The sequence below is a fragment of the Thermanaerosceptrum fracticalcis genome (assembly GCF_000746025.2).
GTDB classification, from domain to species: domain Bacteria; phylum Bacillota; class Peptococcia; order DRI-13; family DRI-13; genus Thermanaerosceptrum; species Thermanaerosceptrum fracticalcis.
This window is the reverse complement of record NZ_CP045798.1, coordinates 2768701-2826371: the sequence shown is the minus strand read 5'-3', so window position 1 is coordinate 2826371 and position 57671 is coordinate 2768701. Positions and strand designations below refer to the sequence as shown.

Sequence of the window (57671 nt, the reverse complement as noted above, 5' to 3'; positions counted from 1 at the left end):
CTGGGCAAAAAGTTCCTTACCCGTTCCATTTTCACCCTGGATTAAAATGGGTGAATGAGAGCGGGCTATTTTTGCCGCCAGCTCTTTGGTATACACTAACGGTTCACTCTTTCCCACAATATCGGCAAAGGTATAGCGGGCATAATACTCCCGGCCCAGGAGTTTCCTTCTTAACTCTTCTTCTAATCTCTGGATTTCCGTCACATCTTTAAGGGTATATACCCGTCCCATGGTACTATCATTTTCCTTGATAAGGGAATTATTAATGACCACTTGTCTCTCTTTGATTTTTACAAAATTTTCTCCCTCCACCTTTTCCCCCCGGAGGATGGAAACGACCTCCTTGTCTAACGCTTCGTCCTGAAGACTCTTTCCCAGGAGTTCCGCACCATTCAAACCAAAAATCTCTTCCGCCCTGGCATTAAAGACAGATATTTTATCCTGCTGGTCCAGGGCGATAATCCCGTCGTGAACTGTGTTGATAATGGTCTGGAGCTGGTGTTTCATCTGGTTGTTGGTATCGGCCATCTGTTTGGCTTTTTTGATCAAGTTTAAAATATCTTTGATATACCTGGCCGAAAGCAGGTTAGCCTTTTCGTCCAGGAGCTCCAAAAACCTTAAGATTTCCACCAGCGTGGTCATATCAATATTTCTTGTTTTGATGTCAATAACTTTTTCCACAAAATCAGGCACCAGGTCCAGTTCACCGGGCGTTACAGCCACCTTAACCCTAGGGAAATCTTCAACACCCGGATAAAAAGGAAAATAATCAAGGTGGTGCAAACCCAAAGCCTGCAACAAAGAGATAGTCTCCAAGGTTGACGACTTCAAATCGTTCACTAACAAGACACCGGTACCGGCAGGAATATCCAACAGCTTATCGATGTCGTGATAATTTATGGAACGCCGCGCTATAATCACAGGGCAGTTCAAAGGCAAATACTCTTTAGTTTGTTCATAGACAATCTGACTGGAAAAAACCACAAGGTCACCGGTAACAGTAGTTTTTAGCGTACCATCTACATAGTACCCATGCAACTTGACCCGATCCCCCAGTAGTTCTTGGAGCTGGTGGAGCAGAGCTTGGCAGGTTGTTTTTCCTTTGGCAATGAGGGTGATAGACTTCATCATCCTTCTCCTTTTCTAGAACCCTTTCATTAATTTTCAGTTTATCACGTGTAAAAAGCGGAGGCCAGAGACAGGTTTCCCGGTGAACCAAACTTAAAAAGCGTGACCTAACCGGTCACGCTTTCGTTCTTTAGTGGACTCCTTCTTCTTTGTCGTTCATTAAACCTGCGTTTTCAAACATATTGAAGAGCAGGCTGATGACAATGGAAACAATGGTAGCCAAGGCCATCCCTTTCAGGGAAACTGTACCCAGTTCTACATGGGCCCCGCTTAAACCGATTATTAACACCACCGAGGTAAGAATGAGATTTTTGGGTTTGCTGTAATCTACTTTTTGTTCTACCAGCATACGAATACCGGAGGCAGCGATGACACCGAAGAGTAAGAGGGACACACCACCCATCACAGGAGTAGGAATACTCTGAATCAGGGCCGCCAGTTTGCCGGAGAAAGCCAGGATAATGGAGATGACAGCAGCACCGCCAATGACCCAGACGCTGAACACTTTAGTAATGGCCATGACACCGATGTTTTCCCCGTAGGTGGTAGTAGGCACTGAGCCTACAAAACCGGAGAGTGTTGTGGAAATGCCATCCCCCATTAATGAGCGGTGCAACCCGGGGTCTCTTGTTAAGTCTCTGCCTACGATATTTGCGGTAACGATGAGGTGACCGATATGCTCGGCAATGACGACCAGCGCCGCAGGAATAATGGTGATGATGGCGCCGATGTTGAAGGTAGGGGTATACATTGTGGGCATTTTAATTAAACTGGCTTGAGCAACAGGAGCGAAAGAAACCATGCCTAGAGCCAGGGATAATACATAGCCGGCCACAATACCAATCAGTATGGGAATGACCGCCAGGAATCCGCGGAAAAGAACAGAACCGAGAATCACCACAATTAAGGTTACCATGGAAACTAGTACAGCTTTAGGATCCAGGGTTTTGGCCGTTAGCCCGGCCATATCCGCGGCGACGGGAGCCAGTTCCAATCCAATGATGGCGACGATGGCACCCATGGCTGCAGGAGGAAATACTTTATGAATCCATGCGGTACCGGCGAATTTAATGATCGTGGCCGTAGCCATAAAGATAATCCCCGAAGCGATAAAACCTCCCAGGGCTGCTTCATAATTATATTTGCTCATCACAGCAAAAACGGGGGAGAGAAAGGCAAAACTGGAACCTAAAAAAGCGGGAATCTTTCCTTTACACAAGACCAAATAAATCAGTGTACCTATACCATTCATCAAGAGAACGGTGGCAGGGTCTACCTTAAAGAGAATGGGGACCAGGACGGAAGCGCCAAACATGGCAAACAAGTGCTGAAAGCTTAAAGGCAAAGCTTCCAGAAAGGGAACTTTTTCGTCTACTTGAATTACTTTTTTCGCCATAAACAACAACTCCTTATCGCCTCACCGGGCAAAATTTAAAGGGATAATGAAAAGACTCCTTACTGCAAAGCGCAATAAGGAGTATAACCTACTCGAGGGTTTTTAATTCCTTACCGGCCTCACAGGGACAGTTTAAAGGAGCTTTTAGATTTTTCCTGTACCGAAGACAGTATAGCAGGGGTATGTCTCCCTGTCAACCTACTAGTGACTTCTTCTGCTTTTCGTATTTCTCCCTGTCTGCCTTCTTTAAAAATTTCTTCCGCAGGCGGAAGGATTTAGGCGTTACCTCCAAATACTCGTCATCTCCCAAGTACTCCAGGGCCTGTTCCAGAGTAAAAAGACGGGGTGCCTTAAGCTTCACTGTCTCTTCTTTGGTAGAAGACCTCATGTTGGTAAGGGCTTTTTCTTTGCAGACATTCACCACGATATCCTGTTCCCGGCTGTTTTCTCCCACAATCATGCCTTCGTAAACTTCAGTTCCCGGGATGATAAAGAGTGTCCCTCTATCCTCAATGGATAACAAGCCATAATTGGTAGCCGTACCCGTTTCCCAGGCAATGAGAACCCCGTTTTTACGGCTGGTTATCTCCCCCCGGTAAGGTTTATATTCCTCGAAGCTGTGGTTCATGATCCCGTAGCCCCGTGTATCCGTGAGGAATTCAGTACGGAACCCCACCAGCCCCCTGGCCGGGATAGAATATTCCAGGCGGACATGCCCGTTGGTATTGACCATGTTGAGAAGATCGCCCTTCCGCGCACCCAATTTCTCCATCACAGGCCCCACATACTCCTCGGGAATATCTAAAACCAGGTATTCAAAAGGCTCACACAGGATACCTCCCATTTCGCGGTAAATAACCTCAGGTTTTGATACCTGAAACTCCAGGCCTTCCCGGCGCATGGTTTCTACCAGAATAGCCAGGTGCAGCTCACCGCGGCCCGCCACTGAAAAGATTTCCGGGCTGTCTGTCTCCTGTACCCGCAAGGAAACATCGGTCTCCATCTCTTTCATTAAACGGGCCCCCAGTTTCCGGGAAGTGACAGGTTCCCCTTCTCTTCCGGCAAAAGGTGAATTGTTCACAATAAAGCTCATCTGGATGGTGGGTTCATCAATCTTTAAAAGAGGCAAAGCGAGAGGAGCATCCGGACTACAAATCGTCTCACCCACATTAATTTCCCCCAGCCCTGCTACAGCCACAATATCCCCCATGCTGGCCTCATTGATTTCCACCCGGTTTAAGCCCTGGAAACCAAAAAGCTTACTAATGCGGCAGGTTTCAATACGGCCATCCCTTCTTACCGCGGAAACCTGACTGCCGTTTTTGATAACCCCCCTATGAATCCGGCCAATACCGATACGGCCCAGGTAATCGTTATAATCCAGGAGGGTAACCTGCATCTGCAGCGGTTCTTCCAATTCACCTTCAGGTGCGGGGATATGTTCGATAATGGCCTTAAAGAGAGGCTCAAGATTTTCCCCCGGCTCCTGGTGAGATAAACTGGCTGTCCCTTTTAAACCGGATGCGTAGACAACGGGAAACTCCAACTGCTCCTCTGTAGCACCCAGATCGATGAATAAATCGATCACCTGGTCCACTACTTCCAAAGGACGGGCGTTTTCCCGGTCGATTTTATTTACAACGACAACGGGCACCAGGTTTTGCTCCAGCGCTTTTCTTAAGACAAACCTGGTCTGGGGCATACAGCCCTCAAAAGCATCGACAACCAGGAGCACACCATTGACCATTTTCATAATGCGCTCCACCTCACCGCCGAAATCAGCGTGGCCAGGAGTATCAATGATATTGATGGTAACCCCTTCATAGTTTACTGCCGTATTTTTGGCCAGGATCGTAATGCCTTTTTCCCGCTCCAGGTCATGGGAATCCATTACTCTTTCTACTACTTGCTCATTAGCCCTGAAGACACCGGACTGGGCCAGCATTTTATCAACCAATGTGGTTTTGCCATGGTCTACGTGGGCAATGATGGCAATGTTCCGTATATTATCACGTCGCACACCAATTTCCTCCCTTTAAAAACCTACCATGGTATTTTATTATGTCCCGCTAAGAAAAACAAGAGCCCCCGTTGAGGTAATGCTTACCCGGAAATTATTTTTTCGTAAAAAATAAAAGTAAGCATGGGAACTGCCTCAGGCAATCCCCATACTTTTTTCGTGATCTGCTATGTCTGATTTAAACCGCACGAAAAAGATTGTCCCCGCAGGTCCCGTGTCTATCTTAATCACTGCCTTGTGGCGTTGAGCAATGCTGTAACATACGGCCAGACCCAGCCCCGTACCCTTCTTCTTAGTGGTAAAAAAGGGCATACCAATATGCTCCAGAATTTCAGAGTCAATACCTTTACCTTCATCTTTTACCGCAAGTACTATTTCCTCTCCTTCCCTAAAGGTCGTGACTGTGAGCCTTCCCCCTGGTTCCATGGCTTCCAAGCCATTGCGTACCAGGTTTAAAATTAACTGGCGTATTTCATTGTCATTCAGGCAGACCTCAGGAATTTCCCCCAGTTCTACCTCAATATATTTATCTGCATGCATGGCACTGGCCTGGAGCAAAGGAAGGAGCGATTCAATAATGACATTGAGGTTCTCCTTTTTTAAATAGATGGGTTTACTCTTGGCTAAAGAAAGGAACTCCCCAATAATGTTATTGGCCCGGTTCAATTCTTCCAGCATAAGTTTAAAATAGTGCCGGTAAGAGGAGAACTCCTGCTTGAGACAGAAGAGCTGGAGAAAACCGTAAACAGTAGTCATGGGATTTCTAATTTCGTGGGCCACACCCGCCGCCATTTGTCCTACCAGGTTCATTTTCTCATACCGTACTAGATCCTTTTCCAGCTGTTTTTGTTCCGTAATGTCGGTAACCTTTGCAAAAAAACCCTGTACCTTGCCCTCTTCACCCCTGTGGGGAATATATGTTGTTCTGACATAACACGGTTCCCCCTTTCGGTGCAGGATGTATTCAAAGGTTACCTGCTCCCCGGCGAGAGCTTTCGCCACATGTTCCCTGATGGTTTCATAGGTTTCACCCAGGACTTCCTTAATATGTTTTCCATACATCTCGGACCGGTCCTGTCCAAACCATTCCTCGTACATTTTATTATTATAGCGGTAAGTTTCCCCGGCATCCACATAGGCAATCATCACGGGCAGAGCGTCAGTAATGAGACGCAGCTGGTCTTCACTGCGGCGCAGGGACTCTTCAGCCCGTTTCTGGTCTGTCACATTATTGAGAGAAAAAATTAAGAGCTCTACTTCGCCTGCGGCGTCAAGAACAGGAACCAGGAACCAGTCCCAGTAGGTAACACCCCGCTCAGGATGATGCGGATAGATAAAGGGCCGGGCTTTCACTTGAAAAGGTTCTTTGGAAAGAACTACTTTTTCAAAAATGGCTCTAACTTCATCATCCGGATAAAATTCAAAATGGTTATGCCCGGGAAATTGAGAGGAATCACGTTTATCATAGCTGGCATAGACTTCATTCACCCTGATAAAATTAAAATTCCTGTCCATAATAGCTAAGCCTGTATGGGTATGCTTAAAGACCAGCTCTAAAAACCGGGTCTGCTCCGCCAGGACCTGCTCAGTCCTTTTCTGTTCACTGATGTCACGGCCTACGGCATAAAATATACCTCGACCGGTAACCGGTACAGCATTCCAGGAAATCCACTTTAAGGCCCCATCCTTACACACCAGGCGGTTCTCAAAATGCGTGATGTGACTGCCGCTCCCGAGTTTCTCGATTTGCCTGAAGGTTGAATCTCCATCTTCAGGATATACAAAATCTCTCAGCCGTCTACCTGTGAGGCCATCCCTATCATAACCAAGGAGCCTTTGAAAGGCTGGATTCACCCGTTTTATATAGCCGTCAAACCCTATAATACAAAGGATATCCAGGGAAAGGTTAAAAAAGTGGTCAAGCTCTTCCTCTGTGAGCTGGCGCCTGGCTATTTCGGAATTAAGCCTTTGGTTAATATCTTCCAGTTCCCGGGTATATTTACGAACATTATAAAGTAAGGGTCTCAGCTCGGGCAAGGTATGTGTCCGGAACTGGACATCATCCTGGAGGACTGCCTTGGTAAAGGTGTCCAGCTCTTCTTCCACCCTCTTTAGTAAGTGCCAGGTAAGAAAGATCAGCATAACGAGCACAATAAAACCCACCATGATAATGTTAAGTGCGTTCAGCGTGTTTCTCTCATTCAGCACGGTTAAGGCGATTACAGCAAGGGTTATGAGCAGGATAATCCAGATATATATCCGTTTGGTCAATTGTAACGGATAAATTTTGTGCTTTTTGCTGCAAAGCATAAGGACACCTCACAAAAAAAAATGACTAAAGGCTATTCCACAAAACTTCTCTAACTTCCTTCCAACAATTTGTCGCTTTTTGTATAAAAAACCCTCTTACCCATAAAGTTATAACGACAATCTGATAAAAATATAAATTGCAAATGGACGAACATATATCAATAAATATGCCTTTTAATAATTAAGACCACCTGGACCAGTACCAGGTAGTCTTAATTATGAGTATGCCCACTTTATTTCATTTTAAAAATCGGCAGACTTGACAGTCCTGGGGAAAGCAACAACGTCCCTGATATTAGACATTCCCGTTATATACATAAGCAGGCGCTCCAGGCCTAAACCAAAGCCGGCATGCTTGGTTCCCCCGTATTTTCTAATGTCCAGGTACCACCAGTAATCCTCTTCTTTTAAGCCAAGTTCCCGCATTCTCTGTTCTAGAATTTCCAATCTTTCCTCTCGCTGGCTGCCGCCAATTATTTCGCCAACCCCGGGAACCAGCAGGTCCATGGCCGCCACGGTTTTATTATCATCATTCATACGCATATAAAAAGCCTTGATTTCTTTGGGATAGTTAATAATGAAAACCGGCTTTTTGAAATATTTTTCGGTGATATAGCGTTCATGCTCGGTTTTCAGGTCCAGCCCCCACCCCACCGGATATTCAAATTTTTCCTTGGCCTGTTCCAGTATTTCTATGGCCTTGGTGTAGGTAATATGTTCAAATTGCGAGTTTATTACATTATCGAGTTTGGCAAAGAGGGTGTTATCAATAAATGCATTAAAGAATTCCATTTCTTCCGGAGCATTTTCCAGGACATAGCTGATGACATATTTGAGCATATCTTCGGCCAGGTTCATATTGTCATTAAGGTCAGCAAAGGCAATCTCCGGTTCAATCATCCAAAATTCAGCGGCATGCCGGGGTGTGTTGGAGTTTTCCGCCCGGAAGGTAGGCCCGAAGGTGTAGACCTTCTTGAAAGCCATACAGTAGGTTTCCACTTCCAATTGGCCGCTGACAGTAAGATTTGTTTCCTTACCAAAGAAATCCTTGGAAAAGTCTATATCACCCTTTTCGTCTCTAGGGAGGTTGTTAAAATCCAGAGTGGTTACCCTAAACATTTCGCCGGCCCCCTCGGCATCACTCCCGGTAATGATGGGTGTATGAACATAAACAAATCCTCGCTCCTGGAAAAATTTATGTATGGCATAGCTGAGCACGGATCTTACCCGGAATACGGCGGAAAATGTGTTGGTACGGGGCCGCAAATGGGCAATAGTCCTCAGGTATTCAAAAGTATGTCTTTTTTTCTGCAAAGGATAATCGGCCTGGGATAAACCTGCTATGGCAATATTGGCAGCTTTCAGCTCAAAAGCCTGTTTTGCCCCCGGCGAGGCCAAAAGTATGCCCTCTACGGTGATGGCGGAACTCAGTGTAAGGGAGGCTACTTCTTTAAAATTGGGCAGGTTTTCCTCAAATACGACTTGCAGGTTTTTAAAGAAACTGCCGTCGTTAACCTCAATAAAACCAAAGGATTTAGAAACTCTTACAGTTCTTACCCAACCGGAAATGCTGATATTTTTATTTAGATAAGCTTCAGTATTCCTGAAAATATCCTTAATCGTTACTGCCTGCATTTTTATCTTCCTCCCCGCATTTTAAATCTCCCATCTCTGGGTACAATCAAGCTATTGGGATTCCTACTTTAGTTTCATCTTTCCTCATTATAATGACAAGTATTTTCCCAGACAAGAATTATTATGATCTCCCTTTTATAGCTATGCTTTTAGGATATAACAAAATATAAATTTCCTGTTAGTAATGACGGCTGGGGAATCATTTCCCAGCCTGACCCGCTGGCTCATTAAAGTTGCTTTGTCCACGGAAGGCCAATATGAATATGCCTTAAGAACCCATATCCTAAAGGCCTTAAAAAGCGGCTGCACCCGGGAAGAAATTGAACACGCCATCCTTTTGGTAGCACCTACTGCGGGTTTTCCCAAAACCATGAAAGGCCTCATAATCTTACGGCAGGTGCAGGAGGAAATACAGAAAAAGCATTAAGTTGTTTAGGTTCTCATCACACGCATGGCATTTAAAACAGCAATAACGGCTACGCCTACATCAGCAAAAACAGCTTCCCACATGGTGGCCACTCCGCCCGCACCTAACAAGAGGACAATAATCTTTACCCCCAGGGAAAAGATGATATTCTGCCAGACAATTTGTCGCGTTCTTTTGGCAATTTTCATGGCAGTTACTAACTTGGAGGGCTCATCCGTCATAATTACCACATCAGCGGCTTCGATGGCTGCATCAGCACCCAGCCCCCCCATAGCCACTCCCACATCGGCTCGGGCCAAAACGGGGGTATCGTTAATGCCGTCACCAACAAAAATAATATTACCAGGGCCTTTACTCTCCATTATAAATTCCATCTTTTCAACCTTTTCATGGGGTAGTAATCCGGCATAAAATTCATCTATTTTCAGTTCCCCGGCCACCTGCTGGGCCGCAGCCTCAGTGTCCCCCGTTAACATTACCAGTCTCTTGACACCTATATTTCTTAATTCCCGCAAGGCTCTGGCACTATCCTCTTTAAGCCGGTCAGAGATGAGAATGTACCCCGCATATTTACTATCCACTGCAATATGGACTACAGTCCCCGGGATCTTCTCTTGTCTATACAAGATACCGTTACTTTCCAAAAGCTTACTGTTTCCGGCTAAAATAACTTTCTTTCCGACCACTGCTCTTACTCCTTGTCCCGCTATCTCTTCGTAGGAATCGATCTTTTGCCTGTCTATTTCTTCCCCAAAATATTCCAGAATGGATTTGGCAATAGGATGAGTGGAATAAACTAAAGCGAAAGCTGCATATTGTAAAAGCTGTTCCTGGCTCAAACCGTTCTTCGGAACAAGTGAGGCAACCCTGAAAACACCCTTTGTTAACGTCCCCGTCTTGTCAAAGACAACAGTATCCACATGATTCAGGGCTTCTAAATAATTGCCGCCTTTAACAAGGATACCGTTTTTAGAGGCAGCCCCTATTCCTCCGAAAAAACCTAAAGGAATGGAAACCACTAAAGCACAGGGACAGGAGATAACGAGAAAAATCAAGGCCCGGTAAAACCAGTCGGCAAAGGAGGCATCCCTTAGAATCAGAGGAGGAATTACTGCCACCGCCGCGGCTGTCAAAACAACGACCGGCGTATAATAACGGGCAAATTTTGTAATAAAGTTTTCGGTAGGCGCTTTTTTGCTGCTGGCATTCTGGACCAGGTCCAGTATCTTGGCAACTGTGGATTCACCAAATTCTTTGGTGACTTCCACCAGGAGAATACCGTTGGTATTAATGGCGCCACTAAGGACCTCATCCCCCTCCTTAACATTACGGGGGATTGATTCTCCAGTAAGGAGAGCAGTATTGAGCATGGCCTGGCCTCGAATAATTTTGCCGTCCAGGGGAATCTTTTCCCCCGGCTTTACGAGAATGATATCACCAATGTTTACTTCCTCTGGAGAAACCCGTAAGGTTTCGTCTCCTTTTTGTAAATTGGCAAAATCGGGCCTGATGTCCAGCAAGGCCCGGATAGAACGACGGGAACGGTTGACCGCCATATCCTGGAAAAACTCCCCAATCTGATAAAACAGCATCACAGCTACGGCCTCGGGATGCTCTTTGATGGCGAAAGCACCCACCGTGGCTAAGGTCATGAGAAAATTTTCATTAAAAACCTGCCCGCGCGCCATATTACGGAGGGCTTTGAGGACAATTTCCCCACCGATTAAGACATAGCTCGCCCCAAAGAGAACTAATTCCACGTTTAAACTAAAATCACCAAGAATAGCAGCAAAATAAATAAAAGTGCCGAGGAAGAGCCGGATAAGTTCTTTTTTCTCTTCACGGTGTTCTTCAGCAGGGATGTCTTTTTTGTCTCTTTCCTCGGCAACAATAACGCGGGGTTCCATTTTATTCACTATTCGTTTAATTTCCGCTTCCAGTTCATCCAACTGTTTGGCGGACTCCGTTTCAACGCGCAGTTTCCGTGCAATAAAGTCCAGTGACACACTGCTTACACCCGGGAGGTTTTTTACGGCTCCTTCAATTTTGCCGGCACAATGGGCACAATCAAGTCCCATGAGCAGGTATACTCTTTGAGGAGAACGGGAGCCCAAACCCTCTAAGATAAGCTCTCTCTTACCAGTCATGTAAAATTCCTCCTAAGCCCTAAACTACCTGTGTCTTATATGGGCAAGCCCCTCTTTAAAAAGATTAATGATGTGTTCATCATCCAGTGAATAATAAACCATTTTCCCTTCTTTTCTGTGTTTTACCAGGCGAAGATTTCTTAAGACCCTGAGTTGATGAGAGACAGCTGATTGGGACATCTCCAAAATTTCCGACAGATCACAGACACATAGTTCTTGTCGGGAAAGGGCATGAAGTAGTTTAATCCGCGTAGGATCGCCCATAGCTTTAAATGTCTCTGCCAGCCCCAGAACTTCCTCACTGGAGAGACTATTGTTCTTTACTCTTAAAACATTTTCACTGTTAATACATGAAACTTCACAAAAATCTTCCCTTAATTCCACGAAATAACCCCCATATATGATCATGTTTTCATATGTTTATGTTAATAATGATACACCTTGGACAGTCGCTTTGTAAAGTAGATTCTATTTGGTTAGGGAAAGAGGAGTTAGAGTACTCCCTCATTTTTTTGTTTAACACTTTACATTCTGTAAATACTTTGCAGGCTGTAAGGAGATATTAGCTAAAGGGTAATTTTACCATTGCCTTAGCTTATTCTTTTGTGTTAATATTGGTATGCGATATCGGATGGTGATATTAATGTTCCGCGATTTCTTTTTAGGTTTTATTAAAATTCACATTCTGCACCATGCAGAACAAGAACCGGTTTACGGCTCCTATCTAATCCAGGAGTTAGCCCACCACGGCTACGAAATAAGTCCTGGTACACTGTATCCCACACTGCATTCCCTTGAAAAAAACGGCTACCTGGTGAAGGAAGACCGGGTCGTTGACGGTAAAGTACGGAAATATTACTCCATTACCGATAAAGGGAGAGAAGCCTTAGCCGAAGCACGTCTCAAAATAAAAGAGCTCGTGAGCGAGGTGTTATAACAACTAAGGGCAAGTATAACTATCCCACTGTGTTGTGGGGGAATTTTAGGGGGTTGTTTTATTGGAAAAAGGTAAAGTAAATTACACTGTGGAAACTACCAAAATATTAGATTATGAGAAAAGTCCAGGTAGAGGCTCTATTTTGGAAGTCCTTAAGGTGTCATTCCGCCTGGGCCTAACTTCTTTCGGCGGTCCCATTGCCCACCTGGGTTATTTTCGTGAAGAGTATGTATTAAGACGAAAATGGCTGGATGAGAAAACCTACGCCGATTTAGTTGCCCTTTGCCAGTTCCTCCCCGGCCCGGCCAGCAGCCAGGTGGGTATTTCCATTGGCATCATGCGGGCAGGCCTCTTAGGAGGTGTTGCTTCCTGGCTGGGCTTTACCTTGCCTTCGGCTCTGGCCCTTATTTTATTCGCTACCTTTCTGGAGGGATATCACTTTACCAATAGCGGCTGGCTTCATGGTCTCACCATCGTGGCTGTGGCCGTTGTGGCTCAGGCCGTTTGGGGCATGGCCAAAACTCTCGCCCCTGACCGCCCAAGGGTCACCATCGCTATTCTTACCGCCATGATCATGCTCCTCTTCCCTAAAGCCTTAGGTCAAATCATGATCATCTCCCTGGCCGGTCTGATCGGCTGGTTATTTTTTCCCAAGGCCCCTGTTCCGGAAACCCCTAAAATCAGCGTACCCATCAGCCACAAAACAGCCATTTTCTCCTGGGTCCTTTTTTTCGGACTTCTCCTGGGACTCCCCTTGCTCCGTCAGGTCAATAACAGCCCTAATCTCGCCGTCTTCGACAGCTTTTTCCGCGTAGGCTCCCTGGTCTTTGGCGGCGGCCACGTGGTCCTGCCCCTTCTCCAGGCGGAAGTGGTTACCCCCGGCTGGGTAACAGATACACAGTTCATCGCCGGTTATGGAGCGGCCCAGGCCGTGCCGGGTCCCCTCTTTACCTTTGCCGCCTATCTTGGCACCGTCATGAATGGCCTGACTGGGGCAATGCTTACCACCATTGCCATCTTCCTGCCCTCTTTTCTTTTAATTATCGGCGGGCTGCCTTTTTGGGATTTCATACGACGTCATTCCAGCTTCCAGGCTGCCCTTAACAGCATTAATGCCGCTGTAGTGGGGATTCTGCTGGCGGCCCTTTATAACCCCGTATGGGTAAAGGCCATTAAAACACCGGCTGATTTCAGCCTGGCCCTGGCGGCCTTTGGTCTTTTAATGTTCTGGAAAATGCCCCCCTGGCTGGTCGTTATTTTCTGTGCCGCCGGAGGCGCTTTCATACAATGGATATAAAAGTACGCAAATACAAAATACAAGGCAAACGTGAAGCTCAAAAGCCCAGGAACAGCCTGGGCTTTACATTTAAGACAGGGTAGGTGAATGCCATTTAATCAATCACCCAGCTTATAGATTACTAAATTGTTTTTTACCAATACCGCGGGAAAACGAGTCTGTATGTATTTACTGTAAACCCCCTCCTCATCTCCTTCGATCTGCTCTTTTAACCGGACAAAGAATCTAGCCCCGTTTCGCAAATAGTATTCCATTTCTGCCTCAGGGTCTCCCGGAATGGTGACATTGGCCCGCCAGCCCTTACGACTGGCGAGATTTAAAAGCTGGGGCTGAAATGTTCCGATCACAATCAGGTCATCTTCCTTTGTGTATTGTTGAACTATTTGGGCCTGTTCTAACAGTTCCAGATCCTGCTGGTAGTAAAACTCCAACTTCTCCCAGCTATGATTAAAAATAAAGAATAAAATCAATATCACCCAGACCGTCCCCCATTTCATTTTGCCCAGGAAAGCCAAAGCCTTGCCACCTACCAGGGACAACACAGGAGCCAGGAGCAGTAGATAATAATCCAGTTTAATTACAGCCACCACAGTAACCACCTCTAAAAGCATGGCCAAAACCCAACTGACAAGAGGCAGATCTCTGGAAATATTTAAAGTGAAAAAGCCCAGTAAAAATAAGCGCAGGGCATAGGGGGTAAAAGCACGGGGCAGGGCCTGAGCCAGAAAATTCTGGGCCTCAGGGGTAAATATGGCCGTCATAAACTTCATCCCCACCTGGTGCATAGCGATACCGCTCACATAGTCGGTTTCAGCTACCGCCTGCAGCCAGCTATAATAAAGAAAGGGTGTGCCCAGAGAAATGAAGGCAAATACCCAGAGCTGCCATTGGGTGAGTAACTTTTCTTTATATTTTTTTAAAGCCATAACAATCATGGGAATTCCTACAAAAATAGCAGGTATTTTCTGGGAGACAGCCAGGGCTGTAAAAATCCCGGAAAGATAAAGGAATCCCACCCTTTCTTCCTCTATCCACCGGAGAAAATAATAAAAGGAACCTATAAAAAAAAATAAGGCCGCCGACTCCGGCATAATTGCCCGGGAAAAGTAAATGTTAAAAGGAAATGTCCCATATAGGATTACTGTGTACCAGGCTGTGGCCACTGAATACAGCTTTCTGGCCAGGCAATAGAGAAACCAGGCGGAAGCGAGAAAAAAAGCCAGAGGAACCAGACGGGCCAAAACATAATGATAGCCAAACATTTTATATAAAATGGCTATCAAAAAGGTAGTAATTTGAAATTCCAACTGGACATAATTGGGCATGGGGCCATCGTAGTTTAACTGGGGATAGAAAATATTAAATCTCTGTTCCAGGAAGTTGCGCGCGATAGTATCCGTATCCGATTGACGCCAGGCATGATATTCGGCGGGGGAACTGGTTAGATGGGGCAACCTCAGAGTTAAGATAAAGAAAAAGATAAGTATCGCGATCAGGCTCTGATTATATTTATGTAACTTAAACATCATACCACCTATTTATTCAGTACAATAACACCTGTAATTACCATGGCCATACCTATGATTTTGGAGAAAGTGAATCTTTCATTAAAGAGAAAGTAGGAGATAAGGGCCACAATAATATAACCCAGGCTGACCATGGGATAGGCGTAACTCAATTCAGCTTTGGTGAGAACCTTAATCCATAATAAGGAGCTCAAGCCAAAAAAGAAAAACCCGAGAACGATTTCGGGAATCTTAGCAACCCGAATAACATCATGGCTTAAAGTCGGCAAGGATAGGGAGAGATTACCCAGTTTATTAGCGCCAATTTTTAAGATAACCTGCCCCAGGGCCCCCAAAAAAACCGATATCAACATAAGAGTAACATTCTTCATATTCCACCTAATAGACTACAGGTTTTTTTACTTTTTTTAGCAAACTGAAATAGCCCATGATGGTTCTTTGTACTTTCATCTTACTGGCGCCTTCTTTCTGTTCATAGTGAAGCACTAAAGGATATTCCCCCGCTTTAACGCCTATTTTACTAAACCGGGCCAGGATTTCCGCCATACATTCAAAGCCGCTTGTAGTAATGAGTTCACCATTATATAATTTCATAGCCTTCTTCAAGTAGCCTAAGTTGTAAGCCCGAAAACCGCAGGAGTAATCACTAACATTACGAATGGGAAAAAACAGTTTCAGAAAAAGCTTGGCCCCCCGGCTGTAGACTTTACGGTTCCAGGAAAGGCCGATTTCTTTACCGCCGGGGACAAAGCGAGAGGCTATGACTAAATCAAGATTTTCATTTTTTAATTTATGGATAATGGCAGGAATAATTTGTGGGCTATGGGTATTATCTGCATCCAGGGTAATTAAAACATCCTTCTCGCCGTACTGGTTGACAGTATGAAAGAACAGCGTCTTCATGGCCATACCCAGGCCCTGGTTTTTTAAATGAGAAATGTAATTGATATAGGGATATGACCGCACATATTTCTTGAGAATTGCTTCCGTGCTATCCGTACTGCCATCGTTAACAACTAGGATGTGTAACGATTCCCCCAGTAACTCCTTAAGCTGTTTCATACTATCTAATACCTTGCCCAGCACTGCTTCTTCATTATAAGCCGGCAGTCCGATGATCACTTTAAAATCCATACATAATACCTCCGCTTCATCGTGGTCAACAACCCGGGGAACCGGAAACGGGACCATATAGTATTATGTCTCAAGCCAAAAATCTCCATACATCTAGATAAAGATTAAAGGCTTCGCTTTTACGCGAAGCCTTTAATCTTTATTCAGTACCTATACTTTTTAAAAGATTGGCCATTTCTATAGCGGAAACCGCTGCTTCAAAGCCCTTATTGCCTGCTTTTGTTCCAGCCCTCTCCACAGCCTGTTCTATATTGTCCGTGGTCAATACCCCAAAAATTACGGGAATTCCCGAGGTAAGACTGACCTGGGCTACTCCTTTGGCTACTTCCGCAGAAACATACTCGAAGTGAGGAGTGGCCCCGCGAATCACGGCGCCTAAACAAATGACGGCATCATACCCTTTGGCAGTCATACGTTTAGCCACCAAGGGGATTTCAAAGGCCCCGGGTGTCCAGGCTACTTCTATATCGGTTTCCTTCACCCCGTGACGGATCAGGGCATCCATAGCTCCGCCCAGTAGTTTATTGGTAATAAATTCATTGAACCGGCTTACCACAATGCCAATTTTTAGATTTTCCCCGGTAAGTTTACCTTCATAGATTTTTGTCATCTTAATCCTCCCTTAATTTTAGTTGTTAGTTGTTAGTTGATAGTTGGCAGTAGTATTTAACGTGAACCGTTAACAGTTAACAGTTAACCGCGAACCGACCACCGACTACCGACAAAGCTGTGCTAGAACATGGATCAGGAAGCAATTAAACGCGGAAAGCGGAAATCGGATATCGGGAGGCGAAGCCGTATTCGCCAAAAAAATGTCGGACGTCGGATAGCGGATATCGTCAACCCATCACTGGGCACGGGGCACGGTGATCGTACTACTTCAGATTAAGCATGTGTCCCAGGCGTTCCTTCTTGGTAATTAGATATCTTTTATTACAGGCCCCCGGGGTAATTTCCAAGGGGACACGTTCCACCACTTTTAAGCCATAGCCCTCCAGTCCCGCAATCTTCCGGGGATTATTGGTCAAAAGACGAATATTCTTGATGCCCAGGTCAGCCAGGATCTGGGCTCCCGTTCCATAGTCCCTGAGGTCCGCTGGGAAACCCAGGACTTCGTTAGCCTGTACCGTATCCATCCCTTCATCCTGGAGTTGATAGGCTCTCAGTTTATTGATCAGTCCTATCCCCCTGCCTTCCTGCCTCATGTATAAGAGCACCCCTTGACCTGCCTTTTCAATGGCTGACAGGGCTGCACCCAACTGATCACCGCAATCGCAGCGCAGGGAACCCAATGCATCTCCTGTGAGACATTCAGAATGGACTCGGACCAAAACCGGCTCCTCCCCCGCTACTTCCCCCTTCACCAGGGCCAGGTGAGCCTCTCCGTCCAGAGTACTTATATAGGCATGGGCTTTAAACTGGCCATATTTGGTGGGCATGTTTACTACCGTAATCTTTTCAATTAACTTTTCCTTCCGTCTCCTGTACTGGATAAGATCTGCTATGGTGATAACCTTTAAATTGTGGGTACGGGCAAAACTCATCAACTGGGGAACACGGGCCATGGTCCCGTCCTCATTCATAATCTCACAGATCACCCCTGCCGGATAAAGCCCTGCCAGTTTAGCCAAATCAACGGAGGCTTCCGTATGTCCTGCCCGTTTCAGCACCCCTCCCTCTTTATAACGAAGGGGGAAAATATGACCGGGCCGGCGCAAGTCCTGGGGCTTACAGGATGGATCCAGGACTTTTTTAATGGTATGAGCCCTTTCAAAAGCGGAAATCCCCGTAGTAGTATCAATAGCATCAATGGACACGGTAAAGGCGGTGCCCAAATTGTCACTGTTATTCCTCACCATTGGGGTAATTTCCAGTTCGTCCAGGCGCTCCCCGATGATGGGCAGGCAAATGAGTCCCCGCCCATAGGTGGCCATAAAATTAACAGCTTCCGGCGTAGCCCACTGGGCAGCCATGACCAGGTCACCCTCGTTTTCCCTGTCCTCATCATCCACGACAATAATCATTTTGCCTGCTTTAATGTCAAGAAGAGCTTCTTCAATGGTATTAAAGATGACCTCTTTCTCCATATTTATCACCTCATAGTGTTATATGAACCCTTGTTCCGCCAGGAAAGAGAGACTGATGCCCCCTGGGTGACTATTCTGTTCCTCTTTTTCTTTCATCGTCAGCTTTTCCAGGTACTTAGCAATGATATCCACCTCTAAATTAACCTTGTCCCCCACCTTTTTAAAACCCAGGGTCGTAATGCCTCTGGTATGGGGAATCAAGGAAACTGTGAAGGCTTTAGTATTTACCTCCACAATAGTCAGACTGATACCGTCAATGGCTATAGACCCTTTGGGCACCATGTATTTCCCAAGAGGGGAAGGATAGTTTATTTCGGTAACAATGGCAATATCATGTTTGCTTTGCCGAGTAATGGTGCCCACCCCATCCACATGGCCGCTGACCAGGTGACCCCCCAAACGATCACTTAAGCGGAGGGCCCGTTCCAGGTTGACTTTTTCCCCGGGTTCTAAATCCCCCAGGTTCGTCTTCGCCAGTGTTTCAGCCATGGCTTCCGCGGTGAAAGTGGCTGAATCAAAAGCAACCACAGTAAGACAAATCCCATTCACGGCAATGCTGTCGCCCAGTTTCACATCAGATACAATGAATGGAGCATGGAAACGGATTTTGGCCGAATTTGCTCCCTTGACAATAGACTGGACTGTACCCAATTCTTCGATAATTCCTGTAAACACACTCTATCCCTCCTTTCCTTTTGGGTATCCTGTTACCAATAAATCTGTTCCCAGGTGCTCCACCACTACATCAATAAGTTCAGTGACATCTCTTAAAGAAGAAATGCCCTCTCCGCCAAAGGAGCCTGGAGCTTTTGTCCCTCCTATTATTTTCGGTGCGAGAAAACAATAGAATTTGTCCACCAGGTTTTCCCGCAGAAAACTCCCGTTGAGCCTGCCTCCCCCTTCTACTAAGACACTGGTTATTTCCATATCGCCAAGCATCTTAAGTAAAGAAGGTAAATGGACCTCCTTCCCTTCATTTACTACTAAAACAGGTGCATTCTTCTCAATCCGGCTTATCTTCTCAGCAGTGGCCTGAGCTGTTGTGGCAATTATCGTAGGGGCAGGCGAATGTAGATTTAGGACACGTGCCCCTTCATCAATGGAAAGCTTGCTATCCACAATAATGCGGATAGGGTCACGCCCTTCCTGATCAGGGAGACGGCAGGTCAAACTGGGGTCATCAGCCATCACCGTACCAATTCCCACCAAAATGGCATCATAGATGTTGCGGAGCCAGTGCCCCCGCAGCCTGGCTTCTTGCCCCGTAATCCACCGGGATTCTCCCCTTTCTGTAGCAATCTTGCCATCGAGGGAAGTGGCGGTTTTTAAGGCTACAAAGGGCAATTTTGTCCGGATATACTTTAAGAAAACCTCATTTACCTTACGTGCTTCATCTTCCAGAAGCCCTTCCTGCACCTCAATACCATGAGCCTTTAACCTGGCAATACCCTTACCGCTGACCAGGGGGTTAGGGTCCCGCAGGGCTACAAAGACCCGTTTAATCCCCGCCCTGATAATGGCTTCTGTACACGGCGGGGTCCGTCCCAAGTGGTTGCAAGGTTCTAAAGTGACATAAAGATCGGCCCCATAAGCTCTTTCCCCTGCTTCATTTAAGGCATGAACTTCAGCATGGGGTGTACCCGCTTTTTGGTGATAGCCTGTCCCCACGATGTTGCCATCTTTCACTACCACAGCCCCTACCATGGGGTTGGGGCTTGTACGCCCCTGGGCCTTTCGGGCCAGTTCCAGGGCCATTTTCATATAACCAACATCCATACCGGACCTCCTGTACATATGTAGAAAAAATAAATCCCGAGGGATAGTTTTCCCCCGGGAATAGAATAAACACGCAAAACAATAAGCCTAAATAGACCCTTTTACCCTTCTCCCATCCAGACTTTAACTGTCGGCCCCGGAATCTCACCGGAGTCCTGCCTTGCGGCTCGCGGGCTGCCACCTTGCTGTGGATTACCGCCGGTACGGAATTACACCTGTCCCCGAAGGAAATATGAACTTGTCATTTCAAATATATAACATGTAGAAGAAAAATGCAACTTACATTATTTTGTAGTATCACACCCGAACCAAACTTTACATAAAAGTTTGATCGCCGGTTCAATATGCTCCCTGGAAATCCCGCCATAGGAAAGCAAGATGAGAGGATAGTGAAGATCTGTACTATTCATAAAGTAATGGGAGATGGGAATTACCTTCACCCCTGCTTGCTCAGCCCGCCCCACAATCTCCTCTGAACTTAAGTGAGTTTTTACGGCCAGCAAAATATGCAGTCCCGTTTCTTTACCCAGGATATTTACCCGGTTACCCATTATCTTGTTGATGACATCAATTAACAATTGATTCTTCTTAGCGTAAATCTTTCTTAATTTACGGATGTGCTTTTCCAGAAGGCCGTCTTTCATAAATAAGGAGAGGGCTATTTGTTCTATTTTAGAAGAAGTTTGGTTATACTGGCTGATTTCTCCTTTAAACCGCTCTAAGAGGTCCTGAGGCAAAACCATATAGCTTATTCTTAAAGAAGGCAAGAGAATCTTGGAAAAGGTCCCCAGGTAGACAACGTTGGCCCCGTTATTCAAGCCCTGCAGGGAGGGGATAGGCCTGCCGAAATACCTCAATTCGCTGTCATAATCATCCTCAATAATAATCCCCTGATTAACATGAGCCCAATTTAAAAGTTGGATTCTTTTGTTGATAGACATGGTAGAGCCCATGGGGAACTGGTGGGAGGGGCTTACATAGACAATTTTTGTCCCGCTTTCCGAGAGACACTTTACATCAAGCCCGTCATTTTCCAGTCTTATGGGTATGATCTTGAAATTATGGTCTCTAAAGACCCGCTGCCCCTTCTTAAAACCGGGCTCTTCAAAGCCAACAGAATCATAGCCGGGTTTTAAAATAGCACATAAGATGTTCAGTAAACTTTGCACCCCTGCTCCGACCACAATTTGTTCGGGACTGCAGATAACACCCCTTGACTGGTGAATGTATTTAGCAATTTCTTTGCGTAGTTCATATTCTCCCTGGTAAGAACCGTAGGACAGGAAACGTTCACTGCTTTTTAGAGCCTTGTTGATATATTTTTTCCAGAGGGAAAAATCAAAACCTTCCCGGTCAACATAATCGCTGCGGAAATCATAGAAAGTAGCGTGTTCCATCTTTTCTTGCTCCATGTTGCCCGGTGAAATACTTGGGAGTTTTAATTTCGCAAACTCATTGATGGCAATAGTACTGACAAAATAACCAACTTTGGGTTCGCTTTTGATATACCCCTCCACTAAAAGCTGGTGATAGGTAGACTCAATGGTCGTCCTGCTCATGTTTAACCCAGCAGCCAGCTGTCTGATAGAAGGCAGTTTGGTGTTGGGTTCAATACGTCCGGTAATTATTTCATTTTTTATATAATGATACAACTGTATATAGAGTGGGATTTTTTCTGTGTTTAGGTTTGGGGACACACCTGCTGAAGTGTGGGTCATTCTTTGGGGACAGGAATGTCCTCGATAATTTAGGTTAACAGCAAACTGGAGCATAGCAATCACCTATCTGTCCTTTTAAATCTAGATAAAACTGTCACTTTTAAAATAGCCAGATGTTTATTACATTATACCTAATACAATTTTTCAGTGCAATGTTTAGGAGGTTTTTGAAGATGCAACGGTTCAAGACAAAACAACTGGCTCTCTCAGGCTTAATGGCTGCCCTGGTAATGGTGGGCACCATGTTAATCCAGGTGCCAACGCCCACCAAAGGTTACATTCATATCGGCGATAGCATGGTTTATCTCAGCGGAATTTTGTTGGGGCCTGTAGCAGGTGGTCTGGCCGCTGCCTTAGGATCGCTGCTGGCGGATGTTGCTTCCGGTTACGGGATTTACGCTCCGGCTACTTTTGTGATTAAAGGCCTTGATGCTCTTGTTGTCGGTTATTGTTATCACATTATCGCAAGAAGCAGCAGTACCCTAACAAGAAAAACTTTTGGTTATGTCCTGGGGGTCGCTTTAGGAGGAGCCATCATGGTAGGGGGCTATCTGGTCTACGAAACTTTACTGTATGGGTTTGCCACTGCCGTATTAGGCATTGTTGGTAATATTACCCAGGCGGCTGGGGGCGGTATCCTGGCTTTCCCCTTGCTGGCAGCCCTGGAAAAAATGAATGTTCCCCAAAAAATGAAAGAAGCTCTAATAAAATAAACCAGGCTATTGCCTAATCACAATTTCCGTGCTATTTTAGATTAGTACACAATTTCATACGCAGTGGCAGCCACCTGCGTTACCAAAACTGCATTGAGCAAGTCATGTAGCGCCGGTTTTTTCTGCCCGGCGCTTATTTTTTCTTTTATTCCACTTTAAGGAGGAGAAACTCGTGAAAAAATACCCCGTTATCCTGGTGATCCTGTATGTGGCCTGTGAACTGATTGCCAATATCACTGCCGGCAAGCTGACAACAGTAGGGGGGCTTGTGGTTCCCGCCGCCGTCTATATCTTTACCGTAAACTATACCCTGCTGGACCTGATCAACAGGGTCTTGGGCAAAGAGGAAGCCCGGCGCATCGTCAAGGGCGCTTTTCTGGCCAACCTGCTCCTGGCTTTCTATGTCACCTTTGCCATTCGTCTTCCTTTTCCAGTCTTTTGGCAAGGACAAGAGGCTTTCGTAACAACCCTGGCCAATACTCCCCGCATTACGCTGGCCTCCCTGACGGCTTATTATCTCTCCAGTAACATCGATATTATTTTTTACCATCTCTTGAAAGATAAGGCTGCCCCCTGGCTCAGGGTTTTAGCTTCTAACAGTGTAAGCCTTTTCGTGGATACCCTGGTCTTTATTACCATCGCCTTCGCCGGGTTAATGCCTTTACTTCCCTTAATCAAAGGACAGTACCTGGTAAAACTGGGAACCACCATCTTCACCATACCCTTAATTTATCTGACTCGCTTCCTGGGTGAGAGAGAAGAATGCTGCGCCCCGGCCAGTAAAGGAGAAGCATAAGATATGCTCCTGGATATTACCCTTGTAGACAAAACAGCATATTACACCCAATTAAAATCACTGGTACAAAAAAAAGGCCGGCATTACTGTGTTGGTTTCTGGGGACAGCCTGACCAGAGAACCATGGATATCCTAGCCGCTAATCATTTTACCTTTATTGATTTAGATATACCCCGGGATAGCCAGACCCCCTCCATTTTTCTCCCTCAAACAACGTGTTATATCATACAGGATATCGTGGCTAATGCCTGGGATTTAAAGGACTGTCTGGATTTTCTCATCGCCACCACGGGGCCGGATAAGTGTGAACAGGGACGCAATGTGGCAGCCATTTTAGCCAGTGAAGGGTTCCCGGTGATCAATGCCACCAACACCAATACGTCTCCCTTAAGACCAGCCTTGATTTCCAATGCCGCCGGCCCTTTAGGACCACGGGTCAACCGCATAATGGAACTGGTTTATAAACCCCTCACCAGAGAGGAAGAAGCTTACTATCAAGAACGGCAGATGAAAGACCCCCAATTTATCTTTCATGGTGTCCCGCCCCGTGATTTAAGCCTCCTGGATCATTTTCCTCCCCATACGCGCATTGAGGGCTGGACCAAACTGGTGGAACTGGGTATACCAGGCCGGGTTGATCTGGAGTGGCAAGTTTTCCCCTCCATACCCACGGTTTTCTTTACCCAGAGCTTTTGCCACAAAGAATTCCTGGCCGCTTACTGGGCTAAAAGGATAGGGGGACTCCATATTGAAGCCCATGCTTCCATTACCAGTTCCACAGAAGCAAAACTCCAGGCCTTTCTTGGTCTGGCCGGCAAGCCCTTCCTAAGGGAGGTAGACATAAAATGATCTATTGTGACGGCGGCTCCACCTATACAAAGATTCTTTATCCCCACGGGAAGCTGGAAATTATTCCCACCCAGGAAATGCTGCGGGATAAGACCAGAAGGTTTGATATCGCTACAGGCCATGCCGCCAAAAACCGCTGTGGCCTATACGTCAATGAACTGATGGCCCTGGCCCACGGAACCCTTAGCCTGGTAAAGGAAGACAACTTTACCGTTGTGGACATCGGCAGTAGAGATACTAAATACATTGTCATCAGGGACCGCAAGGTTATCAGCCTTGACTGGAATACCAGCTGCGGGGGTAATCTGGGGTTCACGGTAGAACTCCTGGGCCGTTACTACGGTCTGGACTATAGCGAGTTAAGTCCCAGCAGGGAAAAAATTCAGGTTACCTGTGGGTTGCTGGGAATGGAAAAGATTTTCGACGAAATCAATAAAGGCTGTTCGCCTGCAGAAAGTGTGGCCAAATTCTTAAACGGCATGGCCTTTCATACCTATCAATTTTGCCAGTCTCCCAGCCTGTTGTATCTCTCCGGAGGCTTAGCAGAAAACTCTTGTTTTGTGCAGACACTGAACCAGTATTGTGAGGTCAGGCCTTTGGGGAGGGACATCCTCTTAAGGGGTCTGGTAGAAATAGGTAAATCCAAAGCGGTGCCTGGCACCTAAGTTACTAAGTTATTGTTGTTATTGTTTAAGAGGAGCATCTTCTGCTCCTCTAATTGTTTATATGTTCATATGTTTACAACCCGTAAAAGTGGTGCCAAGGTATTCACTGATCAGCCTATAAGCGCAAAACTTGCCGCACTCCAGTATTTTCTTTAATAGCTCAAGTTTTTGTATAGCGATTCTCCTTCAAAACCATTGACTTTTTCTTTCTAATCTAAACTATAGTATATTATTTTGCCAACACCTGGGGTAAAAACAGGGCGATCTGAGGAACAAAGGTAATGAGCACTATTACGGCAAAAAGAGCTATAATAAAGGGTATCACAGCTTTGGATACCTCTTCCAGGGAAACCTTGGCAATGCCGGTAGCCACAAAAAGGTTAACACCTAAAGGCGGTGTGAGAAAACCAATCTCCGCTCCCATCACCAGGAGGATGCCAAAATGAATGGGGTCAACGCCCAGGGAGGTTACAACAGGCAGCAACAATGGAGTAAAAATGATTACCTGAGAAAGGGTTTCCATAAAGGTTCCCGTGATTAGAAAAAGAAAGTTGACTAACATCAGGACGACATATTTATTTTGAGAAATCCCACCTATGAGACTGGCCACAGCCTGCGGTACCTGGTACATGGTAATCAGCCGGCCAAAAGCCGTGGAGGTGCCCAGGATGATCATGACTGCGCCTACGGTGAGGGCTGCATTAATAAAGCACTTAGGCAGGTCTTTCCAGGTAAGTTCTTTATAAATAAAGAGTCCCACAATCATACCATAAACCACAGCGACTACTGCAGATTCCGTGGGAGTAAAAATACCCCCATAAATCCCACCTAAGATGAGAATGGGAGCAAACAAGGCCCACTTTGCTTCCCAGACAGCTTTTCCCAGTTCAGCCAGGCTAAACTTTTCTCCAGACCCTGTGTAGCCTCTCTTCCTGGCAATAATGTAGGAGACAAGCATGAGGGCCAGACCTACTAAAATTCCGGGTATGATCCCGGCAATAAACATACTGCTTATGGAGACATTGCCAACAATACCATAAACGATCATGGGAATGGAGGGGGGAATAAGAATACCAAGGGACCCGCCGGAAGAAGCCACAGCCCCGGCATAATCCCGCCCATAGCCACGTTTGATCATTGACGGGATGATAATGCCCCCGATGGCGGCCACCGTAGCCGGGCCGGACCCGGAAATAGCGGCGAAAAACATACAGGCCATTACTGTGACAATGGCTAATCCCCCCGTCACATTACCCATAAGCCGGGAAGCCACGTTGACAATGCGCTGGGATAATCCGCCTGTTTCCATTAATGTTCCGGCCAGGATAAAGAAAGGTACGGCCATTAAAGGAAAATTATCTACTGAAGTAAAGGCCCCCTGGGCTAAAAAAGTAGTGGGAATACCCCCAGCCATCAGTGCCGCCATCGTGGATACCCCGATGGCAATGGCAATGGGAACCCCCAGGAGCATAGTTACCACTAAGGCAATTCCTAATATTGCCGGTATAGACATGATGCTTCCCTCCTTTGCCTTTATACTTCCGGCTGCGATGAAGGAGCCCGGAATAGTGATTTAATATCTGTGAATAAACGCTGGATAAGACGCAGGGACATGATGGCAAAGCCGAAGGGAATAATTGTATATATCCAGCCCATAGGAACGCCTACCGCGGGAGAAGTTTGACCGTGCCCCATAACCATGGAAACCACCGTAATGCCGTCCCGCACCAGGTATAAAGAAAAAATCAGCCAAATAGTGTCTGCCACAATAAACATCAGAGAACGCAGTTTTCCTTTAAACAGTACAATAAGTATTTCAACCCTGATATGACGCGCATGTTTTATGGCTGCCGCCGCCGCCATATATACCAACCAGACAAAAGCATACCTTCCCAGTTCTTCAGTCCAGGCCAGGGAAAAGTTAAAGACAAACCGGGCCAGAACCTGGGAAAAAGTAAAAAAAGTCATTAAAGAAAATAAAATTACACACACATATTCTTCAAAGTTCTCGTTGAGTTTTCTAAGGAAGTTCATAAATACCTCCCATAGGATAAGGAGACGGGCTTTTAGCCCATCTCCCTCCCTTAATTATATAGTTGATTTATGAAGTTTACTGTATTCTTACTTACCAGCTTTTTCAATCTCGGCTAAAACTCTGGCAAGGAGGTCAGCACCGACTTTTTCCTTGTAGGTATCATAAACTGGTTTAACAGTTTTCACAAACTCCGCTCTGGCTTCCGGGGTAAGCTTTGTTACAGTCATGCCCGCCTTAGCCAGTTCGTCAAAATACTTGGCGTTAGCTTCACGGTTGAGTTTTCTCTCATAGTCACGGGCTTCTTCGGCAGCTTTCTTAAAGATGGCCTGTTCTTCGGGAGTGGAAGCATCCCAGAATTTCTTGCTCATCAGAAGAACGAAGGGGCTATAGATGTGGCTTGTATCTGTTACATATTTCTGAACTTCATAAAATTTCTGCAGGTAAATGGTAGCGACCGGGTTCTCTTGCCCATCTACAGTTTTTTGCTGCATAGCGGTGAAAAGCTCGGGGAAAGGCATGGGGGTAGGATTGGCTCCCAGGAGTCGGAAGGCATCCAGGTGGAGCTTGTTTTCCATGGTCCGTATCTTAAGGCCTTTCAGATCGGCCACGGTTTTAATTTCTTTCTTGCTGTTTGTTAGATCACGGAAGCCGTTTTCCCAATAAGCAAGACCTATCATATTTTGCTTGGGCAGTTTATCCAACAGTTCTTTACCGATAGGCCCGTCTAAAACTTTATCGGCAACGGCAGTGTTAGGAAAGAGGAAGGGGAAATCAAATACGGAAAACTCGGGAACAAAGTTCGCAATTGGGGCAGTGGAAGGACAGGTCATTTCCTGGGTACCTAACTGCAGGGCTTCCATCATGGTCCTGTCATCGCCTAACTGGCCACTGTGGAAAATCTGTACCTGGACCTTACCTTTTGTTTCTCTTTCCACGATTTCCTTAAACTTTAACAGTCCTTGATACTGGGGGTGCTTGTCATTAAGGCCAATACCTGCCCTGATTACCCTGGCCTTTTGTTCTTCAGGTTTGGCTACAGGCGCTTTTTGATCTTGCTTGGGTGCCCCACAGCCCGCAAAGATGCCGAGTGTGAAAACAACCAGAGAAATTAGCGCTAAAAATTTTAATGTAGTTTTTTTCATGCAAAAATAACCTCCCCATCTTAAATAATGCTCAACTTGAAGCAGAGTAAAAAAGTTTTTTATACCCTCCTTTTTCGAAATATTTTTAATCACTTAAAATTATTAGACATGCTTTGGAAAACTCCTGCTTGAAAAATAAAATTTTTTCCTGTATACAGAGATAAGGACACTGTATATTTTCGTGATAAAACTCACTAAACCCTTTTGATTACTAGCACAAGATGATTTTAGCGAAAAGTTTTTTTCTAAATCTGGAGGATAAAAACGAAAAATATAGAATTCTAGAAGATAACAAAAAAGAAAGGGGTGGTTGGCAATGAACACTGTAACCAAACCTATGGGGGTACTGGTACGGTTGCGCAGCATTGAGCCCAGTTTAAAACCGGCAGAAAAAAATGTAGCTAACTATATCCTGAATAACGCGGAAAATATCCTGGACATGACTATTACCTGTTTATCGGAAAAGACTAACTCATCTCTCGCCACAATTGTAAGGTTGTGCAAGAAAATTGGCTGTACCGGTTTTCAAGAACTAAAAAACGGCCTGCTTGGGGACCTGGTAGATCCTATTAAGGGAATTCATGAAGAGATTGAACTAACAGACAGCATGCCTGCCATCGCACAAAAGGTATTTTACAGCGGTATGCAAACATTGAGCGATACCCTCAAAATGATTGATTACAACAGCCTGGAACAGGCTGTTAACGCTATCGCCCAGGCCAGAAAAGTTGATTTTTATGGTGTAGCCTCTTCGGGCTTTATTGCACTGGATGCCCATCATAAAATGTTTAAAACCGGCATTCAATCTGCAGCATACGTGGATCCCCACATGCAAATTATTTCTGCCGGTTTTTTAACGGAGAAAGATGTGGCCGTAGGTATTTCTCATTCGGGAAGCTCCAAGGATATCATTCAGACCCTCAAACATGCCCGGCAAGCGGGGGCTAAGACCATCTGCATTACCAGTTACATGAAATCACCCATTACCAAGGTTGCCGACATATCCCTCTACGTTTCAGCCCGGGAAACCACATTCCGGAGCGACGCCATGGCCGCCAGAATCGCCCATCTTTGCATCATAGATTTACTCATTGTCGGCGTCTCCTTTTTACGTCAGAACGAGAGCTTCTCCGCCATCGAAAAGGTAAGAAAGAGTATTGCTTTGAAACGTTATTAAGCAAAAATCGGGAGGTTAAATGTGTGAAAAAATAGCCTTTATCGTAGGAGATATCGGAACAGGCAGCTGTAAGGTGGTGGCCTTTGACACCGGCGGAAATTACATTGACAACCGCTCTTTGGAATATTCCATCATGCACCCCCGATGGGGATGGGCGAAAAAACGAAATCGTTCCCGGCCATGTCCACCTGCGCCAGGTAGCCGAACGTGTCAAACAGATACGTGTCTTTGTTCTTGTGTAGCCCGGAGGCCTTAATATCAGTGGTGCGGCTGAAGAGATTTGAACTCCCACGGGCTTGCACCCACTAAAAAGATCCGTCAATTAAAAAGACTCCATGGTAAGCATCTGGTAATGCCGCAAAAGTTCAACCGTTACTTTCCCTGGTTTTCCATGGCCAATAGCTCTGCCATCCACTTTAACCAGGGGCATAATTTCCATCAGAGAATTGGTCAAAAAGGCTTCATCAGCTCCTAAAAGATCTTCCAGGAAATATTGATCCTCCACTACCCGGTATCCTCTGGTAACAGCAAGGTCGATAACAATCCGCCTGGTAATCCCTCCAAGTAATCCACAGGTTATGGCAGGCGTATGGAGGAACCCGTTTTTAAGAAAAAAGAGATTGCTCATAGTTCCTTCTGTTAAATGGTGATTTATATTAAGAAAAAGAGCCTCTCGAGAGCCTAATCTGCGAGCCTCCTCAATTGCCAGGATGTTGTCCATGAAGTTCAAGGTTTTGTGATACACCAGTGGAGAAGTTTGATTTTTTCTGACTGGAGAGATGATTGCCGAAAAGCCCTCTTCATAATCCTGAGACGAATAAATTAAATCACGCCATGTTAGAATGAACATGGAGTCAATATCCCTTGAGGGATTGCCTTTTGTTATAGTCAGCCGAATAGCCCCTGCCCCCATTACCTTTGCATATTCCTGGATCCTGGTAGCCATATCCTCGAGGGGTAAATTATTACTGATGCCCAGCTGGCTACATGACTTAGCCAAGCGCTTAAGGTGCGGATTTAAGGCAAAGACCCTCCCCCTATACACCCGCATAGTTTCAAAAATCCCGTAGCCGTAAAGTAAGCCTTGATCCCAACAAGAAACCACGGGTTCTTTATTTATAACCAATGCTCCCTTCACGATTTTTCCCACAACTGCTTCCTTCATTACGTAACAACCTTCCCCTTTAGAGCCCTAATCAGAGCCTTGGCTTTGTCTAAGGTTTCCTGATATTCTTTCTCAGGGTCAGAATCAGCTACAATACCCCCACCCACCTGAAAATAGACCTTCTTATCCTTAATAACAATGGTCCTAATCACGATGTTGAGGTCCATATCTCCATCAAAACCCAGGTAACCAATGGATCCTGTGTAAATGTTTCTCTTAGTAGTTTCTAATTCCTCAATAATCTCCATAGCCCTTATTTTCGGGGCTCCGGTAATAGAACCGCCAGGAAAAGCAGCCTTCAAGAGATCGATAGCATCTTTGTCTTCTTTTAGCTGCCCTTTAATCGTCGCAACCAGATGAAAAACAGTGGCATATTCCTCTATAGTAAACAACTCCGTAACCTGGACACTGCCTGGCTCACATACACGCCCCAAATCGTTTCTTTCTAAATCTACAATCATAACCAGTTCAGCTTGATCCTTAATGCTATTTTGAAGTTCCTCACGAAGAGCTAAATCTTCTTCCAGTGTCAGGCCCCGGGGACGCGTACCCTTAATAGGGCGGGTTTCCACAATGCCATCCGTTAACTTGAGGAATCTCTCCGGAGAACTGCTGACGACCACTACATCAGAGAAATTAAGAAAGGAGGCAAAAGGGGCAGGGTTAATCTCCCGTAAATTTTTATATAGACTAATAGGGTCTCCAAAATAATTGGCTGAAAAGCGTTGGGAAAGGTTAACTTGATAGATATCTCCGGCATAGATGTAATCCAGAGCTTGCCGGACAGCTCCAAGATAAGATTCCCGGGTAAAGTTGGATGTAAGTAGAATATCCTCTTGAGGAGTTTGAGGTATTTCCATATCTGTCAAGGAACTAGTTGTTATCCTGTGTTTTAGCTCTAAGATTTTTCTTTCTGCATTTTTTAATGCTTTGCTTGGTTCCTTTTCAGGTAAACCCGTAGCCGCTATAAACACCTGATTTTCCAAGTGATCAAAAATGATAACGGAATCGTAGAAACCGAGTATACAATCAGGAATTTTGACATCATCAGGTTTAAGAGAAGGTAACTTTTCAATCTGTTGATTTAGGTCATAACCAAAATACCCAACTGCCCCCCCAACAAAGGGTAAGGTTGTGGGGTTATCAATCTTGTAACGATGGTAATAGCATCTCAATATTTCAAAAGGGTTTCCCTGGATTATTATGCTTTCATTCCCCTGGATAATTTCTACTCGTTGTCCTTTACTTTTAAAAATCAAAAAAGGTCTGCTTCCAATAAAGGAATACCGACCCAGTTTTCCATAAACTCCACTGTCCAGAAAAAAACTATAAGGTTCATCTTTAAAAAGCAGGAATATTTCAAAGGCATTGAGTGAGGTTTCAACAGATTGCATCATTACTCTATTTACTGCCTGCATTTAATTAGTCCTCCGCTCTTTATTAAAGGTCTTGCTAATTTGGATAAAATTTTTCAAAAGTTCCTTTCCTTGCTCAGTGAGAATGGCTTCCGGATGAAACTGTACTCCCTCCACCGGATACTCCTTATGTCTTATTCCCATAATTTCCCCGTCCATGGTCCAAGAGGACACTTCCAGGCAAGAAGGAATTGTTGCCGGGTCCAAAATTAGGGAATGGTAACGACACACCGTAAGAGGGTTTTTTAATTGGCGATAGATAGTTCTGCCATCATGGCTGATTTTTGATGTTTTACCATGCATTGGTTTTACTGCACGAACAACCTTTGCGCCAAAGACTTGTCCAATAGCCTGATGACCTAAGCAGACACCTAATATGGGTATTTTCCCCCCAAATTCCCGGATTACCTCTAAGGAAATCCCCGCTTCCTTAGGAGTACAGGGTCCAGGAGAAATAACCAACATCTGGGGACGAATGTTATGAATATCACTTAAGCTTATCTCATCATTGCGATAAGTCTGAACCTCTTCTTTCATTTCCGCCAAGTACTGAACCAGGTTATAGGTAAAGGAATCGTAGTTGTCAATCATAAGAATCATCGTAACAAACAAACCTCTTTTTTCCCGGATATAGTATAAAGGACAGTTTGAAAGTAATTATAGCATGTACACATAAGGCTCTCAACTAATCATAAACCTAAATACCCAAATACCTCAAGCAATTAGTTGGAGGACAATGTATCGAAAATAGAACAATTACCTATAATTTAACCTTTAGATAAAAATGGCTATATTAAAAGGGAAGGAAATATAGCCCTTCTCACGAATATCTTACTAGTAATTTTGTGGAGAAAGGTGTCGAAGAAATGTTAAAAGCTATTGAAGAAAAAGTTTACCGAGGGGAAAGGCTGACCCAGGAAGATGCCTTAACTTTAGTAAAATGTAATGACCTCTTGTTTCTGGGGCGTTTAGCCCGTTGGATAAAAAGGCAAAAAACAGGGAAATACGTCTATTTTAATGTCAATCGCCATATTAACCTGACCAATGTCTGTGTCTCCAAATGTAAATTTTGCGCTTTCGGTCGGGATAAGGATGCTAAAGGCGCCTATGTTATGTCTATGGAAGACGTGCTCAAAAGGGTCTATGAATCTATACCCGATAACATTACGGAACTACACATTGTTAGCGCCCTTCATCCTACTCTCCCCTTTGAATATTATTATGATGTGATTAAGACCTTGCATAAAACCTTTCCCCATCTTCACCTACAGGCTTTTACTGCTGTGGAAATAGACTATTTTGCACAAATTTCCGGGAAAACTATTCGCGAAGTCCTAAGTCTCTTAAAAGAAGCAGGTCTGGGATCCCTACCCGGTGGAGGGGCAGAAGTATTCAGTTCTCGTATACGGCAAGACCTTTGCCCTAAAAAAGCCTCGGGAGAGCGCTGGCTGGAGGTTATGAAGACTGCACATGAACTGGGATTTAAAACTAATGCGACGATGCTGTACGGTCATGTGGAGACATGGGAAGAACGCATCGATCATCTCCTCAAATTACGTGAACTGCAGGATAGGACGGGGGGATTCCAATCCTTTATTCCTCTTCCTTTCCACCCTGAAAATACAGAATTAGCCCATCTTAAAAGGACCACAGCCGTAGAGGATTTAAAGGTAATTACCATTTCTCGTCTTATCTTAGACAATTTTGCTCATATCAAGGCTTTCTGGATAATGCTGGGTATATCCTTGGCCCAACTTTCCCTGGAGTTTGGTGTGGATGACCTGGACGGAACTGTAGTAGAAGAGAAAATAACACATGCTGCCGGTGCTAAAACGGCCCAGGGCATTACGAAAGAAGAACTCTTGGCCCGCATTAAGGAGATGGGGTATATTCCCGTAGAAAGAGATACCCTCTACAATGTGATTAAGGTTTATGAGGAGGATAAATAGATGCGGCCCAGGGTTGGACACATCCAGTTTTTAAATTGTCTGCCTCTTTATTACGGATTAGTCAAGAATCAGCAAATACTTTTAGATATTGAATTAATCAAGGGCACACCCACGGAATTAAACCGTAAATTGCTTGCCCGGGAATTAGATATTAGCCCTATTTCCTCTATTGAATATGCTCAGAATCATCATGATTTACTTCTTTTACCTGATTTAACCGTAAGTGCCGACGGGCCTGTAAACAGCATCTACCTGGTGAGTCAAGTACCTATCACAGAACTGGACGGGAAACGCATTGCTTTAACTAACACTTCGGCTACCTCAGTAAATCTCTTGAAAATTATCATACAGCAAAAATATAATTTTCGCTGTGAATATTTTGTCTGTCCTCCTGATTTACCTTCCATGCTTTTGGAGGGAGAGGCAGCTCTTTTAATCGGCGACCATGCCCTCCGGGCTTTTTATCAAAAGCCCCCTGGTTTATATTTTTATGACCTGGGTGTAGAGTGGAAGGAATTTACCGGCCACAAGATGGTCTATGCCGTCTGGGCTGTACGCAAGGAATTTGCCCAGGAAAAACCCCATCTCGTGCAAAGGGTATACGAAGCCTTTATTTCCTCTATGCAATACAGTATCAAGCATTTGGAAGAGATCGTCAAGGACGCAGCGCGTTGGGAAATATATACACCGGAGTTTCTTACTCACTATTTCCGCGGACTAGAGTTTTCCTTTGATGAAGAACACAAAAAAGGCCTCTTAAGTTACTATGAGTGTTTAGCGAAACAGGGTATTATCAAGCCTATCCACCAGCTTAATTTTATCGAGGTGAAATAAATGGCTCGCCTAACAAAAAAAGAGGCCTTAAAACTCTTACAACAAGCTGATACTTTGGAATTAGCGGAAATTGCCTGTGCCATGAGAGATAAAATCCATCCCCAAGGATATATTACCTTTGTGGTGGATAGAAATATTAATTATACAAACATCTGCCAGGTTCAGTGCAAGTTTTGTGCTTTTTACCGTGAAGAAGGTAATATTGAAGGATATGTACTTACTGTAGAGGAAATCTGTGAAAAGGTGAAAGAAGCTCAGGAGATGGGTGCTACCCAGGTGATGCTGCAAGGGGGACTCCATCCTTCTCTGGGACTGAAATATTTTGCTCAGGTTTTTTCCAAAATCAAGGAACGTTTTTCTGTGACCATCCACTCCCTGTCTCCACCGGAGATAGATCATATCGCCAAACTGGAAGGCCTCAGCATCAAAGAAACTCTTCTTAGACTAAAAGAGCTGGGGCTGGATTCTGTACCAGGCGGCGGGGCTGAGGTTCTGGTGGATAGAGTCAGACAAACCGTCAGTCCCAGAAAAATATCCAGTAATCGCTGGCTGGAAATTATGGAAGAAGCCCATAAAATAGGCATGGAATCTACGGCCACCATGATGATGGGTAGTATAGAGACGGAAGAAGAACTCTTAGAACATTTGGAGAAAATTCGTGATTTACAGGATAAAACGGGAGGCTTCAGGGCATTTATTCCCTGGACTTTTCAACCGGCTCATACGGCCTTAGAGGGCAAAAAGATTTCTTCCATCCGCTATTTGCGTTTCCTGGCTGTGAGCAGACTCTTTTTGGATAACTTTAAAACCATCCAAGGTTCCTGGGTTACGCAAGGACCCCAGATGGGACAAATGTCCATTTATTTTGGCGCTAACGACTTAGGGAGCATTATGCTGGAAGAAAACGTGGTAAAAGCCGCTGGTACGGCCTATACCATGGAGAAAGAAAGCATGATTCAACTCATTAAAGATACGGGCAAAAGGCCCGCTTTAAGGGATACCCTCTATAACATTCTAAAAGTCTATTAGTAGGTGAGATGTATGGTAAGTGTACCACCGGCGTTATTAGGATTCATCGGGGGATCGGGAACCCTGGGCATGAATTTTCCCCAGGACCTCCAAGACGAATCCCTAGAGTTTTTAGAGGAAGGACTAGTTTATAAAACACCCTTTGGAGAAAGCCCGCCCTTCACCCTCTTTCAGGTGAGAGGGAAGGAAGATTATCAGGTATTAAGCTGTCATATGCACGGCTGGCGTTCAGGTGTTACCCGGGCCCAAGCCTCACGTCAGGTCTTCTGGGTCTTGCGGGAGGCCGGTGTCAAGAAGGTCATCAGTGAAGGGGGCGTGGGGAGTCTCAACCACCTCTTAGACCCTCGAGACATTGTTATCCCCCATGATTATATTGATTTTTCTTTACGGAAGGATGTGGATCTGGGAACTAACCAGCTTTTGATTATGCGTCAACCCCTGTGTCCCCAACTCCGCGACCTCTTATACCGGACAGCGGAAGCCTATCCCTTGAAACGAGTCTTTTCTCGCGGGGTCTATGTAGTTACCGATGGACGGCATTTTGAGAGCCCCAGCGAATGTCAGATGCTTAAACAGTGGGGTGGCGATATCGTGGGGCAGAGCCTCTGTCCTGAGGTATATCTGGCGAGAGAAATTGGGGCTTGTTTTGCTGGACTTTATACCGTAGTGAATTATGGAGAAGGTATTGTCAAAGCCTGGGAACACCGGGAACTGGCAGAGATTTTTCACCAAGATGCCCCCAGAATTGGGAAAATTCTGGGTCAGGCCATGAAGGAACTGACCTTTGGGGAATGTGGCTGTGAATGTCAGGATTTACGTAAGCCGACCCTTTTAAATAAGGTTTATAAGTAGCAAAACACACTACCTAAATTATTAGGTAGTGTGTTTTGTTTAGATCGGAACTTATATACTTTATCATTGTACTCCAAGCAATCTGTGCAGTTGAATACCCAAGCGCCAGTTAGGTTCTACTTTAAGCCATTCCATAATTTTACTTACCATTTCAGAACGACAACTGGTACTTCTCTACCAACCTCTTCCCACAATTTCTTGACAATATGGTATAGTGGTTAAGGCTCCCAACAGAGCACATTTTTCTAAAAAATTAATGGGGGGGTTACCTCCTCCTTCATTAGCTGTAGATTTAATCATAATCAGGCCTTTAAATTCTCACCACTTGTAAAATTCCGGGAATGGTGTTGCTTATGCCCATTTCATGGTAATTTCGGCTTCAGATTCTTAACCATGCGATAACCCCTTTCCCCGTCAGCATAATATCCTTCAAGAATCTGTCCAAGCTCAAAACCCAACCCGTGGTAAAGCCTGATTGCCGCCTTATTGGACTGGCGTACTTCTAAGATTACCTTCGAAAATCTTAAGGCAAAATCTTTTAACCGTTCCTCCAAATATTTTCTGGTTAAGCCCTGCCCGGTGTAGCATGGTAGAAGACACAGGGAATATAGCCTTATCGTCTGGCTGTTGCGTCTCGTCAGGTAAACAGCATAACCAACAACCTCTTGCTCATATTCTAAAACATCAAGTAAGATTGAACATTTTGGATTATTTACCATCCGTCGCATATTACGCCGCGAAAAAACATCACATTCCGGAAAACACTTTTTTTCTATTTCCATCAATTGCCTTAAATCTGCCGCCACGGCTTTCCGTGATGAAAGCTTATTCAAATTCTTCACCCGCTAGATACCGTACAATATTTTTATAAATTTCCGGGCTGGCCTGGTCTTCATTTCCAGCGTCGATATTAGGATTATCATTTACTTCGATGACGTAATATTCGCCGTCAACCTCTTTAACATCGACGCCATATAAACTCCGGCCTATTGTCCTGGTCGCATTAACAGCAACCTGCAACAGGGCTGGATTGGCTTTGCTTGCGTCCACACCGACTACCTTAGCCAACTGTCCGTCTTCCGCCCGGTCCATGGTCCGCCATGTATTCTGGGCAAATATGTATTTAGCCACGGCCAATACTTTCCCGTCCAGGATGATAACACGCCAGTCATAATCACTGGGAATATACTGCTGGACAATAATCCGATCCGCTCTCCGCAAAAATTTCTTTCCGAACTTGACGAATTCATCAGGAGAATTAACCTTTTCCACATAATGAGAAAAACTGCTATTTGGAGCCTTCAAAACCAGGGGGATTCCCAAGGTTTCAAACAATTCGCAGGCGTTTTCCTTGCTAACCTCTTTGTTATCTAAAAATATTGTCTCGGGCATCGGTATTTGATGCTGCAGCAGGCGTTTGTACATATTTACTTTGTCACAGCAGATTCGTATGCTTTCAGGGTCGTCAATTACACGCTGGCCCTGCATCTGAGCCAGCCGGGCCACAACATAGCTAGTATTGAGAGGGTCGGTCAGAGCCCTGATAAAAACAGCATCATAATTGCTCAAGTACTTTAATTCATTACGAAACAGGAAATCAAGCTGATGTCCCAGCTCAAAGGCAGCCATCCTGTAATTTGTGAGTGCCGCTAGTTCCACCGAGCTTCTGATGGTATAACGTTCCGTAAAAATTGCTATCTTTGCCATGTCCCCATCTCCTCAATAATCTTCTTTTCTTTCAAAGTCAATTCATCATAAGGCAGCGGTTCAATAGCGGAAAACAAATACTCATCGACCGTAACAATTATCCTAATTTTCATGAGCGGCAGATGAAAGGTCTCAAAAATAGACATGGCAAACTCTTTATATTCCTGTTCCAGAGTTAGCCCTAAAATGCAGCGGACCACGTCAATCCTGTAATCGGAGGGCAATTTCTGGCAGATGACAGCATATTTACCGTTCATTGTAAGCTTTTTCAATTTTTTCTCCACATCTTCCTTTTCAATAATTACCTCACATTTCGAAGTAAATGGATTGATTGGATAAGCCAGAACCGGCGGTATCATTTTCTCAGTAACAATTTCATATTCAGGTGTTTTGAGATTGGATAACTGTGCTTTCTTCATGGCCAAAGGAACAACATAAGCATCAAGGGCTTCTTCCGTCGTAGGCATAATTCTTATCTGGGATAGTTCACAATCCAATGACTTATAATAACCTCCGGTCAGATAAGTGTAGTCGCCAAACATATTATACAAATAGGTGTCATCCCTGTGTAATTTGTATAAAATTACTTTTCCCATGCTGTCTTGAGTCAACTCCCTATTCTTAATTTATTAAACGCTTATACTAATCTTATTTTAATCCCTTATAATATAAAAGTATATTAAATCCCAAGTTTGGCGACATTAATTTCCAGTTGTAGGTGTAGCAGGGGCTACAGGATTTCACAAAACCACTTTTGGTACTACAACCAGTTTTCAACTATCCTTTGGAAAGCAACATAAAAGGGCGTTATAGCCTTCTTGCCTTGCAAAGGGTAATTGGCCTCTTTGGTGCCGATACTTTAGGCTATATTGAAACAACCCCGGCCTGGGACGGCTCCATGTTTAGGCCGGTATCGGAAACTGTCACTCCTGTATAAACTGGGGGACGGTCTCCCGAATGAAGAGCCGTCCCTTGTAATTTTTTCTTATTTGGCAGCAATGGCTACCGGAATCTACATTATGTCTTTTTTTACTCCTGGCGGCCAGTGAATGGGGTTTCCTATAACAGCATGAGCCGCCTCTGCTACAGCCTCACTAATGGTAGGATGGGCATGGATTAGGGCAATTAATTCCTCAACAGTTGCTTCCAGACTGATAGCCAAAGCCCCTTCAGCAATCAAATCCGTTGCATGCGGCCCAACAATATGGACTCCGAGTATTTCTTTGTACTTTGTATCGGCAATTATCTTAACTAAACCATTCTCACAATGTTCTATGATTGATTTGCCATTTCCGGCTAAGGGAAAGATGCCAGTCCGGTACGACAATCCCTGGTTTCGGGCCTGTTCTTCCGTAAGTCCTACACCGGCAACTTCGGGACTTGTGTATATGCAGTATGGTAGGACTTTCCTGTTATAAAAGGAGCGATATCCCAGGGCATGTTCCACCGCTCTAATTCCTTGAGCCGAGGCTACATGGGCAAGCATTGTCTGGGCATTGCAGTCACCTATAGCATAAATACCCGGTACATTGGTCTCAAAATGCTCATTTACAAGGATTGCTCCCTTTTCCGTCTTGACCCCTACTGACTCAAGACCCAGATTTTCAGTATTTGGCCTGCGCCCTACCGCTACCAGCACATATTCACCGTTTATCTCAAGCTGATTTTGCCCGGTCAGAACTTTTGCTGTTAATCCCTTTTTAGCGTCCCGTACTTCTGATAAACGTGCCTCAGTGAGAAAATCCACACCCCTGCTGCTTAAATCTTTTTTAATTACCGATACAATTTGGCCATCAACGGCCGGCAGTATCTCAGGCAGCATTTCCACAACTGTTACCTTAGTACCTAGGGAATTGTAGAGTGCGGCAAACTCAGTCCCAATAACCCCGCCACCGATAATGACCAGCGATGACGGTATTTCAGGTAAACTCAATGCAGCCGTACTGTCAAGCACATTGGGTAGGTCTGCACCGGGAAAGGGGGGCTTCACCGGAACGGAACCAACTCCCAATATAATAGCGTCTGCCGAAAGGGTCTGGGGGGTAGGAGCGTCAATTTTTACTGTACGCTCATCCTGCAATACAGCGTGTCCCTTGTAAACCGCCACTTTGTTGGCTTTTAAGAGAGCCGTGACTCCCTGAACAAGGCTATTAACTACGGCCTCCTTGCGTTTCATCAGCACTGGCCATTCCACCCTTAGCCCGTCAGTTTTAAGACCTATTTTTGCCCCATTTTTTACTATCCGGTACAATTCGGCCGTATGCAGAAGAGTCTTTGTAGGTATACACCCAATGTTTAAACACGTGCCTCCCAAACGGTCTGATTCTACGAGATGGACCTCCGCCCCGAGTTGTGCCCCACGAATGGCAGCCACATAACCACCCGGCCCGCCTCCTATTATAACGATACGTTTTCTCATAAATTCGACAACTCCATTTAAAGATTGGCAAATTATTACTTAGGTGATTCTTTTAAATTTCTTAAATCAGTACTTTCATGGGTGATTCAATAAGTTTAAGAACAACGGCTAAAAATTCAGCTGCCGGCGCCCCATCAATCACTCTATGGTCAAAAGCAAGGGATAATCCCATCATGGGACGTATTGTAATCTGGCCTTGATAAACTACGGGTTGTTCTACTATTCTGCCTATTCCCAAAATCGCCGCTTCCGGTTGGTTGATAATGGGTGTAAACCAGTCTACGGAACCGTAAGGGCCTAAATTTGTGATTGTAAAGGTACCACCCCTCATTTCCTCAGGGCTTATTCTATTTTCACGGGCCTTCTGGGCCAGTTCTTTTACTTCCCTGCTGATTTGCGATAAGCTTTTCTTATTTGCATTTCTGATAACCGGTACGACCAATCCTTTTTCCAAAGCGACTGCCAAACCGATGTTTATGTCATTTAAAACCTTGATCTCACTTTTATCGAGGGTAACGTTGATATGGGGCTTCATTTCCAGGGCTTTGGCCACAATTTTCACCAACAGGTCTGAAATTGATATTTTTTCTTTTTCCTTCCGGTCTTCATTCAATGTCTTACGTAAGGTTAAAAGATTGGTAACATCAACACTGACGTGATGGGTCACCTTGGGGGCAACTGCCCAACTGTGGGCCATGTTATCCCCGATAGCCTTTCTCATGCCTGTATAGGGGATAACCTCAGCAATGTTCTTTCTATCTGATTCCGCCTTTTCTTCATAGACATTTGTTTCCCTTTTAGCAGGCTCAGGAGCTAAACCAGCGATGGCCTTTTCTATATCTTCTCTGGTAATACGCCCTCCCGGACCGGTCCCGCTAAGGTTTGTGTAATCAATGCCATTTTCTTGCGCAAGTTTACGGGCAGCAGGTGTTATTTTTATTTTCTCAACACCCTCTCCTCCGCTTGCAATGGCAGGTGAAATTGATGGCTTATTCCCAATTCCATCAAGAGTTTCTCCAGCCGCACCGATGATGCCTAACAAAGAGCCAATGTATACTTCCTCGCCTTCGGGTACTACTATTTTCAGCAGGATACCATCGGCAGGGGCTTCAATGGTATTAGTAATCTTTTCAGTCATAACCTCTAAAATTTCTTCGCCTTTTTTAACTGCATCGCCCTCTTTTTTCAACCACTTGGCCACAGTTCCTTTGGACATGGTCAACCCCATTTTTGGCATAAAAATTTCAAAAGCCATACATTTCTCACTCCTGTAACACAAACTCTTTATGCAGTTCTTCCATCCCAGAGCCATGACTTCCGTCTACTGCTGCACGCAAAGCCGCTTTTACATCTACTACTTTGGGCCCGTCAAAGGTAAGCTCTATATATGCCTCGTCCTCTTCATTTACCTCTACTTCTCTTTCCCCGTCCAGGGCGATAATACATGGAGTACTTTTAACTTTTACTTTTCCATTAATCCCTATCTTTTGAGATGTCTTAATCTCTACCGGCACGATCAACCCCGGCGCGATAGGTGCAAGCACTTTGAAATTTCCTCTCCCGAACTCTATGGATAAACCCTCTTTATCTGAAGTTCCTATGGGGTTGAGGTAACCTGCTACAGAGGCTATCCCTATATTATGAGGTTCCCCCCTGCTGACTACCGCCTGCACCAAATGATTTACTTCCCATATGGCCCGTGAGCCAATGAATTTTTCACGCAGTACTACTGCATCGACCAGTGCTATATCAATAGGCAACCCATTTTTATAAACAATTAACTTTTTTGTTGGCTGTACAACGGGGAAATGGTTTACTATTCCTCTGGCCACTACGCCTGCCGCCATGCCAGCAACAGTCCCTTCCACCATAGTGGGAAATACATTGTTCGTTCCCGTGGAAACAGGCAGAAGGGGAATGCTGCCACATCCCTTGGCCACCATACGGTTAGTACCATCTCCACCCAGAGTAATAATACAATCAACCTTGGAGCTTTCCATCACCTGAGCGGCCCTGTACGAATCCAGCTGGGTCCCCGTAAGATTTATATCTGCACTAATGATTTCCATGGACAGCCTGTCATGGCTTTTTAGTCCCTCCACAGCCTTAGGTACAATTCCGTAATAATCGGGCATATATACTACCCTCTTTACCTTAACCGCAGCTAATCCCAGTAAGATACGACGCACTATGTTCACTTTTTCCTGATTATCGAATACTGTGCCATATGACACCAAGCGTCTAATATCCTTACCAGAGGCAGGATTAGCAATAATCCCCACCGTAGCCATCCTTCACCTCCTTAATCTAACTTGGAGGACTACGTCCCAGCCTTTCCTGTACTGCAATATAGTGGTGAGCAGGACAGACTCCTGCTCACCGGCTGAATTACTAGAACAATTCCTTAACAGCGTTGATGATTTTTTCTTCACTGGGTAAATATTTTCTCTCCAGCACAGGGCTGAAAGGTACAGGAGCATCTGGAGCCGTTACGCGTTTAATAGGAGCATTCAGAAGATCAAATCCCTCGTCCGCCACTATAGCGGCGATTTCGCCGCCAAATCCCCCTGTCCTGGTGGCCTCGTGAACAATCACCAGTCTTCCGGTTTTACCTACGGAGTTTAAAATGCTGTCTTTATCTAAAGGATTTAAGGTTCGCGGGTCCAGTACTTCAGCACTAATTCCCTCTTTAGCCAGGGCCTCCGCAGCAGCTAAAGCCTTGTGAACCATGGCGGACCAGGCCACAATTGTAACATCTGAACCCCTTCGCTTAATATCCGCTTTCCCTAAAGGAATCACATACTCTCCTTCCGGCACATCCCCCTGTAATCCCAACAGCATTTTATGTTCGATATAGATGACTGGATTATCGTCACGGATAGCGGCACACATTAAACCTTTTGCATCAGCAGGTGTTGAGGGCATTACCGTCTTGATACCCGGAATATGGGCAAAAAAGGCTTCCAGACTCTGGGAATGCTGGGCGGCTGCACTTACCCCCGCACCGCACGGTGTCCGAATTACCATAGGGACTTTAGCTTTGCCGCCAAACATATAACGCATTTTGGCAGCCTGGTTTAAAATTTCATCCATACAAACACCCATAAAATCAATAAACATGATCTCTACTATAGGACGCAAGCCCGCAGCCGCCGCTCCCACAGCATGCCCCACAATAGCCGTTTCACTTATGGGTGTATCAACAATGCGTTCAGGCCCAAATTCCTGATATAAACCGGCAGTTTGGCCAAAACAGCCTCCAAAGATGCCCACATCCTCCCCTGCCAAATATACATGGGGATCCCTTTGCATTTCCAGACGGATACCATCTCTTAAAGCCTCAGCATATGTCATTTGTTTCATCATTTCTCACCCTTTCCATAGTAAATTAACTTGCATAAACATCAGTCAAAACATCATCAGGATCGGGATCAGGACTATTTTGCGCAAATAAAACTGCAGAATCTATTTTTTCTTTAACAGCAGCTTTAATTTCTTCTAACTCCACAACAGTAGCAAATTTCAGTTCTGTCAATTTCTTTTCCAAGCTTAAGACTGGATCCTTTTTCAGCCAGGCTTCCTGCTCTTTCGGGTCTTTATAAATGCATGGATCTCCTTCAAAATGTCCCCGGTGTCGCCACGTTTTGCACTCAATTAAACTAGGTCCATCACCTTTTCTGGCACGGTCAACAGCTTCTGCGGCGGCTTCATAAACTGCCACAACATCATTGCCGTCCACTGTGACACCGGGAATTCCGTATGCCGCAGCGCGGTCAGAGATATCGCTTACATTCATATGGTTCTTCTGATAATTAGAGATGCCGTACATATTGTTCTCACAGACGAAAATTACGGGCAATTTAAAAATGGAGGCCATATTTAACGATTCATGGAACGTACCGCGGTTTGAAGCACCATCACCAAAGAAGCATACTGCTACGGCATCGGTTTTTTTGTATTTGCAGGCGAAAGCGGCACCGGCAGCAATAGGTTGCCCTGCTCCCACAATACCGTTAGCACCCAGGATACCCAGGTTTACGTCAGCTATATGCATAGAGCCGCCTTTCCCTTTACAATAGCCGGTAGCCTTACCAAAGAGCTCTGCCATCATTAAGTCGATCCTGCCGCCTTTGGCAATCAGGTGACCATGACCACGGTGGGTACTGGTTATATAATCCTTGTCGGTCAAATTTGCACACACACCTGTAGCAACTGCCTCTTCTCCGATATAGAGATGGACAAAACCGGGAAGTTTGCCAGCTGCAAAAAGTTCAGCTGCCTTTTCTTCAAAAGTTCTAATCGTTACCATAGTTTCATAAAAACTTAGCAATTCAGCTTTTGTAATCTCCATCCATGTCTCCTCCTTTTCCTTTTTCTGAATAAGGCTTTTTATTACAGCGGAACGTAATAAAAATTTCTGCTGCTTAAAACTGCTAAATATCGATAAATACAGTAAGGGCCGCTACCACTATCACAATTTGCTCACCCTCCCCCAGCATGGGGAGTTTTAATCCGGGTACTGTTAAGCCCCCAGGCACCACTTCCAAGTTAACAGAGCCAAAAGGTATCATTTTAATCACTTCTTCTTTGTCCAGTCTTTCGGGATATGGACAGCCGATTCTTGCCTCAATATACATCTCGTTAGGATCACTGATGCCAAAAATATCCGAGAGGCCACACAGGCAGCTCCGGGATATGGCATCTTTTACAGCTCTCTGCGCTGCCTTGGTGACATCTTCTCCATGGAGATCAGCACCACTGCCTATTTCGATAATGAATCGCTTGCGCCCCATCATATCACCTCCTTTCATAACAGGTTGCCTCGGAAAAAGAGCTCTCTGTTTAACTGCTTTTATAACCGAACATATAGCAAGTATCGTGCCAACCCCTTTAAAAAGCTAAAACAGCCACCCCGCCTATAAGCGGCAAGGTGGCTGTTTTTTAAAACCATGTTGTGTTTAATTACACTCATGATGTAACAAAAGTGTCCCACGGTGATTACATCTGATGACACTTTTGCTACATATGTACAGTAAGTGTATAGTTAGTTTTTTATCCCATATGCACGCATTTTACGGTATATGGTATTCCGTGATACCCCCATATCTCTGGCGGTAAGGCTGACATTACCCCCGTTTTTATTTAAAAGGAAGATGATTTCCCGCCGCTCATTTTCCGCAGCCATAAGTTTTCTCTCCTCTCTGTTGTGGGAAATGTGATCAAACCTGTTAGTGAACAAAGATTCCGGTTGTAATTCTGTCCCCTGTCCAGGTATCATTTCCGCAGGCAGTCCGGATAGACTGATAATGCCATCCTGAGCCAAACAGACCATCCTTTCAACGATATTTTGTAATTCCCGGACATTTCCGGGCCAGTCATAACGCTCCAAACATCTTAAAACTTCCGGTTCAAACATAAATTTTTTCCCCAACTGATCTTCGTGTTTCTTTAAAAAGTGTTGAAAGAGCGGCACAATATCTTCCCGGCGGCTCCTAAGGGGTGGAATATTAATGCATAAAACATTGAGGCGATAGTAAAGATCCTGTCTGAATTTTCCTTTTGCTACTTCTTCCACAAGATTTTTATTTGTTGCACAAATAATACGAACATCCAATGGTATTAACTTGTGACTCCCAAGGCGGCTGACTTTTCTTTCCTGAAGAACTCTCAACAGTGCCACCTGCTGTTCAAGAGGCAATTCTCCGATTTCATCCAGGAAAAGAGTCCCCCCGTTGGCCTCTTCAAATTTGCCGGGTTTTCCCCCTTTTCTTGCACCAGTAAAAGCTCCCTCATCGTAGCCAAATAATTCACTGACAATCAAATCCCTTGGTATGGCACCGCAGTTTATAGCAATAAATGGACCTTTTCTCCGCCAACTTTTACTATGAATAGATTGGGCAAAGAGTTCCTTCCCAGTACCGCTCTCACCCTGTAGTATCACATTGACCATACTTTCGGCAGCCAGGGATGCCTTGCGTTTAGCTTCCGTCATGAGATCACTGTTGCCAATTACATCTTCGAAATTAAATAAATTTATTTCATTGCTAAAACTATTAACCAATTTTCTGGTCTCATTTAATTTTTTTAAAATAATTAATCCGCCGTTTTTCTTACCACTTCTGTCAAATATTTGTTCACCAAGAATTAGGTATTTATCTCCCAAAACTTCGTTTTTCAGGATGGATTCGTTTATATATTTATCATTTTTCGAGTTATCATTAAACAATAAATTAGCATCCAAAATTTCGGCAACACACCTGCCCATTATTTCATGTTCAGACTTTCCCAAAATATTCCTTACAACAGGATTTATATTAATAATACGGTTATTTTTATCTATCTCTATCAAGCCATCAGAAATTTTATCAAACACTTTGGCTAATTTATTATGAGATGCCAATAAGTCCTGGTTCATTTGCTTAATAGTAAATTGGACAGTAATTGTTTTGGCCAGAGATGTAACCATCCCTAAGGTATGGGGATGTTCACTGCTTGCATGCCCCGAAATATTTATTACACCCATAATTTGACCGTTTTTATTATAAATAGGCGCAGCAGAACAGGTCCATGTATGATGTTTTCTACAGTAATGTTTTGCCCCTGTAATCTGAATAGATTTCCCTATAACCAATGCCGTGCCGATGGCATTGGTGCCTACTTCATTTTCCAGCCAACTGGCCCCTTGTATAAAATTGAGTTTCTTTGCATCATAAATAATTTCCCTGTCTCCAAAACTTTCAATTATACGGCCACTTTCATCAGTTAATACCAGTATAAAACCGGAATTCTTAATGACCTCATACATATTCTCCATAAGTGGTTTTGCTATTTGCATCAACTCATAATTATTATCCAAAACTTGTTTGATATCCTGAGCAGTCAAGACATTGTTACAACAACCATCAGCTTGATCAACTTTAGCCGCATAACTCCTATTCCATGAATCAACGATTAGCTTATCGTAAATAGATTGTGTATTGTAGGGCGATACTTGTGAATTGGATTGTAATTTCATTTTAAGTACACCTCCGTTCTATTTCTTGAATATTTTATATAATATTCTGAAATATATGTATGTGTTTATTCTTCTTCCGCAATATATATGCCTTGCCAGCATTACTTTTTCCATTTTTTAAAAGAAACTGCTTACGAGGACATTATTCAACAAATAAATAAAATATCCTTCTCCTTCTTATCGGGAGTATTATGACCCAGTCCAAAACAGAAGCCGTAAGACTAAAACTTACAGCTTCTGTTTTCCTTATTCATTTTACTGTTATTATTATTAATCGCTACGCCTGTATATGTTTTCCGTTCTTTCCTATATTCGAGAGCAAAATACCTCCTAAAGCCCTGCCAGCACCTAGATACCTTCCCGCTCCCGCATAACAAGTCACCGGAACCGTCCCCCTGACTCATTCCCCTGACTCATTCTTTTGGGTTAGATTTTTATTTGAGTTGACACGTACTCAACAAGGCAAAACGTGTGCCTATGATTTTGAGCATTTTCCCGAGTTTCCGAATCCCGAAAGCCTTGATATATAAGGATCGGGGTTTTGAAAAAGGCCCATTTTTGCCTATCAACTGCCGAACTCCGGCCCTGGACACTTATAGAAAGGGCAGTTTATTGAAAAAATAAATGTAAACATCAAGCAAAGGAAGTTGGATATGACTAAAAATAATGATTGGCTCAGAAAATTATTATTTTCCACCCCTTTAGGCATTTTAGGTGCATTAGGTACTATTTGGCTTGGTAGAAGGGCGATTAAAAAAGTCAGTAATAGTTTTATTCAAAGATTAATGGTGGACTCTTATTCTGAAAATTTATGGGAATTTGTTTCTGCATCCCGGAAAGTTGGGCTCCAAACCATTGTCGAGACTAATCTCAGGGCCCAGAAAGGTAAAATGATTAATCGCCCTTTAGGAAGTCCTAAAACATTTCCCAATTTAGATGGTATTATGTTTAATTGTGCCCAATTACACAGGTTACCAACTGATGAAGGAACCGACATAGACACCAGGGTGGTTATCGGCCCCAGTGCTAAAAAACCTTTAAAAATAGAAATGCCCATTATTATTTCAGGCATGGCCTATGGTCTGGCCTTGTCGGCAAAAGCCAAAATAGCATTGGCCAAAGGAAGTACAATAGCCGGTACAGCTACGAATACCGGTGAAGGCGCTTTTTTACCTGCGGAAAGAAAAGCGGCAGCCAAGCTTATTCTCCAATATAACAGGGGTAAATGGAGTAAATCTGAAAAAATTTTAAAACAAGCTGATATGATTGAGATTCATCTTGGACAGGGAGCAAGGGCTGGAGTAGGTCACAAGATTGAAGATAAACAAATTAATTGGAAAATTAAAAGAATGCTGGGTTTGCGTTGGGGCGAGCGGGCAATAATTCATGCTAATTTTCCCGGAATCAAAGAACCAAACTATTTATATCACTTAGTAAAATATTTAAGGGAGGTCACCGAAGGTGTTCCTATAGGCGTAAAATTAGCAGCAAGTAAATACATAGAGGAAGATTTAGAAATTGCCTTAGAAGCAGGAATTGATGTTATTGCACTTGATGGTAGTGAAGCAGCCACTAAAGGCACAGCCCCTGTACTACAGGACGACTTCGGTTTACCTACCTTATTTGCTTTAACTAGAGCCACCAATTATTTTCAAAAACATGGACTTAAAGATAAAGTTAGTTTAATTATGGCAGGAGGCCTAGCGACACCGGGTAATTTTCTTAAGGCTATAGCCCTGGGGGCGGATGCCGTATATATTGGCAGTATTGCTTTATTTGCCATGAGTCATACCCAAGTCTTAAAATCCATACCTTGGGAACCTCCTACAGGAGTAGTTTTTTACAAAGGCAAGTTTCAACATAAACTAAATGTAAATAAGGGAGCAAAAAACTTAGCTAATTTTCTTGAAGCCTGTAATGAAGAAATAAAAGAAGCAGTCAGAGCCCTGGGGAAAACCAGCATCCACCAAGTTGATAAAAGTGATTTGTTCGCCTTAGACCCCTTCACGGCCGAGGTCGCTGACATTCCCCTGGGTTTTAAGGAGATTAATTTTTACTTAGATAAACAATGGTCCATAATACACTAATAACTAAATTAGAGCATAAAAAAAAAACAGCAAACGGGCGGCGTCTGCTGTTTGTGTATATTTTCTTTAAATCCTGCACATGGTTTAAAGCTTTACCGAAGCCCATGTATTGGACCACTCCTGCTTCCCGAGAAAGTCACAGGGACGATATTTGTCAGCAGCTTGGCCCCTCTGTTGGTGTGCAGTCATATTTTTCTCAATTAACAAACTTGCATGTATTTTTAAGCGGTTACCTTCTCGACCTGGCTCAAGTACTTGCTTTCACTGCGGTTAATAATGACAGCCGCACTGGCGTCGCCCGTCACATTGACAGTGGTCCTGATCATATCCAGGATCCTGTCAATTCCGGCAATAAGAGCAATCCCTTCCAGGGGCAAGCCGATAGACTGAAGAACCATGGTTAACATGATCAGACCTGCCCCGGGTACTCCTGCTGTACCTATAGAAGCAAGGGTTGCTGTTAGGATAACGGTGAACATCTGGCCAATAGTCAGGTCCATACCAAAGACCTGGGCTACAAAGACTGCACACACACCCTGGTAAATGGCCGTCCCATCCATGTTAATAGTCGCACCCAAAGGCATGACAAAACTGGAAACTTCCTTGCTGACGCCAAGATTCTCTTCAACGGACTTCATGGAAACAGGCAAGGTAGCAGAACTACTGCATGTAGAAAAGGCTATCAGCATAGCCGGCGAGAAACCCTTAAAAAACTTAAAGGGGCTCATGCCTGCCAGCATTTTCACAACAATTGAATAAACAATTACAGCATGCAAGATACATGCCAGATAAACAGCGGTAATTACTGCAGCCAGCGGGAGCAGTACCTTGGGTCCGTTAGCGGCCACCACGGGCGTGATCAATGCAAACACGCCGTAAGGAGCAAATTCCATGATTATGGCTGTAATCTTGTACATTATTTCGGCAAAACCGTCGAAGAAACTTAACACCGGCTTGCCCCTTTCCCCCACGAGGGTAATACCAATGCCACCAAAGATTGCAAATACGATGATCTGCAGCATATTAGCATCTACCAGGGCTTTGACGGGATTAGTGGGAAAGATGTCCAGCAGCACCTGGGATATGGGCATAGCTTCCTTCCCGGCGTATTTAGCGTTGGCTGGAAGGGTTAAGCCCATGCCGGGATTAATAATGTTGGCAATGATTAAACCGATAGTAACAGCCAGGGCAGTGGTAACCAGATAATAACTTAAGGTCTTGCCGCCCATCCTGCTTAGCTTTCTAACATCTCCTACTGAAGCAGATCCTACAATTAAAGAAGCAAAGACAATAGGTACAATGATCATCTTAATCAGATTAATGAAAAGGATACCAAAGGGTTTAATCCAGGTATTGATAAATGCTGTTGAACTGCTGAAAACAAGCCCCACTATTACACCAAGAAGGAGACCGATAAAAATTTTTGTAGTTAATTTCACTTAAAAATCCTCCTTATCAAAAAATGGGTATAGCATTAATTCGTTACAGCAGCACCCGGGACCCCTGCTGTACCGATGGAAACCAGTACGTAGGTTGCACCAATTTAATCTTTAAAGCTCGGTTAATTCGAATTGTTTTGATAATTTTTGCTAATTTAATATTATCAGGTGATTTAAATAAATCGAAATAGATGATATTTATTACTATATAGAAATCTTTTATTGTCTTTCACATAATGTAAAAGGTCTACAGCACTTCTTTTATTCTTTTAGCCAGTCCCGCTATTTATAAGTAGGAATTCCGCAGATATATATATAACAATGACTTTTTGCGACAACACCTCTTAGCTACTGCCATGACCTGAATTAACAATAGTATTCTTACCAGTTAAAAAGTCTTGATTCTACTGGTAAGATACATTAATCTTATAATTAACTTTATTGGAAAATGCCCCTGATTTTCTTAGCCTTGGACATCCAGGGTCAGTAATTGCTGTTGTGATAGAAGTTATGCCCTCCTCATCATATCCCCTTAAAGTCCTGTGTTTTTCCATATATTTGATGGCTGAGTCTACATCTATGCCATCCTTTTTATATAACCCGCCGGATCCATCACTTATAGCAACAATTTTAATCATATCTGCTACATTTACTCTGGTAAAATAGACGTTAATAATGAGTTAATTAGATTTATTTATTTGTTTTAGTTAATAACATTCAGAACCATACTTTCTTATATACTCATACTCAGAGGACATCCTTAAGCTGGGAATGGAGTTGAGTACATGGATACTCGCCTGCTAAAAACGTTTTTACTGGTTGCTCAACTGCAAAACATAACTCAGGCTGCAGAAAAGCTGAATTTTTCCCAACCAACTATTACGGCTCAAATACAAAACCTGGAAGAAATATTCGGAGTTTTATTGTTTGAAAGACAGGGCAAGAAGTTAATCATTACCGAAGCCGGGAACGAGCTATATAAATATGCCGAACACATGCTGGCCATATATAATGAAGCTCAGATGGCCTTGGCAAGTTACCGGAAAAAAAGCGCTGCTCTTACTTTAGGCGTATCCACCCATATTATTAACTATCTCCTCCCGCCAATTCTCAAGAAATACCAGAGCCGTGTACCTGATGGAAGTGTATGTGTCCGTCTCTTCATGAGTACTAAAGAGACGCTCAACGGGCTGCTGGAAAACCAGTTTTATATTGGCCTGGTCCATGATAAAATATCCCACGAACAATTTGAGCAATTCAAAATTACTACGGAAGAAGTTATCTGGGCCGGGCATCATGATCTTTTGGCAAAACATAAATCCTCAAACTGCATCAGTGATTATCCATTTATAAACTATACAACGGATACAGTTTTTCGCAGCAAGTTTAACAATCTCTTTAAGGAAGTTGGCTGTAATTCAACAATTGAATACAGTGATACACAGGCCGTCAAACAAGCAGTATTAAATGGCCTCGGAATATCTATTTTACCTTTTTCTCTCATTAAAGAAGAAATTGCGGATGGTACACTTGTCCAGATAACAAACACACCACCATTATTCCTGGATATATATGTTTTATTTAAGAGAAACGCAGTCTTCTCACCATCTATATATAAGTTTTTAGAAATTCTTTCAGAATTGCCGACCGCAGACAGTAAATTAAAAGCATTTATCGATTCTAAAAAATTTAAAAAAAGTAATTGAAGGTAAATTCCAAATTATTTACTTTAAAGCGTAAACACAAGCAAATTGAGGGATAGTTACGTTGCTTGTGTTTATTTTTTCGCTTTTTCAGTTGAAATTATAGAATTTATTAATTAATTAATCAGCAAACATTATTTCTCAAGGTTTACGGTCTCGTATATGATAGAGTGTAAATGCTAAAATAAAGTGTACCAAAAACGCTAATGAAAAGTGTGCCACTAAAATAAGCCAGTAATGGCAAATATTATGGCTTTTCATGGTATTATCTTAATTGGTGCGGAACCAAAAAAGTAATATTATGGGAGGCGAAAAATGATTAAGAGGTGGCACATGTACAGTAAAATTCAGGTAATGAAAAGTGAAGGTTTTAAACAACGTAAGGTGGCAAAAATGCTACAGATTCATCGTAATACTGTTAAGAAATACTGGGATATGACACCTGATGAGTTTCAGGAGACAATCCTCGAACCGGCTAAGAAATCCAGCCTTGAGCAACACAAAGAGTTGATTATCTCATGGTTGCGGACTTATCGTGAAATAACCGCTGCCCAAATTTATGATTGGTTAAAAGAAAAGTACAACCCGACTCTGGCAGAAAACAGTGTCAGAAGATATGTCCGAATGTTACGGATAGATTACAATATCAAGCCGGAAGGTGATGACCGCAACTATGAAGCAGTCCTGGATCCTCCGATGGGATTGCAGATGCAGGTTGATATTGGGACCATATCAGTCGAAAATGTTCGGACAAGGCGATATCAGAAACTTTACTGTATTGGGTTTGTGCTTTCAACTTCAAGATATAAGTACGGGGTATGGTTTTCAAAACCACCGGATGCTATGGATATGGTAAACGCCATTAAATGCTGTTTTGAATGGATGGGCGGCAAGCCTAAAGAACTGGTATTTGACCAGGACAGGCTGATTGCAGTGGATGAAAATTATGGCGATATACTTTATACAAAAGAGTTTGAAGCGTTCAGACAAAACGAGAAGCTGAATATCTACCTCTGCCGGAAAGGCGATCCGCCAAGTAAGGGCCGGATTGAAGCTGTGGTAAAATTCTTTAAGTACAATTTCGCAAGATATCGGCAATATTCCGAACAATGGATATGGGATGAGGAATTTGAAAAATGGCTTCACAGAACCGGTAACGCCAAAAAACACTCAATTACAAAGAAAATACCGGCTGAGGTGTTTGAAATAGAACGTGGCTACCTCACTCCGGTATCATACAAAATAGAAAATCCTGATAGTAATATATTACTGCGAAAAATCAGAAAAGACAACACCGTCATGTATGAGGGCAGCAGATATACCGTACCCACCGGAAGTTTTGGAGTTTATGAAGATGTCCAATTGCAGATTCAGGAAGATGAACTGCTTATATATGCCGGTTTTTGCGATATACTGCTGGCCAGGCACAAGATATGCTTGGAAAAGGGTAAATTAATCCAAAACAACAATCATATCAGAAACAAGAACATTAAGATTGCCGGCATGAAAGAGGCTTTAAAAGCCAGATTTTTAGACCCTGCTACAGCTGAAAAGTATCTTGACCGGATACATGCAGGGAAGAAAAGATATGTCAGGGATCAGTTCCAGTTAATCGAAAAGACCATCAGTCAATACAGCAGCGAGGCTGTGGACGCGGCCCTTCAGTATTGCCTGACAAATGAACTTAACAGTGCGGTTGATTTTCGGGATGCGGTCATCCATTTTAGCCAGGGCATAAAGGAAACAGAGAACAAGCCGGTCCCCTCGGATATTCATACCACAAACAATTCAAGCTTATCCAGCCTTAAAGTGGCCAAAAGAAATCTGCAGGATATGATCAACTGCCTGAAAGGGGGCGCCGGAACATGGCTGAATTAACTGTTGTGGCGTCCAAGCTGAAACAACTGAACCTTATCGAAGCTTCCCACAGTCTCGAGACGGTTGTTGCGGAGGCGGCCTTGGCCAACAAGACACCGCTTGATGTATTGGATAAGTTATTAAACCTTGAAATTGACGGCAGAAACGCCAAAGGAAAAGCAAAAAGGCTGAAAGCTGCTTGTTTCCCCTATGTAGAAGGATTAGACAGCTTTGATTTTAACCGTAAGGGTTTTACAGGGATAAGCAAAGCTCACATCAAACAACTGGCTGAATTGGCCTGGCTGGAGAAGGCTTATAACATCATGTTCCTGGGTCCTACCGGGCTCGGCAAAACGAGGCTTTCAATCGGACTCGGGTTGAAGGCGGTAGAGGCCGGATATCACGTATCATTCATCAGTCTTGACGAGTTGATGCGGATTCTAAAGACTTCGGAAATCAGCCCTAGGGCCGCAAGAAGGGTCAAGGCCATAAAGAACAGTGATCTGGTCATCCTGGACGAGGTGGGCTTCTTGCCCATCTCTAAACAGGACGCGAACAAGCTATATGAATTAGTGAATTTACTGTATCTAAAAACATCTATCATCTTGACCAGTAACAAAAGCTTCGAGGAATGGAGTGAGTTCATAGGTGACAGTATGATAACCGCCGCAATCCTCGACCGTCTGGCCCACCAGTGTGAGATATTTACCCTGGATGGCCCAAGCTACAGACTAGAAAATCGAAGAACCATTTTTGGAAATTAATTACTGGGAATTTTATTGGTAGAAATTAGCTCAAAGTGGTACAAAAAATATTAGCGTTTTTGGTACATTTGATATTGACGTTTACATAGAGTCAAGAAATAAGGAAAATAATTACTTTCCACGACTCCATAATAAGCATTGTGGGTGAGTATTATGAGCGAAAAAATAATCGGTATTTTAGGCGGTATGGGGCCTGAAGCTACTGCAAATTTCTTTTTAAAGATTATCAAAGCCACTCCAGTTGAAAAAGACCAGGATCACTTGAGGATTATCATTGATTCAAACCCCAAAATTCCAGATAGAACATCAGCCATATTAGGCCACGGACCCAGCCCTGTGGAAACAATGGTTAGAACTGGTAAAAATCTGGCCTCATTAGGGGTTAACATAGGGGCAATACCCTGTATAACCGCACATTATTTCTTCGATGAAGTGCAAAAAGAATTGCCGTTTCCTCTAGTCAATGCCCTGGAAGAACTGAATAAAAGAATTAAAACATCTTATCCTCACGTGGAAAAAATCGGAGTCCTCGCCACTACTGGTACTGTAAAATCCAAATTGTACGACAAACATCTCTCATCTTACACGATTATTTACCCTGATGATTCTAGCCAGGAAAAGATCATGAAAGCTATTTATGGTATCAATGGCATCAAAAATGGCAATACAGGCATTTATCCCAAATGCTTACTGGTACAGGCCGGATTTGAATTAATCGAAAGAGGGAGTCAAGCTCTAATAGCTGGTTGTACAGAAATCCCCCTGGTTTTAAAGCCAGAGGATTTTCCCGTACCGCTGCTGGATCCCATGGAAGTTTTAGCTGAGTCCATAGTAAACATGGCGAAACAAAGCCAGCATTAACGCAAATATAATAAAAATCCAATTCCATAAAGATAATGGGGAGCCAACGCTCCCCATATCTATTGAGCAAAACTTCTTCTCTTTCATGTAATCCTTTAAAGGTGGCATATTCTAGACAACCGTCTTTAAAAAGAACTATTGATTAGTTCCTACCAATCGTTTAGATAAAGTTTCTCCTTTTTTACTTACTTTATCCAGGGGGGCATGAATGAGTTTACCTTGTAATTTGGCCATATAAACAATAGCTACAATAAATAATCCAATCAGGATAAATGCAGAAAGCAGTGTGGGGATCCCCATTTTTACAGCCAATAGATCTGGTAAGGTAATCTTGCCGTAAGAAAGAGGATCAACCAGATAAGGTTTAAGCACAGGGAACATAACAGCATATAATACTGCCCCCGCTAAACCTCCCATAATTGTTACCAATGCATCTATCTTACCGGAACCTAAACTAGCAATTGCGGTGCCGGGACAGTAGCCGGCAAGAGCCATTCCTATCCCCAAGATAGCCCCACCTAAGACATTACCTAAAACATAGGTAGGTTTAGGTATAAGCTTAACAATACCTACTGCACTTAGTGGATAAATGATAAGTGCCGTTGTTACTACTGAGGTCATGATGACCAGCAGCATAGTCAGATTCTTCAAAGAAAGGCCTCCGATAATACAGCCGTGGTCACATACCATGGCTTTGTATAAAATGTAACCCCAGATACTTCCCACTATTAGGGCGATGATTATTTCAATCATTATGATACCTCCTTAACTCAGCTTCTGCCTTCTAAATAATAACCTCGCTGTAGGAAGGCCGGCTGCAAACATACCCAAACCAAACAATAAGCTGCTAACTGACAGTTGAGACCAACCGCTTAATACATGCCCTGAAGTACAGCCACCTGCTAGGCGTGCTCCGAAAATTAAGAGCACACCCCCGAAAAAGGCAAAAATATACCTTTTGGTCTTGTTAGGGCCAAAGCGTTGGAACCAAACAGAAGAAAATTCTTCTTTAACATGATTGTTACTTCTAAAGGCTAAGTGTGCCCCCAATACAACACCAAGGAGTAGGGCAACTTCAAATGTCATTCCAAGAGGAGTCTGCTTAAAATAGGGATTTTGGGCCACAAAACTTGGTGTTACATAACGCAAGAGTCCTCCTATTACACTGACATATGCCGTTGATGCCCCCAACAGTTTACCATAAAAAATTAATAAAACCGCGTTTAAGATACCCATTAACATACCTGCTTTTAACCAATGCCAACCTTTTGACATAAACAACACCTCCGTTCAATATACCCTCCCTGGGTATTTGGCTCTATTACCAATATACCTAATGGGGGTATATTAGTCAAGGAGAATTTTTTATGTAATATTTGACAATGGACACATTACTTTGTATAAAAAATGAACTATATATCCATTATTCCCACAACATCCGTAAAAGAAAGGGGAGCCGGCTCCCCTCCTTGTTTAGAAGAATTTCTTTTCTTTCATATACTCCTGGACATGGTTTAAGGCTTCGCCGAAACGCTGGAAGTGCACTACTTCACGTTCTCTTAGGAAACGCAAAACATCAGTGACACACGGATCATCGGAAAGGTTGATCAGCCAGTTGTAAGTGGCTCGGGCCTTCTCCTCGGCAGCCATATCTTCCACC

General features: G+C 44.0%; 54 protein-coding genes and 1 riboswitch (2 of these 55 only partly in view). Of the genes, 18 read left to right on the top strand and 36 right to left on the bottom strand.

The genetic code is table 11. The features are described from left to right. The 5 genes from BR63_RS14340 to asnS form a co-directional block, all read right to left on the bottom strand. A protein-coding gene (locus BR63_RS14340) for a sigma-54 interaction domain-containing protein (RefSeq protein WP_207724729.1) crosses the window boundary here: on the bottom strand, positions 1–1131 show its 5' portion. 885 nt of this gene lie to the left of the window's left edge; 1131 of the gene's 2016 nt are visible here — the first part of the coding sequence; its start codon is at positions 1129–1131; its stop codon lies off the left edge, out of view. A gap of 127 nt (positions 1132–1258) precedes the next feature. Continuing rightward, entirely contained in the window at positions 1259–2524 is a 1266-nt protein-coding gene (gene uraA / locus BR63_RS14335) for a uracil permease (RefSeq protein WP_034421270.1), read from the bottom strand. Positions 2525–2717: 193 nt separating this feature from the next. After that, positions 2718–4544 carry a translational GTPase TypA gene (typA, locus tag BR63_RS14330; RefSeq protein WP_034421271.1) on the bottom strand — a complete coding sequence of 609 codons (1827 nt, stop codon included), beginning with the start codon at positions 4542–4544 and terminating at the stop codon, positions 2718–2720. A gap of 135 nt (positions 4545–4679) precedes the next feature. Then, complete coding sequence (locus tag BR63_RS14325) at positions 4680–6854, bottom strand: PAS domain-containing protein (protein WP_051965583.1); 2175 nt, start codon at positions 6852–6854, stop codon at positions 4680–4682. A 243-nt stretch (positions 6855–7097) separates the two neighbouring features. Further along, on the bottom strand, positions 7098–8489 hold the full coding sequence (gene asnS / locus BR63_RS14320) for an asparagine--tRNA ligase (protein ID WP_034421272.1): 1392 nt from the start codon (positions 8487–8489) through the stop codon (positions 7098–7100). Positions 8490–8673: 184 nt separating this feature from the next. Here asnS and BR63_RS14315 point away from each other — a divergent pair, with 184 nt between their 5' ends. Continuing rightward, positions 8674–8916 (top strand): carboxymuconolactone decarboxylase family protein, encoded by a 243-nt coding sequence (locus BR63_RS14315; protein ID WP_081908085.1) that lies wholly within the window; start codon positions 8674–8676, stop codon positions 8914–8916. A gap of 5 nt (positions 8917–8921) precedes the next feature. On the opposite strand, the gene BR63_RS14310 is transcribed toward BR63_RS14315, so the two are convergent. Then, positions 8922–11063, bottom strand: coding sequence for a heavy metal translocating P-type ATPase (locus tag BR63_RS14310; protein WP_051965584.1), 2142 nt, complete (start codon positions 11061–11063; stop codon positions 8922–8924). 24 nt (positions 11064–11087) lie between these two features. Further along, positions 11088–11471 carry an ArsR/SmtB family transcription factor gene (locus BR63_RS14305; protein WP_051965586.1) on the bottom strand — a complete coding sequence of 128 codons (384 nt, stop codon included), beginning with the start codon at positions 11469–11471 and terminating at the stop codon, positions 11088–11090. Positions 11472–11706: 235 nt separating this feature from the next. On the opposite strand from BR63_RS14305, the gene BR63_RS14300 reads away from it, so the two are divergent. Both BR63_RS14300 and BR63_RS14295 read left to right on the top strand, forming a co-directional pair. Continuing rightward, positions 11707–12000, top strand: a complete 294-nt coding sequence (locus BR63_RS14300; RefSeq protein ID WP_243269994.1) for a PadR family transcriptional regulator — start codon at positions 11707–11709, stop codon at positions 11998–12000. 61 nt (positions 12001–12061) lie between these two features. Then, a complete protein-coding gene (locus BR63_RS14295; protein WP_207724728.1) occupies positions 12062–13297 on the top strand; it encodes a chromate transporter in 1236 nt (411 codons plus the stop codon). A gap of 98 nt (positions 13298–13395) precedes the next feature. Here BR63_RS14295 and BR63_RS14290 read toward each other — a convergent pair whose 3' ends face one another. The 8 genes from BR63_RS14290 to pdxR form a co-directional block, all read right to left on the bottom strand. Continuing rightward, positions 13396–14826 carry an ArnT family glycosyltransferase gene (locus BR63_RS14290; RefSeq protein WP_081908086.1) on the bottom strand — a complete coding sequence of 477 codons (1431 nt, stop codon included), beginning with the start codon at positions 14824–14826 and terminating at the stop codon, positions 13396–13398. Positions 14827–14831: 5 nt separating this feature from the next. Beyond that, a complete protein-coding gene (locus BR63_RS14285; RefSeq protein WP_034421280.1) occupies positions 14832–15194 on the bottom strand; it encodes an EamA family transporter in 363 nt (120 codons plus the stop codon). A gap of 7 nt (positions 15195–15201) precedes the next feature. Next, positions 15202–15957 carry a glycosyltransferase family 2 protein gene (locus BR63_RS14280; protein WP_034421282.1) on the bottom strand — a complete coding sequence of 252 codons (756 nt, stop codon included), beginning with the start codon at positions 15955–15957 and terminating at the stop codon, positions 15202–15204. A 139-nt stretch (positions 15958–16096) separates the two neighbouring features. Next, positions 16097–16567, bottom strand: coding sequence for a 6,7-dimethyl-8-ribityllumazine synthase (ribH, locus tag BR63_RS14275; protein ID WP_034421284.1), 471 nt, complete (start codon positions 16565–16567; stop codon positions 16097–16099). Between the two features lie 265 nt (positions 16568–16832). Next, positions 16833–18044 (bottom strand): bifunctional 3,4-dihydroxy-2-butanone-4-phosphate synthase/GTP cyclohydrolase II, encoded by a 1212-nt coding sequence (locus BR63_RS14270; protein WP_034421285.1) that lies wholly within the window; start codon positions 18042–18044, stop codon positions 16833–16835. An 18-nt stretch (positions 18045–18062) separates the two neighbouring features. Then, on the bottom strand, positions 18063–18719 hold the full coding sequence (locus BR63_RS14265; RefSeq protein WP_034421287.1) for a riboflavin synthase: 657 nt from the start codon (positions 18717–18719) through the stop codon (positions 18063–18065). A 3-nt stretch (positions 18720–18722) separates the two neighbouring features. Further along, positions 18723–19820: a bifunctional diaminohydroxyphosphoribosylaminopyrimidine deaminase/5-amino-6-(5-phosphoribosylamino)uracil reductase RibD gene (gene ribD / locus BR63_RS14260; protein WP_034421288.1), complete on the bottom strand. Its 1098-nt coding sequence runs from the start codon at positions 19818–19820 to the stop codon at positions 18723–18725. Between the two features lie 100 nt (positions 19821–19920). Then, a riboswitch (FMN riboswitch) is annotated at positions 19921–20053 on the bottom strand. Between the two features lie 51 nt (positions 20054–20104). Next, on the bottom strand, positions 20105–21517 hold the full coding sequence (gene pdxR, locus BR63_RS14255) for a MocR-like pyridoxine biosynthesis transcription factor PdxR (RefSeq protein ID WP_161781862.1): 1413 nt from the start codon (positions 21515–21517) through the stop codon (positions 20105–20107). 194 nt (positions 21518–21711) lie between these two features. Between pdxR and BR63_RS14250 the strand changes: the two genes are divergently transcribed. The 4 genes from BR63_RS14250 (at position 21712) to BR63_RS14235 (ending at position 24561) form a co-directional block, all read left to right on the top strand. Next, positions 21712–22251, top strand: a complete 540-nt coding sequence (locus tag BR63_RS14250; RefSeq protein WP_034421290.1) for an ECF transporter S component — start codon at positions 21712–21714, stop codon at positions 22249–22251. Between the two features lie 172 nt (positions 22252–22423). Next, positions 22424–23047 (top strand): queuosine precursor transporter, encoded by a 624-nt coding sequence (locus BR63_RS14245; protein ID WP_051965588.1) that lies wholly within the window; start codon positions 22424–22426, stop codon positions 23045–23047. A gap of 3 nt (positions 23048–23050) precedes the next feature. Beyond that, positions 23051–23896, top strand: coding sequence for a hypothetical protein (locus BR63_RS14240; RefSeq protein WP_034421292.1), 846 nt, complete (start codon positions 23051–23053; stop codon positions 23894–23896). Continuing rightward, entirely contained in the window at positions 23893–24561 is a 669-nt protein-coding gene (locus BR63_RS14235) for an acetate and sugar kinases/Hsc70/actin family protein (protein WP_051965589.1), read from the top strand. Before BR63_RS14240 ends, BR63_RS14235 begins: the two co-directional genes overlap by 4 nt. Positions 24562–24790: 229 nt before the next feature. On the opposite strand, the gene BR63_RS14230 is transcribed toward BR63_RS14235, so the two are convergent. From BR63_RS14230 to BR63_RS14220, 3 genes are all read right to left on the bottom strand, one after another. Then, positions 24791–26074, bottom strand: coding sequence for a TRAP transporter large permease (locus tag BR63_RS14230; RefSeq protein WP_187142700.1), 1284 nt, complete (start codon positions 26072–26074; stop codon positions 24791–24793). Between the two features lie 20 nt (positions 26075–26094). After that, positions 26095–26595, bottom strand: coding sequence for a TRAP transporter small permease (locus BR63_RS14225; protein ID WP_051965591.1), 501 nt, complete (start codon positions 26593–26595; stop codon positions 26095–26097). An 87-nt stretch (positions 26596–26682) separates the two neighbouring features. Further along, positions 26683–27738: a TRAP transporter substrate-binding protein gene (locus BR63_RS14220; RefSeq protein ID WP_034421349.1), complete on the bottom strand. Its 1056-nt coding sequence runs from the start codon at positions 27736–27738 to the stop codon at positions 26683–26685. Positions 27739–28054: 316 nt separating this feature from the next. Between BR63_RS14220 and BR63_RS14215 the strand changes: the two genes are divergently transcribed. Next, positions 28055–28915 carry a MurR/RpiR family transcriptional regulator gene (locus BR63_RS14215; protein ID WP_051965593.1) on the top strand — a complete coding sequence of 287 codons (861 nt, stop codon included), beginning with the start codon at positions 28055–28057 and terminating at the stop codon, positions 28913–28915. A gap of 83 nt (positions 28916–28998) precedes the next feature. Further along, a complete protein-coding gene (locus BR63_RS14210; protein WP_153802048.1) occupies positions 28999–29157 on the top strand; it encodes a hypothetical protein in 159 nt (52 codons plus the stop codon). 80 nt (positions 29158–29237) lie between these two features. On the opposite strand, the gene BR63_RS14205 is transcribed toward BR63_RS14210, so the two are convergent. The 3 genes from BR63_RS14205 to BR63_RS14195 are packed head-to-tail and all read right to left on the bottom strand — an operon-like array spanning position 29238 to position 32095. Beyond that, a complete protein-coding gene (locus tag BR63_RS14205) occupies positions 29238–30080 on the bottom strand; it encodes an aminotransferase class IV (RefSeq protein WP_034421293.1) in 843 nt (280 codons plus the stop codon). Then, positions 30080–31498 (bottom strand): aminodeoxychorismate synthase component I, encoded by a 1419-nt coding sequence (gene pabB, locus BR63_RS14200; protein WP_051965595.1) that lies wholly within the window; start codon positions 31496–31498, stop codon positions 30080–30082. The genes BR63_RS14205 and pabB overlap by 1 nt, the downstream gene beginning before the upstream one ends. Beyond that, complete coding sequence (locus BR63_RS14195) at positions 31499–32095, bottom strand: anthranilate synthase component II (protein ID WP_034421295.1); 597 nt, start codon at positions 32093–32095, stop codon at positions 31499–31501. A 266-nt stretch (positions 32096–32361) separates the two neighbouring features. On the opposite strand from BR63_RS14195, the gene mqnE reads away from it, so the two are divergent. From mqnE to BR63_RS14175, 4 genes are read left to right on the top strand one after another with little or no spacing between them, the layout of a single operon-like run. After that, positions 32362–33444, top strand: a complete 1083-nt coding sequence (gene mqnE / locus BR63_RS14190) for an aminofutalosine synthase MqnE (RefSeq protein WP_034421297.1) — start codon at positions 32362–32364, stop codon at positions 33442–33444. Then, complete coding sequence (locus BR63_RS14185; protein WP_034421299.1) at positions 33445–34278, top strand: menaquinone biosynthetic enzyme MqnA/MqnD family protein; 834 nt, start codon at positions 33445–33447, stop codon at positions 34276–34278. Further along, entirely contained in the window at positions 34279–35307 is a 1029-nt protein-coding gene (mqnC, locus tag BR63_RS14180) for a cyclic dehypoxanthinyl futalosine synthase (RefSeq protein ID WP_034421300.1), read from the top strand. It abuts the gene before it with no gap. Positions 35308–35319: 12 nt separating this feature from the next. Next, a complete protein-coding gene (locus BR63_RS14175) occupies positions 35320–36159 on the top strand; it encodes an MTAP family purine nucleoside phosphorylase (protein WP_034421302.1) in 840 nt (279 codons plus the stop codon). A gap of 362 nt (positions 36160–36521) precedes the next feature. Here the strand turns inward: BR63_RS14175 and BR63_RS14170 are convergent, their stop codons facing one another. From BR63_RS14170 to BR63_RS14120, 10 genes are all read right to left on the bottom strand, one after another. Further along, the gene (locus tag BR63_RS14170) at positions 36522–36992 is read right to left on the bottom strand and encodes a GNAT family N-acetyltransferase (RefSeq protein ID WP_034421304.1); all 471 of its coding nucleotides are present in this window, start codon (positions 36990–36992) and stop codon (positions 36522–36524) included. Next, positions 36985–37866 (bottom strand): ATP-grasp domain-containing protein, encoded by an 882-nt coding sequence (locus BR63_RS14165; RefSeq protein WP_034421305.1) that lies wholly within the window; start codon positions 37864–37866, stop codon positions 36985–36987. Before BR63_RS14165 ends, BR63_RS14170 begins: the two co-directional genes overlap by 8 nt. Then, positions 37854–38462 carry a RimK-like ATPgrasp N-terminal domain-containing protein gene (locus BR63_RS14160; RefSeq protein WP_034421307.1) on the bottom strand — a complete coding sequence of 203 codons (609 nt, stop codon included), beginning with the start codon at positions 38460–38462 and terminating at the stop codon, positions 37854–37856. The genes BR63_RS14165 and BR63_RS14160 overlap by 13 nt, the downstream gene beginning before the upstream one ends. 416 nt (positions 38463–38878) lie before the next feature. Then, positions 38879–40285: a dihydrolipoyl dehydrogenase gene (gene lpdA, locus BR63_RS14150; RefSeq protein ID WP_034421310.1), complete on the bottom strand. Its 1407-nt coding sequence runs from the start codon at positions 40283–40285 to the stop codon at positions 38879–38881. A gap of 61 nt (positions 40286–40346) precedes the next feature. Continuing rightward, positions 40347–41540 (bottom strand): dihydrolipoamide acetyltransferase family protein, encoded by a 1194-nt coding sequence (locus tag BR63_RS14145; protein ID WP_034421312.1) that lies wholly within the window; start codon positions 41538–41540, stop codon positions 40347–40349. 7 nt (positions 41541–41547) lie between these two features. Beyond that, positions 41548–42576, bottom strand: a complete 1029-nt coding sequence (locus BR63_RS14140; RefSeq protein ID WP_051965596.1) for an ATP-NAD kinase family protein — start codon at positions 42574–42576, stop codon at positions 41548–41550. Between the two features lie 100 nt (positions 42577–42676). After that, positions 42677–43648 (bottom strand): alpha-ketoacid dehydrogenase subunit beta, encoded by a 972-nt coding sequence (locus BR63_RS14135; protein ID WP_034421313.1) that lies wholly within the window; start codon positions 43646–43648, stop codon positions 42677–42679. Between the two features lie 25 nt (positions 43649–43673). Further along, positions 43674–44636 (bottom strand): thiamine pyrophosphate-dependent dehydrogenase E1 component subunit alpha, encoded by a 963-nt coding sequence (locus tag BR63_RS14130; RefSeq protein WP_034421314.1) that lies wholly within the window; start codon positions 44634–44636, stop codon positions 43674–43676. An 82-nt stretch (positions 44637–44718) separates the two neighbouring features. Then, on the bottom strand, positions 44719–45081 hold the full coding sequence (locus tag BR63_RS14125; protein ID WP_207724727.1) for a Lin0512 family protein: 363 nt from the start codon (positions 45079–45081) through the stop codon (positions 44719–44721). A gap of 248 nt (positions 45082–45329) precedes the next feature. Then, entirely contained in the window at positions 45330–47300 is a 1971-nt protein-coding gene (locus BR63_RS14120; protein ID WP_081908088.1) for a sigma-54-dependent Fis family transcriptional regulator, read from the bottom strand. Positions 47301–47953: 653 nt separating this feature from the next. Between BR63_RS14120 and BR63_RS14115 the strand changes: the two genes are divergently transcribed. After that, positions 47954–49387: an FMN-binding glutamate synthase family protein gene (locus tag BR63_RS14115; RefSeq protein WP_034421317.1), complete on the top strand. Its 1434-nt coding sequence runs from the start codon at positions 47954–47956 to the stop codon at positions 49385–49387. Positions 49388–49608: 221 nt separating this feature from the next. Here the strand turns inward: BR63_RS14115 and BR63_RS14110 are convergent, their stop codons facing one another. Together BR63_RS14110 and BR63_RS14105 are read right to left on the bottom strand one after the other, a co-directional pair. Further along, the gene (locus BR63_RS14110; RefSeq protein ID WP_034421319.1) at positions 49609–50826 is read right to left on the bottom strand and encodes a dicarboxylate/amino acid:cation symporter; all 1218 of its coding nucleotides are present in this window, start codon (positions 50824–50826) and stop codon (positions 49609–49611) included. A 404-nt stretch (positions 50827–51230) separates the two neighbouring features. Then, positions 51231–51464: a hypothetical protein gene (locus tag BR63_RS14105; protein WP_034421321.1), complete on the bottom strand. Its 234-nt coding sequence runs from the start codon at positions 51462–51464 to the stop codon at positions 51231–51233. A gap of 147 nt (positions 51465–51611) precedes the next feature. Between BR63_RS14105 and BR63_RS14100 the strand changes: the two genes are divergently transcribed. The 4 genes from BR63_RS14100 to cuyB all read left to right on the top strand — a co-directional run bounded on the left by BR63_RS14100 (position 51612) and on the right by cuyB (position 56011). Then, entirely contained in the window at positions 51612–52532 is a 921-nt protein-coding gene (locus tag BR63_RS14100; RefSeq protein WP_051965601.1) for a LysR family transcriptional regulator, read from the top strand. 312 nt (positions 52533–52844) lie between these two features. Beyond that, positions 52845–54407, top strand: coding sequence for a DDE-type integrase/transposase/recombinase (locus tag BR63_RS14095; protein WP_187142697.1), 1563 nt, complete (start codon positions 52845–52847; stop codon positions 54405–54407). Beyond that, positions 54395–55150 (top strand): IS21-like element helper ATPase IstB, encoded by a 756-nt coding sequence (istB, locus tag BR63_RS14090; RefSeq protein ID WP_187142695.1) that lies wholly within the window; start codon positions 54395–54397, stop codon positions 55148–55150. The genes BR63_RS14095 and istB overlap by 13 nt, the downstream gene beginning before the upstream one ends. A gap of 153 nt (positions 55151–55303) precedes the next feature. Beyond that, positions 55304–56011 carry a cysteate racemase gene (gene cuyB, locus BR63_RS14085; protein WP_034423208.1) on the top strand — a complete coding sequence of 236 codons (708 nt, stop codon included), beginning with the start codon at positions 55304–55306 and terminating at the stop codon, positions 56009–56011. A gap of 135 nt (positions 56012–56146) precedes the next feature. Here the strand turns inward: cuyB and BR63_RS14080 are convergent, their stop codons facing one another. The 3 genes from BR63_RS14080 to BR63_RS14070 form a co-directional block, all read right to left on the bottom strand. Beyond that, positions 56147–56764 (bottom strand): DUF6691 family protein, encoded by a 618-nt coding sequence (locus BR63_RS14080; protein WP_051965902.1) that lies wholly within the window; start codon positions 56762–56764, stop codon positions 56147–56149. A 12-nt stretch (positions 56765–56776) separates the two neighbouring features. Further along, on the bottom strand, positions 56777–57286 hold the full coding sequence (locus BR63_RS14075; RefSeq protein WP_034423204.1) for a YeeE/YedE thiosulfate transporter family protein: 510 nt from the start codon (positions 57284–57286) through the stop codon (positions 56777–56779). A 198-nt stretch (positions 57287–57484) separates the two neighbouring features. Beyond that, positions 57485–57671: the 3' end of a manganese catalase family protein gene (locus BR63_RS14070; RefSeq protein ID WP_034423203.1), read on the bottom strand. 386 nt of this gene lie beyond the right edge of the window; only the last 187 of its 573 coding nucleotides appear in the window; its start codon lies beyond the right edge, outside the window; it ends in the stop codon at positions 57485–57487.

What these genes read in the sequence shown, in the direction of transcription:
- uraA (WP_034421270.1), bottom strand. Translation starts at nt 2,524, where the DNA reads ATGGCGAAAAAAGTAATTCAAGTAGACGAAAAAGTTCCCTTTCTGGAA.
- BR63_RS14325 (WP_051965583.1), bottom strand. Translation starts at nt 6,854, where the DNA reads ATGCTTTGCAGCAAAAAGCACAAAATTTATCCGTTACAATTGACCAAA.
- asnS (WP_034421272.1), bottom strand. Translation starts at nt 8,489, where the DNA reads ATGCAGGCAGTAACGATTAAGGATATTTTCAGGAATACTGAAGCTTAT.
- BR63_RS14315 (WP_081908085.1), top strand. Translation starts at nt 8,674, where the DNA reads ATGACGGCTGGGGAATCATTTCCCAGCCTGACCCGCTGGCTCATTAAA.
- BR63_RS14310 (WP_051965584.1), bottom strand. Translation starts at nt 11,063, where the DNA reads ATGACTGGTAAGAGAGAGCTTATCTTAGAGGGTTTGGGCTCCCGTTCT.
- BR63_RS14305 (WP_051965586.1), bottom strand. Translation starts at nt 11,471, where the DNA reads ATGATCATATATGGGGGTTATTTCGTGGAATTAAGGGAAGATTTTTGT.
- BR63_RS14300 (WP_243269994.1), top strand. Translation starts at nt 11,707, where the DNA reads ATGTTCCGCGATTTCTTTTTAGGTTTTATTAAAATTCACATTCTGCAC.
- BR63_RS14290 (WP_081908086.1), bottom strand. Translation starts at nt 14,826, where the DNA reads ATGATGTTTAAGTTACATAAATATAATCAGAGCCTGATCGCGATACTT.
- BR63_RS14285 (WP_034421280.1), bottom strand. Translation starts at nt 15,194, where the DNA reads ATGAAGAATGTTACTCTTATGTTGATATCGGTTTTTTTGGGGGCCCTG.
- BR63_RS14280 (WP_034421282.1), bottom strand. Translation starts at nt 15,957, where the DNA reads ATGGATTTTAAAGTGATCATCGGACTGCCGGCTTATAATGAAGAAGCA.
- ribH (WP_034421284.1), bottom strand. Translation starts at nt 16,567, where the DNA reads ATGACAAAAATCTATGAAGGTAAACTTACCGGGGAAAATCTAAAAATT.
- BR63_RS14270 (WP_034421285.1), bottom strand. Translation starts at nt 18,044, where the DNA reads ATGGAGAAAGAGGTCATCTTTAATACCATTGAAGAAGCTCTTCTTGAC.
- ribD (WP_034421288.1), bottom strand. Translation starts at nt 19,820, where the DNA reads ATGGATGTTGGTTATATGAAAATGGCCCTGGAACTGGCCCGAAAGGCC.
- BR63_RS14250 (WP_034421290.1), top strand. Translation starts at nt 21,712, where the DNA reads ATGCAACGGTTCAAGACAAAACAACTGGCTCTCTCAGGCTTAATGGCT.
- BR63_RS14240 (WP_034421292.1), top strand. Translation starts at nt 23,051, where the DNA reads ATGCTCCTGGATATTACCCTTGTAGACAAAACAGCATATTACACCCAA.
- BR63_RS14235 (WP_051965589.1), top strand. Translation starts at nt 23,893, where the DNA reads ATGATCTATTGTGACGGCGGCTCCACCTATACAAAGATTCTTTATCCC.
- BR63_RS14230 (WP_187142700.1), bottom strand. Translation starts at nt 26,074, where the DNA reads ATGTCTATACCGGCAATATTAGGAATTGCCTTAGTGGTAACTATGCTC.
- BR63_RS14225 (WP_051965591.1), bottom strand. Translation starts at nt 26,595, where the DNA reads ATGAACTTCCTTAGAAAACTCAACGAGAACTTTGAAGAATATGTGTGT.
- BR63_RS14220 (WP_034421349.1), bottom strand. Translation starts at nt 27,738, where the DNA reads ATGAAAAAAACTACATTAAAATTTTTAGCGCTAATTTCTCTGGTTGTT.
- BR63_RS14215 (WP_051965593.1), top strand. Translation starts at nt 28,055, where the DNA reads ATGAACACTGTAACCAAACCTATGGGGGTACTGGTACGGTTGCGCAGC.
- BR63_RS14205 (WP_034421293.1), bottom strand. Translation starts at nt 30,080, where the DNA reads ATGAAGGAAGCAGTTGTGGGAAAAATCGTGAAGGGAGCATTGGTTATA.
- pabB (WP_051965595.1), bottom strand. Translation starts at nt 31,498, where the DNA reads ATGCAGGCAGTAAATAGAGTAATGATGCAATCTGTTGAAACCTCACTC.
- BR63_RS14195 (WP_034421295.1), bottom strand. Translation starts at nt 32,095, where the DNA reads ATGATTCTTATGATTGACAACTACGATTCCTTTACCTATAACCTGGTT.
- mqnE (WP_034421297.1), top strand. Translation starts at nt 32,362, where the DNA reads ATGTTAAAAGCTATTGAAGAAAAAGTTTACCGAGGGGAAAGGCTGACC.
- BR63_RS14185 (WP_034421299.1), top strand. Translation starts at nt 33,445, where the DNA reads ATGCGGCCCAGGGTTGGACACATCCAGTTTTTAAATTGTCTGCCTCTT.
- mqnC (WP_034421300.1), top strand. Translation starts at nt 34,279, where the DNA reads ATGGCTCGCCTAACAAAAAAAGAGGCCTTAAAACTCTTACAACAAGCT.
- BR63_RS14175 (WP_034421302.1), top strand. Translation starts at nt 35,320, where the DNA reads ATGGTAAGTGTACCACCGGCGTTATTAGGATTCATCGGGGGATCGGGA.
- BR63_RS14165 (WP_034421305.1), bottom strand. Translation starts at nt 37,866, where the DNA reads ATGGCAAAGATAGCAATTTTTACGGAACGTTATACCATCAGAAGCTCG.
- BR63_RS14160 (WP_034421307.1), bottom strand. Translation starts at nt 38,462, where the DNA reads ATGGGAAAAGTAATTTTATACAAATTACACAGGGATGACACCTATTTG.
- lpdA (WP_034421310.1), bottom strand. Translation starts at nt 40,285, where the DNA reads ATGAGAAAACGTATCGTTATAATAGGAGGCGGGCCGGGTGGTTATGTG.
- BR63_RS14145 (WP_034421312.1), bottom strand. Translation starts at nt 41,540, where the DNA reads ATGGCTTTTGAAATTTTTATGCCAAAAATGGGGTTGACCATGTCCAAA.
- BR63_RS14140 (WP_051965596.1), bottom strand. Translation starts at nt 42,576, where the DNA reads ATGGCTACGGTGGGGATTATTGCTAATCCTGCCTCTGGTAAGGATATT.
- BR63_RS14135 (WP_034421313.1), bottom strand. Translation starts at nt 43,648, where the DNA reads ATGAAACAAATGACATATGCTGAGGCTTTAAGAGATGGTATCCGTCTG.
- BR63_RS14130 (WP_034421314.1), bottom strand. Translation starts at nt 44,636, where the DNA reads ATGGAGATTACAAAAGCTGAATTGCTAAGTTTTTATGAAACTATGGTA.
- BR63_RS14125 (WP_207724727.1), bottom strand. Translation starts at nt 45,081, where the DNA reads ATGATGGGGCGCAAGCGATTCATTATCGAAATAGGCAGTGGTGCTGAT.
- BR63_RS14120 (WP_081908088.1), bottom strand. Translation starts at nt 47,300, where the DNA reads ATGAAATTACAATCCAATTCACAAGTATCGCCCTACAATACACAATCT.
- BR63_RS14115 (WP_034421317.1), top strand. Translation starts at nt 47,954, where the DNA reads ATGACTAAAAATAATGATTGGCTCAGAAAATTATTATTTTCCACCCCT.
- BR63_RS14105 (WP_034421321.1), bottom strand. Translation starts at nt 51,464, where the DNA reads ATGATTAAAATTGTTGCTATAAGTGATGGATCCGGCGGGTTATATAAA.
- BR63_RS14100 (WP_051965601.1), top strand. Translation starts at nt 51,612, where the DNA reads ATGGATACTCGCCTGCTAAAAACGTTTTTACTGGTTGCTCAACTGCAA.
- BR63_RS14095 (WP_187142697.1), top strand. Translation starts at nt 52,845, where the DNA reads ATGATTAAGAGGTGGCACATGTACAGTAAAATTCAGGTAATGAAAAGT.
- istB (WP_187142695.1), top strand. Translation starts at nt 54,395, where the DNA reads ATGGCTGAATTAACTGTTGTGGCGTCCAAGCTGAAACAACTGAACCTT.
- cuyB (WP_034423208.1), top strand. Translation starts at nt 55,304, where the DNA reads ATGAGCGAAAAAATAATCGGTATTTTAGGCGGTATGGGGCCTGAAGCT.
- BR63_RS14080 (WP_051965902.1), bottom strand. Translation starts at nt 56,764, where the DNA reads ATGATTGAAATAATCATCGCCCTAATAGTGGGAAGTATCTGGGGTTAC.
- BR63_RS14075 (WP_034423204.1), bottom strand. Translation starts at nt 57,286, where the DNA reads ATGTCAAAAGGTTGGCATTGGTTAAAAGCAGGTATGTTAATGGGTATC.